Source organism: Enterococcus sp. C50 (genome assembly GCF_040887505.1).
Lineage (GTDB): Bacteria > Bacillota > Bacilli > Lactobacillales > Enterococcaceae > Enterococcus_B > Enterococcus_B thailandicus.
The window spans coordinates 341,912-399,582 of the sequence record NZ_JBFOFW010000002.1 but is presented as its reverse complement, the minus strand read 5'-3'; the positions used below and the strand labels follow the sequence as shown (position 1 = coordinate 399,582).

General features: G+C 37.6%; 55 protein-coding genes and 1 riboswitch (2 of these 56 running past the window's edge). Of the genes, 9 read left to right on the top strand and 46 right to left on the bottom strand.

Going from position 1 to position 57,671, the window contains the following annotated elements:
* From AB3I20_RS04560 to AB3I20_RS04490, 15 genes are all read right to left on the bottom strand, one after another.
* Positions 1–577: the 5' end (the start) of a hypothetical protein gene (locus AB3I20_RS04560; protein ID WP_368027018.1), read on the bottom strand. The gene continues 845 nt to the left of window position 1, outside the view; only the first 577 of its 1,422 coding nucleotides appear in the window; it begins with the start codon at positions 575–577; its stop codon lies off the left edge, out of view.
* 27 nt (positions 578–604) lie between these two features.
* The gene (locus AB3I20_RS04555; protein WP_083571985.1) at positions 605–1,672 is read right to left on the bottom strand and encodes a DUF916 and DUF3324 domain-containing protein; all 1,068 of its coding nucleotides are present in this window, start codon (positions 1,670–1,672) and stop codon (positions 605–607) included.
* A 70-nt stretch (positions 1,673–1,742) separates the two neighbouring features.
* The gene (locus tag AB3I20_RS04550) at positions 1,743–2,327 is read right to left on the bottom strand and encodes a WxL domain-containing protein (protein ID WP_071869198.1); all 585 of its coding nucleotides are present in this window, start codon (positions 2,325–2,327) and stop codon (positions 1,743–1,745) included.
* Position 2,328: 1 nt separating this feature from the next.
* A complete protein-coding gene (locus AB3I20_RS04545; protein WP_095803706.1) occupies positions 2,329–2,721 on the bottom strand; it encodes an LPXTG cell wall anchor domain-containing protein in 393 nt (130 codons plus the stop codon).
* 14 nt (positions 2,722–2,735) lie between these two features.
* The gene (locus AB3I20_RS04540; protein WP_368027017.1) at positions 2,736–4,904 is read right to left on the bottom strand and encodes a MucBP domain-containing protein; all 2,169 of its coding nucleotides are present in this window, start codon (positions 4,902–4,904) and stop codon (positions 2,736–2,738) included.
* Positions 4,905–5,073: 169 nt separating this feature from the next.
* Complete coding sequence (locus AB3I20_RS04535) at positions 5,074–5,220, bottom strand: hypothetical protein (RefSeq protein ID WP_176694877.1); 147 nt, start codon at positions 5,218–5,220, stop codon at positions 5,074–5,076.
* Entirely contained in the window at positions 5,204–6,532 is a 1,329-nt protein-coding gene (locus AB3I20_RS04530) for a glycosyltransferase family 2 protein (RefSeq protein ID WP_368027016.1), read from the bottom strand. Before AB3I20_RS04530 ends, AB3I20_RS04535 begins: the two co-directional genes overlap by 17 nt.
* A 231-nt stretch (positions 6,533–6,763) precedes the next feature.
* Positions 6,764–8,230 carry a helix-turn-helix domain-containing protein gene (locus AB3I20_RS04525; protein WP_368027015.1) on the bottom strand — a complete coding sequence of 489 codons (1,467 nt, stop codon included), beginning with the start codon at positions 8,228–8,230 and terminating at the stop codon, positions 6,764–6,766.
* A 425-nt stretch (positions 8,231–8,655) separates the two neighbouring features.
* A complete protein-coding gene (locus AB3I20_RS04520) occupies positions 8,656–10,578 on the bottom strand; it encodes a BglG family transcription antiterminator (protein ID WP_270344817.1) in 1,923 nt (640 codons plus the stop codon).
* A gap of 87 nt (positions 10,579–10,665) precedes the next feature.
* Positions 10,666–12,609: a PTS fructose transporter subunit IIABC gene (locus AB3I20_RS04515; RefSeq protein WP_271026782.1), complete on the bottom strand. Its 1,944-nt coding sequence runs from the start codon at positions 12,607–12,609 to the stop codon at positions 10,666–10,668.
* A 206-nt stretch (positions 12,610–12,815) separates the two neighbouring features.
* Positions 12,816–13,790: a tagatose-bisphosphate aldolase gene (gene lacD / locus AB3I20_RS04510; protein ID WP_176694878.1), complete on the bottom strand. Its 975-nt coding sequence runs from the start codon at positions 13,788–13,790 to the stop codon at positions 12,816–12,818.
* Between the two features lie 73 nt (positions 13,791–13,863).
* Complete coding sequence (gene lacC / locus AB3I20_RS04505; protein ID WP_368027014.1) at positions 13,864–14,796, bottom strand: tagatose-6-phosphate kinase; 933 nt, start codon at positions 14,794–14,796, stop codon at positions 13,864–13,866.
* A 15-nt stretch (positions 14,797–14,811) separates the two neighbouring features.
* On the bottom strand, positions 14,812–15,327 hold the full coding sequence (gene lacB / locus AB3I20_RS04500; RefSeq protein WP_067481225.1) for a galactose-6-phosphate isomerase subunit LacB: 516 nt from the start codon (positions 15,325–15,327) through the stop codon (positions 14,812–14,814).
* 23 nt (positions 15,328–15,350) lie between these two features.
* A complete protein-coding gene (gene lacA / locus AB3I20_RS04495) occupies positions 15,351–15,779 on the bottom strand; it encodes a galactose-6-phosphate isomerase subunit LacA (RefSeq protein ID WP_067481223.1) in 429 nt (142 codons plus the stop codon).
* 17 nt (positions 15,780–15,796) lie between these two features.
* Entirely contained in the window at positions 15,797–16,582 is a 786-nt protein-coding gene (locus AB3I20_RS04490; RefSeq protein ID WP_075491362.1) for a DeoR/GlpR family DNA-binding transcription regulator, read from the bottom strand.
* A 171-nt stretch (positions 16,583–16,753) separates the two neighbouring features.
* On the opposite strand from AB3I20_RS04490, the gene AB3I20_RS04485 reads away from it, so the two are divergent.
* From AB3I20_RS04485 to AB3I20_RS04470, 4 genes are read left to right on the top strand one after another with little or no spacing between them, the layout of a single operon-like run.
* Positions 16,754–17,239, top strand: coding sequence for a PTS sugar transporter subunit IIA (locus tag AB3I20_RS04485; RefSeq protein WP_067481219.1), 486 nt, complete (start codon positions 16,754–16,756; stop codon positions 17,237–17,239).
* Positions 17,240–17,253: 14 nt separating this feature from the next.
* Entirely contained in the window at positions 17,254–17,556 is a 303-nt protein-coding gene (locus AB3I20_RS04480) for a PTS sugar transporter subunit IIB (protein WP_067481217.1), read from the top strand.
* Positions 17,557–17,573: 17 nt separating this feature from the next.
* Positions 17,574–17,876: a PTS sugar transporter subunit IIB gene (locus AB3I20_RS04475; RefSeq protein WP_075491361.1), complete on the top strand. Its 303-nt coding sequence runs from the start codon at positions 17,574–17,576 to the stop codon at positions 17,874–17,876.
* Between the two features lie 40 nt (positions 17,877–17,916).
* Positions 17,917–19,326, top strand: coding sequence for a PTS galactitol transporter subunit IIC (locus tag AB3I20_RS04470; RefSeq protein WP_071869277.1), 1,410 nt, complete (start codon positions 17,917–17,919; stop codon positions 19,324–19,326).
* A 686-nt stretch (positions 19,327–20,012) separates the two neighbouring features.
* Here the strand turns inward: AB3I20_RS04470 and AB3I20_RS04465 are convergent.
* The 18 genes from AB3I20_RS04465 to purC all read right to left on the bottom strand — a co-directional run bounded on the left by AB3I20_RS04465 (position 20,013) and on the right by purC (position 41,388).
* Complete coding sequence (locus AB3I20_RS04465) at positions 20,013–20,765, bottom strand: DeoR/GlpR family DNA-binding transcription regulator (protein ID WP_067481213.1); 753 nt, start codon at positions 20,763–20,765, stop codon at positions 20,013–20,015.
* 148 nt (positions 20,766–20,913) lie between these two features.
* The gene (gene lpdA / locus AB3I20_RS04460) at positions 20,914–22,320 is read right to left on the bottom strand and encodes a dihydrolipoyl dehydrogenase (protein WP_067481212.1); all 1,407 of its coding nucleotides are present in this window, start codon (positions 22,318–22,320) and stop codon (positions 20,914–20,916) included.
* A 7-nt stretch (positions 22,321–22,327) separates the two neighbouring features.
* Positions 22,328–23,953 carry a dihydrolipoyllysine-residue acetyltransferase gene (locus AB3I20_RS04455; protein ID WP_071869278.1) on the bottom strand — a complete coding sequence of 542 codons (1,626 nt, stop codon included), beginning with the start codon at positions 23,951–23,953 and terminating at the stop codon, positions 22,328–22,330.
* 19 nt (positions 23,954–23,972) lie between these two features.
* Positions 23,973–24,950, bottom strand: a complete 978-nt coding sequence (locus AB3I20_RS04450) for an alpha-ketoacid dehydrogenase subunit beta (protein WP_071869279.1) — start codon at positions 24,948–24,950, stop codon at positions 23,973–23,975.
* Between the two features lie 2 nt (positions 24,951–24,952).
* Complete coding sequence (pdhA, locus tag AB3I20_RS04445; protein ID WP_067481205.1) at positions 24,953–26,062, bottom strand: pyruvate dehydrogenase (acetyl-transferring) E1 component subunit alpha; 1,110 nt, start codon at positions 26,060–26,062, stop codon at positions 24,953–24,955.
* A gap of 443 nt (positions 26,063–26,505) precedes the next feature.
* Positions 26,506–27,930, bottom strand: a complete 1,425-nt coding sequence (locus tag AB3I20_RS04440) for a PLP-dependent aminotransferase family protein (protein ID WP_067481203.1) — start codon at positions 27,928–27,930, stop codon at positions 26,506–26,508.
* A 61-nt stretch (positions 27,931–27,991) separates the two neighbouring features.
* Positions 27,992–29,128: a non-hydrolyzing UDP-N-acetylglucosamine 2-epimerase gene (gene wecB / locus AB3I20_RS04435; RefSeq protein WP_067481201.1), complete on the bottom strand. Its 1,137-nt coding sequence runs from the start codon at positions 29,126–29,128 to the stop codon at positions 27,992–27,994.
* Between the two features lie 176 nt (positions 29,129–29,304).
* A complete protein-coding gene (guaC, locus tag AB3I20_RS04430) occupies positions 29,305–30,282 on the bottom strand; it encodes a GMP reductase (RefSeq protein ID WP_067481199.1) in 978 nt (325 codons plus the stop codon).
* 285 nt (positions 30,283–30,567) lie between these two features.
* A complete protein-coding gene (locus AB3I20_RS04425) occupies positions 30,568–31,482 on the bottom strand; it encodes an aldo/keto reductase family oxidoreductase (protein WP_270346398.1) in 915 nt (304 codons plus the stop codon).
* Positions 31,483–31,559: 77 nt separating this feature from the next.
* On the bottom strand, positions 31,560–32,849 hold the full coding sequence (purD, locus tag AB3I20_RS04420; RefSeq protein WP_095803715.1) for a phosphoribosylamine--glycine ligase: 1,290 nt from the start codon (positions 32,847–32,849) through the stop codon (positions 31,560–31,562).
* Between the two features lie 24 nt (positions 32,850–32,873).
* Positions 32,874–34,409 carry a bifunctional phosphoribosylaminoimidazolecarboxamide formyltransferase/IMP cyclohydrolase gene (gene purH / locus AB3I20_RS04415; RefSeq protein ID WP_071869281.1) on the bottom strand — a complete coding sequence of 512 codons (1,536 nt, stop codon included), beginning with the start codon at positions 34,407–34,409 and terminating at the stop codon, positions 32,874–32,876.
* The gene (gene purN / locus AB3I20_RS04410) at positions 34,406–34,984 is read right to left on the bottom strand and encodes a phosphoribosylglycinamide formyltransferase (protein ID WP_067481190.1); all 579 of its coding nucleotides are present in this window, start codon (positions 34,982–34,984) and stop codon (positions 34,406–34,408) included. The genes purH and purN overlap by 4 nt, the downstream gene beginning before the upstream one ends.
* Positions 34,981–36,024 (bottom strand): phosphoribosylformylglycinamidine cyclo-ligase, encoded by a 1,044-nt coding sequence (gene purM, locus AB3I20_RS04405; RefSeq protein ID WP_067481188.1) that lies wholly within the window; start codon positions 36,022–36,024, stop codon positions 34,981–34,983. The genes purN and purM overlap by 4 nt, the downstream gene beginning before the upstream one ends.
* A 22-nt stretch (positions 36,025–36,046) precedes the next feature.
* Positions 36,047–37,486 (bottom strand): amidophosphoribosyltransferase, encoded by a 1,440-nt coding sequence (gene purF / locus AB3I20_RS04400; protein WP_071869283.1) that lies wholly within the window; start codon positions 37,484–37,486, stop codon positions 36,047–36,049.
* Complete coding sequence (purL, locus tag AB3I20_RS04395; protein ID WP_270344806.1) at positions 37,471–39,693, bottom strand: phosphoribosylformylglycinamidine synthase subunit PurL; 2,223 nt, start codon at positions 39,691–39,693, stop codon at positions 37,471–37,473. Before purL ends, purF begins: the two co-directional genes overlap by 16 nt.
* A complete protein-coding gene (gene purQ / locus AB3I20_RS04390) occupies positions 39,694–40,371 on the bottom strand; it encodes a phosphoribosylformylglycinamidine synthase subunit PurQ (RefSeq protein ID WP_067481179.1) in 678 nt (225 codons plus the stop codon). It lies immediately after the preceding gene.
* 1 nt (position 40,372) lies between these two features.
* Positions 40,373–40,627, bottom strand: a complete 255-nt coding sequence (purS, locus tag AB3I20_RS04385) for a phosphoribosylformylglycinamidine synthase subunit PurS (protein WP_067481176.1) — start codon at positions 40,625–40,627, stop codon at positions 40,373–40,375.
* 44 nt (positions 40,628–40,671) lie between these two features.
* The gene (gene purC / locus AB3I20_RS04380; RefSeq protein WP_368027013.1) at positions 40,672–41,388 is read right to left on the bottom strand and encodes a phosphoribosylaminoimidazolesuccinocarboxamide synthase; all 717 of its coding nucleotides are present in this window, start codon (positions 41,386–41,388) and stop codon (positions 40,672–40,674) included.
* Between the two features lie 256 nt (positions 41,389–41,644).
* Between purC and AB3I20_RS04375 the strand changes: the two genes are divergently transcribed.
* Positions 41,645–42,016: a hypothetical protein gene (locus tag AB3I20_RS04375; protein ID WP_067481170.1), complete on the top strand. Its 372-nt coding sequence runs from the start codon at positions 41,645–41,647 to the stop codon at positions 42,014–42,016.
* A 123-nt stretch (positions 42,017–42,139) separates the two neighbouring features.
* Here AB3I20_RS04375 and purB read toward each other — a convergent pair whose 3' ends face one another.
* From purB to AB3I20_RS04330, 9 genes are all read right to left on the bottom strand, one after another.
* Complete coding sequence (gene purB, locus AB3I20_RS04370; protein WP_067481167.1) at positions 42,140–43,435, bottom strand: adenylosuccinate lyase; 1,296 nt, start codon at positions 43,433–43,435, stop codon at positions 42,140–42,142.
* 13 nt (positions 43,436–43,448) lie between these two features.
* Positions 43,449–44,570, bottom strand: coding sequence for a 5-(carboxyamino)imidazole ribonucleotide synthase (gene purK, locus AB3I20_RS04365; protein WP_172843728.1), 1,122 nt, complete (start codon positions 44,568–44,570; stop codon positions 43,449–43,451).
* Positions 44,563–45,045, bottom strand: a complete 483-nt coding sequence (gene purE, locus AB3I20_RS04360) for a 5-(carboxyamino)imidazole ribonucleotide mutase (protein WP_256869131.1) — start codon at positions 45,043–45,045, stop codon at positions 44,563–44,565. Before purE ends, purK begins: the two co-directional genes overlap by 8 nt.
* Before the next feature lie 172 nt (positions 45,046–45,217).
* A complete protein-coding gene (locus AB3I20_RS04355) occupies positions 45,218–46,525 on the bottom strand; it encodes a nucleobase:cation symporter-2 family protein (RefSeq protein WP_071869287.1) in 1,308 nt (435 codons plus the stop codon).
* Between the two features lie 2 nt (positions 46,526–46,527).
* Positions 46,528–47,109 (bottom strand): xanthine phosphoribosyltransferase, encoded by a 582-nt coding sequence (locus AB3I20_RS04350; RefSeq protein WP_071869288.1) that lies wholly within the window; start codon positions 47,107–47,109, stop codon positions 46,528–46,530.
* 120 nt (positions 47,110–47,229) lie between these two features.
* Positions 47,230–47,327: riboswitch (purine riboswitch) on the bottom strand.
* A gap of 309 nt (positions 47,328–47,636) precedes the next feature.
* Positions 47,637–48,320, bottom strand: a complete 684-nt coding sequence (locus tag AB3I20_RS04345; protein WP_067481155.1) for a hydrolase — start codon at positions 48,318–48,320, stop codon at positions 47,637–47,639.
* Positions 48,321–48,340: 20 nt separating this feature from the next.
* Positions 48,341–48,958 carry a glycoside hydrolase family 73 protein gene (locus AB3I20_RS04340; RefSeq protein ID WP_067481152.1) on the bottom strand — a complete coding sequence of 206 codons (618 nt, stop codon included), beginning with the start codon at positions 48,956–48,958 and terminating at the stop codon, positions 48,341–48,343.
* Positions 48,959–48,966: 8 nt separating this feature from the next.
* A complete protein-coding gene (locus tag AB3I20_RS04335) occupies positions 48,967–49,815 on the bottom strand; it encodes a D-alanyl-D-alanine carboxypeptidase family protein (protein ID WP_284590405.1) in 849 nt (282 codons plus the stop codon).
* Positions 49,816–49,837: 22 nt separating this feature from the next.
* Positions 49,838–50,368, bottom strand: a complete 531-nt coding sequence (locus AB3I20_RS04330) for a hypothetical protein (RefSeq protein ID WP_067481146.1) — start codon at positions 50,366–50,368, stop codon at positions 49,838–49,840.
* A gap of 173 nt (positions 50,369–50,541) precedes the next feature.
* Here AB3I20_RS04330 and AB3I20_RS04325 point away from each other — a divergent pair, with 173 nt between their 5' ends.
* Positions 50,542–51,498 carry a Gfo/Idh/MocA family protein gene (locus AB3I20_RS04325; protein WP_075491352.1) on the top strand — a complete coding sequence of 319 codons (957 nt, stop codon included), beginning with the start codon at positions 50,542–50,544 and terminating at the stop codon, positions 51,496–51,498.
* A gap of 187 nt (positions 51,499–51,685) precedes the next feature.
* Here AB3I20_RS04325 and AB3I20_RS04320 read toward each other — a convergent pair whose 3' ends face one another.
* Positions 51,686–52,651, bottom strand: coding sequence for an aromatic acid exporter family protein (locus AB3I20_RS04320; RefSeq protein ID WP_075491351.1), 966 nt, complete (start codon positions 52,649–52,651; stop codon positions 51,686–51,688).
* A 108-nt stretch (positions 52,652–52,759) separates the two neighbouring features.
* Here AB3I20_RS04320 and AB3I20_RS04315 point away from each other — a divergent pair, with 108 nt between their 5' ends.
* Positions 52,760–53,350, top strand: coding sequence for an aromatic acid exporter family protein (locus AB3I20_RS04315; RefSeq protein WP_067481137.1), 591 nt, complete (start codon positions 52,760–52,762; stop codon positions 53,348–53,350).
* 67 nt (positions 53,351–53,417) lie between these two features.
* Here the strand turns inward: AB3I20_RS04315 and AB3I20_RS04310 are convergent, their stop codons facing one another.
* Together AB3I20_RS04310 and AB3I20_RS04305 are read right to left on the bottom strand one after the other, a co-directional pair.
* Positions 53,418–54,911, bottom strand: coding sequence for a flotillin family protein (locus AB3I20_RS04310; protein ID WP_067481134.1), 1,494 nt, complete (start codon positions 54,909–54,911; stop codon positions 53,418–53,420).
* A 13-nt stretch (positions 54,912–54,924) separates the two neighbouring features.
* Positions 54,925–55,449 (bottom strand): NfeD family protein, encoded by a 525-nt coding sequence (locus AB3I20_RS04305; RefSeq protein WP_067481131.1) that lies wholly within the window; start codon positions 55,447–55,449, stop codon positions 54,925–54,927.
* 183 nt (positions 55,450–55,632) lie between these two features.
* On the opposite strand from AB3I20_RS04305, the gene AB3I20_RS04300 reads away from it, so the two are divergent.
* Both AB3I20_RS04300 and AB3I20_RS04295 read left to right on the top strand, forming a co-directional pair.
* On the top strand, positions 55,633–56,313 hold the full coding sequence (locus AB3I20_RS04300; RefSeq protein ID WP_071869293.1) for a DNA/RNA non-specific endonuclease: 681 nt from the start codon (positions 55,633–55,635) through the stop codon (positions 56,311–56,313).
* Between the two features lie 8 nt (positions 56,314–56,321).
* On the top strand, positions 56,322–56,684 hold the full coding sequence (locus AB3I20_RS04295; RefSeq protein ID WP_075491350.1) for a hypothetical protein: 363 nt from the start codon (positions 56,322–56,324) through the stop codon (positions 56,682–56,684).
* Positions 56,685–56,774: 90 nt separating this feature from the next.
* Here AB3I20_RS04295 and nagA read toward each other — a convergent pair whose 3' ends face one another.
* A protein-coding gene (gene nagA / locus AB3I20_RS04290) for an N-acetylglucosamine-6-phosphate deacetylase (protein ID WP_067481122.1) crosses the window boundary here: on the bottom strand, positions 56,775–57,671 show its 3' portion. The gene runs 252 nt beyond the window's last position; the window shows 897 of its 1,149 coding nt (coding positions 253–1,149); its start codon lies beyond the right edge, outside the window; the stop codon is at positions 56,775–56,777.

Sequence of the window (57,671 nt, the reverse complement as noted above, 5' to 3'; positions counted from 1 at the left end):
TTAATTCTTGTAATTCCTCAATAAAAGCTTGCGCAGTTGTCCACTCTTCCGCTGAAAAAGGATTTTCATAATTTTTAAAAATATAAAAATAAATCTGTGCTAAAAAAATGCGTAACTTGCTTTCACTTACATTTTCAACCAAAAAATTCATTTGGTGCATCTCCAAAAATGCTTCCAATTTATTTTTGATGACATAGGAATAAGAAACACTTACATAGTGGTAATAGCTATAGTTCTCCATTATTTCTTTGGTGTTCATACCATTTTTTAAGAAGTAATCTAAAAGACTAAATAAATAAGATTCTCTACCATATTTCCAAATCAAACGATTGATAGAATCCAAACAGTTTTTCTTATAAATATATTTACTTTTATTTTTGGAGATAAAGAAGTAATCATCCAGCTCCATCGTTTTAAAGTCTTCGATTAATAAACCTAAAAGTTTATTTGCCCGAAAATAAGTTAAGTCAAATTGTTTTTCAATATCTTTGACTGCAAAAGAGTCAGTGTCTAAATTATCAATATATGAGAATAACATCAGCTTTGCTAACGTCTCTTTTTCAAATAGTTCCTTCATACGATTCCTCTTTAAAATAGCTACTATTTAGCTGGCGCTATCTTCTTTCTGTAGTTCATTCATTAATTTTTTGATTTTCTGATTTTTCTTACGAATGTAGATAAAGATAATAATAAAAAGAAGTAATAAAATACCACACACTAGAAGAATCAGGTAAAGCATCGTGTGATCTTCTTCCTTAGTTATTGCCGTTTTATTTAAATCAGCTGCTGTTTTTTTCGAAATAGTGAAATTTTGTTTGAATTCCCATTTTTCTCCTTTTGATTCAGCAGTCAGAGTTGCCGTGTATTTACCCGGACTCAATTCTTTTCCATCGGTTCGAATATCAAAGTTATACACTGAGTTTGGCGCTTGTTGCCCGTTTTCGATTTTCGTAGTGTATAACACCTTTTCTTCATCGGCTTTGCGAATGTCCCCCTTCACATTTAGCTTATTGATAAACATTGCACTGGTATTTTTTAGAGGGAATTTAATACTATTTCGGCCGTTAATTTGTTCCACCTTGATTTTGCCAGCTTCGACAATCGGCTTTGTGATTTCTTTTTCGCCATGTAAAATAAGTGCAATCGTGTATCCATATTGATTTTGGACTGCCATACTGCTCTTATTTGCAGCACTGTCTTGCGTTTCTTTAGAAATCTCTTCTATCAAATTGATTCCGCCTGCTACAACTCCATCAAACGTTTTTTCTGGCGCAGTAATTGTATAAGTTAATTCTTTTGTTTCATTGGCTTTTAGCGCAATTTTATCGACTTGGACTTTCACCAACTGTTTCATATCATTTGTTAAGTTTGCTACTTCAAACTGTTGACTATTCTTATATTCCACAACACCATTACTATTTGTTGATGCATGATCCACATTTGTATCGACTACAATTGGATGATTGGCATTATTCGTCACTTGAACAACTAACTCTGTTGCTTCTTTCGGTTTCAGCTGTAAATCGTAATACGATAACGACTTATCTACCTGTTTCTCAGAAGGTAATGGATTTACTTGAAAATCAACCGCAGAAGCAGACACGTTTTGAAATGAGTAAAACGTACCTACTGAAATAGCACATAATAAAAAAGCCTTGACTTTGTTTTTCATCTTTTTTCTCCTTCAAAAAAATAGGAATAGATAGCCGGATGACTGTCTATTCCTACACGTTTACGAATGGTTAGTTGTTTGCAACTCCATCTGTCAATACCCAGTTAAGCGTAGTAGTATATTGACCAGCCACTTTAACTGTTGCACCAGGAACGCTTAAAGATGCAGCACCTTTAGCAAAATCTTCAATTGCTAAACCATTACCTTCACCTGTTTGAGCATCCATGATGACTGCTGCTTCATTGGTAGTTTTCAAAACAACACCTGCTTTTTCGTGAGCAACTGCTGTTGAACTTGTATCAATCGTTGGTGAAACTAATGTAATTTGTGCATTTGTTAATTCATGTGTGTTATTTTTAAATTGACCAGCTTCAGAAACTTGTAATGCCCAACCAGCTTCAGTACCACGTAAATCTTGAACTTTGCTGAAAGTATCTGATTCAGTTGTATAGTTTTGGTCAGTAGCTGAGATTTCATGCATACCAAAGTCTAGGTCAGCAGCCTCTACAAGTGTCAAAGCGCCAGTATCTGGTGCTTTAAACCCAACTTCACCAGTTGTATCTTTTTGATCAATATCAGCAGCATAAACAGTTGCCCCAGCTGTTGCAGATAATAAAGTTGCAGATAATACGATTCCCATAATTGCTTTTTTCATTTTAAAATTCCTCTTTTCGTTTTTTTAATAAATACATGACCCCGATAATCATCATGGCAACTCCAAGAAGTGTAATCGGGTCTGAGTTAACAGTACCTGTTTTGGGCAGGATGCCAGAGCTTATTTTGTAAGAACCTGATTGTGTCGTATCAGGAACAAGTTGTCTTGTATCGTTGTTCACTGTATTATTTGTTGTTTGATCGTTATTATTGATGATCTGATTGTTTGAATCTTCTTGTGAATCACTTGTACTACTATCCTCTGTTTTGTAAAAACCAACGCTTGCTTTACTTCCACCAGAATCAGCGACTTGCTCTGCTTGAACCTGTGAAGCAAAACCAAAGAATAAGATCAAGGATAGTAATGCAGCGAATCGCTTGTTTCTTTTTTTCATAGCTTTCTATCCCCTTATTCATTTGCTACAACATCGTTTAGATCCCATTCGATCGTTGCATCGTACGTATCCGCAACAGCTTTTCCACCAGGAACGAATAATTGAAGAGTGTCGGGTTTTGACTGCCAGTCTTGAGACACATTCTGTTCATCATGGTTGCTTGTTGTTTGATTATGGATAACGACACTTTCGTCTGTTGTGATTGCTTGTTTACTTTGTGTCGGATTATTGTAATACAGTGTAGCACCTAATTTTTTGCTCGTTGTTGTGCCAATGAATTCTTGATTCAATTTTGCAGTTAAGCTCCAAGTAGATCCATTTTTACGTAAATCTTGGACGAGTAAGTTTTTATCCAAAGATTCTAAAGAGTAAGTTTCATCTCCTGCTGAAATGGTGTGCTCGCCAAATTGCAGTTGAGTTGGCGCATCAACAAAGAGAAGTTTGCCTTGATAAATATATGTGACTGTTTGAGGTTTATCTGTAAATTGCCCCTCTTTATTATCAGGTTCATCTAATAAAGTATAGTTATCGATTGTTGCTGCTTGAGAAGTGTAAGGATCGCCAACTTTTCCATTTAGAACCTTTGCTTCAGCAATTTCATTTTGATCTTCATCAACATACTTCACAGTAACTGGCGCACCATCTTGTTTTTCCAAAATCGTAACGGTTGCCGTCTTAGTTGAGAGATGTCCAGAAGAATTTGTCACAGAATAAGTGACTTGGTACTTGTCTGGCGTATTCGGTTGAACACTACTATAATCAACTGTCACATCTTTACTGATGTCACCATCTTCAGTGTCTCTAGCCGTAATATTTTCTAATAATTTTTCTTTAATATTTTCGTCTGTTAGATCACCCACATAAAATGTTTTATCTTCAACAGTCAAGTTAGCAAAAACGGTACTGTCACCAGTCGTCAAGAACCGGTTATTCAAATCAAAATGTGCTCCACCACCGATATTCCCACCATTAGCTGTAGCCATATAGATATAAGCTTGACTTGGGTAAGTGATACTATCATTATTAGCATGTGCGCTGACACTTGCTTCGTAGCGACCATCTCGTTTGATATAGCCTCCCGAAACGTCTTCAGACTGTAAATCGATCCAAATTTCATTGTTGTCTGGCTTTCCAGAATCCCGATACACTTTGTAATATTGTTTAGGAATCACTGCTTGTGTTAACGTATCTCGAACAACAATATTCGCTATGTCTTCGTCTGTAATAGTCACTTTTCCGTTTCCTACTGGTTCGATGTACCAAGCAAAACGATAAAAGCAATCAGAAGGCAAAATGTTTTCTCCAGTATAGTTTACCTCAATAAAGTTTTGAATCACGTCTGACGTACGATTAAAATTACCAGTTGGTAGTCCACCTATATCAGAGCCATCTCTTGCAACAAAATTTCCAGGATTACTATTTGAAATCCCCCAATAAGAGTTAACATAATTATAAATCGGCGGTGTATTGGTATTTACTTTTAACTTAGGCGTGCCAACAATTGTTGGTATGTCCTGTCCGTTTGATGTCGTCGTTGCAGACACATTATACGTTGTTCCAGGGGTTCCAATTACTTTTGTATGAAAATCAGCCGAGATTGTAGTATTACCAACAATATCTTTTTTGACCACGAACGTGAGCGTTCCCGCACTTTCATCAATTGTTACATCAAAATAATTTGAAATGTTTTCATCTGTTAAATCAATCGTGCTATAATCAATTGCTTCTGACGGAATAGAAATAACGATTGTTGTACCTGCAGGAATCGAATCACCATCTTTGTTGCTCAACGTAATCGTCCCTGTATAAGTTGTATTTAACGTATATTCACTAGAGTTAGCTTTATAAGAAACAGAGCCGGTAGCAATTTTTGGAGTTATTCCGGGGAGAACGTCTTTTTTGATTGCATCATCTGCTGTTGTTTCTTTTTCTGTTGCACTCGTTTCAGTTTCCGTTATAATGGAACTTGAAATATTTTTTTCACTGGACTCTTTTTCGGAAGTATTTGTTGTCTCACTTAAATTTTCAGAGGTTTGAGTGGTTGTTGTTTCTGTTGCTTCCGATGAGAGAGTTGTTTGGTCAGCTGTTTCTGCATAAACAATTGTTACAAGATCATTTGTTACTGATAAAGTTAGAAACACGCTACTTAATAAAACAAACTTCTTATATGCTGAACTTTTCACTTCTTTCACCTCCCTTCAAATGTATTGCACCTAAATAACATTTCGCTGTTATTTACTTACAAACCCATTGTACTAATCATAAAAAACCTTTTCCTCTTTAATATTTAAAAAAATTTTTCAATTTCAAAGAATGAATAAACTTTCACAAGCTAATTACGCTAGTTAAGACTTATGCACTGATAAAGAAAAATGCTAAAATTCCTGCAATTACCACTAAATAAACCAAATTTTTTCCGAAATAACCTGCGCGATGTTCTTTCTCCGTCTGATGACGACTTGTTTTTTGATCTAACTTCAAATTATTTTGTACTTGCATATTGTTCACCTTCCAAATCTTTGTATTGTACGGAATGTACTGTTTTGTTCCATTTGTTTTGTGGCTTGAACCACGTAAAGAAGCCTACGATTTGCGCAATCATATACGTTAACGAATTATAAATAAAGCAGTAAACCAAGCGAATGAAAAACAGGATTTTTTTCCACCAAGTGTTTTTCAATTGGAAATAGTCCTTACCTTCTTCAATAAAGTAAACGGTCGGTATAATCAAAAAGTTGAATGCTTCCATTGTTAACCAGAATGTGATAACAGAAAACAAATTAGGTAAGTATTTCAACAAACGAATATCAATAATTCCTAATGCTAAAATAATTAAGTAAGCTACCGGACGAACCATTGAATAAGAATAAAATAAGGTTTCAATCTTACTCATTAGTTCATTGAAGTGTTTTGATTTAAATAACGACTTAATTTGTTTAAAAGTTGTTGAAAATGCTACATACCAGTGTCCTTGCGCCCAACGTGTTCGTTGATGATGGCTTGCTAAAAAGCTATTTGGTTTTTCATCATGGACAACTGCAAACTGATTCCAACCACTTCTTAACCCATTCATTGACAACTCCACTTGCAACTCGAAATCTTCGGTATAACTTCTTGGATTCCAGCCATGTTCCATTAAATATTTTGTGTCTAAAATAAATCCTGTGCCACCAATCGCTGCATTCCAGCCTAAAACATAATTGGCAAATTGAACCGCACGATTAGTAATAAAGTACACAGCAGAATAACCAGATGCTGTAATCGATGTAAACACATTTTTCATACCCAAATATCCTTGGATGACTACAAATTCCGGATGAGCAATACTTTGTGAATTCATTTCTGTTAAGTAGTTAGGTTCCACAATATTATCCGCATCAATAAATGCAATATAATCATACTCTTGCCAACTTTCATTATTGATGAAGCTTGCAATTGCATGTGGTTTCCCTCTTGGTTCATCAGGCTTCGATGTGTTTTCAAACACTTTTGCTTTGCCAATACTCCGTACAATCTCTGCTGTATTATCAGTGCAGTTATCAGCAATCACCACAATGTCAAATAAGTTAGGATCGTAATCCTGATGAACTAACGCTTCGACAGTTTCTTTGATTACTGCCGCTTCGTTATGCGCAGGAATCAAAAATAAAAATTTCTTTTTCGGAGCAACTATTTCATAATCTCTTTTTGGCGTGATGAGACCAAAAACAGATAATGCTGTAAAAAATAATAGATTTGCAAAAACAAGTACAATCAACGCTGTACAAATCCAAGATAGCGGTTCAAATAAATAATTTGGTAACGTAAACAATTAAAATTCCTCCTGTCCTTCTATTAAATAGTAGCACCCTCTTGGATAGTCAACTTCCCATTATTTAAAAAAAATTTTTTCAGATATTGAGAAGTCAGCCAACGAAAATTAGTATAACAAGCATAATTTATGCTTTCCTCTTCAAAATTCAAAAAATAAATGACGCTTTTTCAAATTTCATGGAATCAGTCTCTACTTATCTTTTAAAAAAATAAAAAAACTACTGAAAACTCAATGATTTTCAGTAGTTCTTCTATTTTTTTCTTCAAAAATTTTTCTTTCAAGTGCGGTGTAATTTTCTGGAAAATTACTTTGATCCCAATAATAATATCGTTGTTTTTTTGGCACCTTTTGTTTCATGAGCGAATAATTGATTAAAAGTAAATCACAGGAGTTAGTTGAAATATCCTCAAGAATAATGACTTTGACAAAGCCAAAGCTTCCCAAAAATGATTGCAAATCCTTGATACATATGATTCCCAATTCTTTAGGTAAACCAACGGTCACTGATGGCATGCGATACTTACGGTAGTGAAGTGTCAACAATACACAGAGCACCAATAAAGGTCTGCTTTTTGTTGCGACTTGTAGTTCCTCCTGTTCAATCACTTTTCCTTTCAATGCGACTAACGTTTTTTGATAGCTAGCTGGTAACAATTGTTGAATAAGCTGGATAATTTCTTTGGCTTCTTCCCCAATCAAGTTGCTGACCATTCCTGAAAAAAGCAAGACATCATACACAAACTCACTGTCACTGATGATTTCAAATTGATTTTTTTCAAGTAATCTCAGATACGTTTTGACGAACTCGGCTAATTGTTTGTTTTGTTTTAATTGTTGTCTGGCAAATACTCTCTTTTGTTCCGTGGTGATCCGCTCATTCAAGATAAACAAATTGATAAACGTGCTCAAGAATTTTTTCTCTGTACTTCTGACCTTTTTCGGTGTGTGATGCCATAATTCAGCATAAGGAGCTCCATAATCGTAAAAGAGGGTATGTAATCCGTCCTGTAACTCAAAATTCGTTAAATATTTTTTTAATAAATAGCGACTTTCCAACACATTTAATAGCAAAACCAGCTGCTGTTTTGTGATAAATGAGATATCTTGATTCGCAATCACCTGATATTTCTTTTCATTACCTAGATAAGTAAATAAATTTTCTTGCCCGCGATATCCCCACCACAATGAAAAGTAAAGAAAGGTCCGATAAGCCGTTTCTTGAAGATCGTTTGTCGTTTTAAGTGTTAGATTCATTTGATAAACTGCTAGAAGATTTTTTAGCAATTGAATTTTTCGATGAAAAGTTGAGATACTAATCAAGTGTTTTTGCGCATAACTGAGTTCATTTTTATTAGGATGACGCACTTTATAAACTAAATAGGTAAACGTAACACTTTCTTTTTTTAGCAAAAATAAACGATAACTGTCAATCGTAAATAATTGTACTTCTTGCTCCCGAAGAACCTTTCCCGTTTTTAAGATAAATTGCGATTGACCATGTTCTTGTAACTCATCTTGAATAATTTCTTTCGTCAATGTTTGTATTCCTTGATAGGAAAGATTAAACTGTTTTGCTACACTTTTTAACGAAACTTTTTGTTCTTGCACAATCAAATATTTAAATAAATGAAGTTTGTTTCGACTGTTTGACTCAAAAAATAAGGTTTCAAACATCCCGTCAACTAAATGATTCATTTTGCTCACCTATATTCCCTAACTTTTCCAATTTTATCTCCTATTATTATGTACGCAATAACGTTCAGTCCTACCCAAACTTAATTAACATATTACTTTCATCAAAATGATTGCCATAATTAACAAAAGAACTCTTTACTAAAAAAACACAATGTTTTTCTTATAATAACATTTTAACTAATTTTATTTCATAAATAAACAAAAAAAGTAACACTGCCTGAAACTTCACTAACGGGCAGTGTTACCTTAAGAAAATCTAATAATTTGAACTAACTTAATGATACCATACTTTTTTTATAATACAAATATTTCACTAATAAACTAGCAAAATGGATTTGAAAATCATATACGGAATAATGTCAGATATAAAAAAACATTTATTATTCAAAAAAATATGTTCAACTATTCTTAACTTTGGATATCTTTTACTCATAGCTAGACAACAAAGTTAAAATTTCTAACGGATGATCTGTTTGCAACAATTCGTTCATACGTTCAGGCTGCTTCTCTAAATAATGAATGACGGAGAATAATTTTTTGAATTCTGGATGTTTCAAATCATTTTTCTTGACCGCCAGCAACAAAACAACACAGATTTGCTCACCGTGCCAAGTAATTGGTTGCTTCATCGTCGCAATCGAAATCGTTGAATGCTTCACATAAAATGGATTGCCATGGGGAAGCGTGATTAGTGATGCGACCCGCGTACTTGAATGGCGATCTCGCTCTAAAACAGATTCAATAAATTCCGGATGAACATATTGATTTTCAACTAAGACATTTCCCATGAAAGACAAGATTTCTGTAGGGTCTGTTAAGTCTAAATGTGAGAAAATCAAGAATGGATTCGTGAAATTTGCCAAATCAAACGTTTTTGTTCGTTTATTTGGCACATGCTCTAGCATGTATTTCGCCAACCTCGATAAATCTGTTTCCGTAATCATCGGTGAAATTTCGATTACAGGAATGCTTTCATGTTGAAAAGGGAGCGTCGTTAAAATAAAATCAACCGGTGGAAATTCTTCAGCATTCAGCTCAGAACTATGCTCAACTAAATCCAAAATTGTCAATTCAGGAAGTTCTCGATTAAGTCTCGCTTCAAGAAAAGTTGCCATTGCCTTTGAGTATTCGCTAACTAAAATCGTTTGGTATCTCCGACTTTTTTGATGCTGGTGGCGCTCGATTGCCGCTTGGAAATGGATCGTCAAATAAGCAATCTCATCTTGCGGCACATAAAAGGGTTCTTTATCAAAATAATCCTCCAAAATCAATTGCAGAACTAAAAATAATTGCGTATACGTGCTAAAAACATTTTTCGTTAACGGATTTGAAATCGTTAATCCATAATTCAAACGAAAATAAGTGGAAGATAAATGAGAACTTAAATTTTGTGCCAAAAGCTGGTCTTCTTTCAATGAATAACCTAAGAATTGCTCAACTTGATCAATCAAATGAAGGGCTAATTCATCTGCTTCACCTTGAAAGCGTGCAGCAGACTGAGATTTAGAAAATAAGTTAGCAATTCTTAACGCTAAATAGTTGATTTCATCCGGTGAAAATTCAATTGGATACACGTTTGCTAACTTGGCTAAGACTTGGCTACTGATTTTTTGCGCTTGCGTATGATTGACTGCTTCATTTTCATCTTCACTCAATTTGACTTTTTGCAGTTGCTTCATGCGTTCTAACATAAAATAAATATGAATCTCAACAGTAGACAAGCCTGCTGGTTCCTCTAGCTGATTCTCATAGAAGACATCGCGCAACGTATGTTGGATTACTTTTAGTGTATCTTTCGCAAAAAATTCCTTCAAGGATGGACTTTGTGGATCTGCTTTTTGCATATTACGTAATGTTTTCACCAGCAGTCGCCTTTTTTCTTGCTCGTCACCGGTGATAAATGTGCCCAGTTTTGTTTTTGACACTAACGCTAAATGATGTTGTTGGAAAAAACTTTGCAAATCTGTTAATTCTTTTCTGACTGTTCGGCGACCAACAAATAATTTCTCTGCTAATTCTTCAAGACTGAGACCGTCTTTTGCAACTAACAAATGAAAAATCAACAATTGCCTTAACTGGCTTTTCTCCAGCTCTGTTTCAGTCTTTTCATTCAGCAGACGTTTGACCTGATCTTTTTCATGAGGTAAGCCAACTAGTAAAATACCTGTTCCTTTTTTTCTTTCAATAATTAAAGGTAATTGGTGCGCATTCAACCAGTCTTCGATTTTGTTTAAGTCACTATGGATAGTGCGCTCAGAAACTTGGAAGCACGTTGCTAATTCTTTGGTAGTTAAATAACTATTATTTTTTATTAATTGATAAATTAAAGATTGCTGACGTTGATTCATTAAGAAAAGAAGCTCCCTTCTGAATAAAAAAATCGACTATGATAACACATCTATTATGTCTCATCACAGTCGATTTTTCATCTTATGTTACATTTCGCTTAATAATTGATTAACAGCCGCTTTATTTTGGGCTTCCATCAATGCTTGGCGGAAGTCATCATCCATTAATTTGCGTGAAAGACGTTGGAGAATTTTTAAGTGCATATCTCCTTGGCTATTTTCTGGAACAGCAATCATAAAAATCAAATGCGCCGGTTCACCATCGAGTGATTGCCAATCAATTCCTTGTTGACTTCTCGCAAAAGCAAGTGTTGGCTTGGTAACATGGGCTGATTTACCATGAGGGATTGCGATACCCATCCCAATTCCAGTTGTACTTTCATTTTCACGAGTATAGATTGCTTTTTTAAACCCTGCTGTATCTGTAATGTGACCTGTTTTCCCTAAACGTTGTACTAAATCTTCAACAACGGTATCTTTTGTTGTTTCAGTTGTGTCTAAAACAATCGTATCATCTGTCATGATTTCTGTGATTGAATCAAAATTTTCTGGAGCAATCGTTGGTTCAGTTTCTGCGTCTTCTACTTCGTCTAGGTGCATTGCTCCGTTTGGTGTCGCAACAACTGGTGTAACTTGTAAAGTTGGTTTCAAGATTCTTAACATTAAAACAGTTACTGCGATTCCAGCAATCACTGCTGCAAAGAACATTGCCACATGATCAACTGCACCTAACACCGCTACAATTGGTCCACCATGTGCAACGTGGTCAGTTACACCTGAAAGCATCGCAATTACACTACCAGTCATCGCACCAACTACAATACTTGGAATAACACGTAATGGGTCAGTTGAGGCAAATGGAATCGCACCTTCTGTAATCCCAAACAAGCCCATCGCTAACGAAGCTTTTCCTGCTTCTCGCTCAGTTTTTGTAAATTTCGTTTTCAAGATCAATGAAGCTAAACCTAACGCTAAAGGAGGAATACAAATTGCAACTGCAATTGGCCCCATAATTGAGTAATTTCCTTCAGCAATCAATCCTGATCCAAATAAAAAGGCAACTTTATTAAATGGTCCACCCATATCAAAAGCAATCATCGCACCAAGAATCATCGCTAAAACAACTTCACTTCCACCTTGCATACCTGCTAAGAATTGTGTCAATGAATTAAACAAAAGCGCAACAGGTTCACCAATAACATAGATAAAGACAAAGCCAACTGCCAGTGAACCTAAAATCGGAATGACGATAATCGGCATAATGGATTGCAAAGCTTTCGGTACAGGAATTTTTTTGATTCCCAAAGCAATAAATCCAGCTAGGAACCCTGTGATGATCCCACCTAGGAAACCAGCGTTTGCATCACTTCCATATAAAGCACCGTTAGCTGCCAACATGCCACCGACAAACCCTGGAACTAAGCCCGGACGATCCGCAATACTTTGCGCAATAAACGCTGACAAAATAGGAACCATCAAGCCCATAGCAATTCCGCCAATACTGTTCATCGTTGCCCAGATCGTGCCTTCAGGAATTTTAATTCCTTCTGGCGTCGCTGTCCCACCTAAAGTCAATGAAATTGCAATCAACAATCCACCGGTAACAACAAACGGCACCATATAAGAAACACCATTCATCAAACTTTTATAAACTTTTTTCCCTAGTCCTTCTGTTTCGCCATTGTTCTCAGCAGAAACATCTGTCAGAGCGCTTTCAAAAACAGGCGCTTTTCCTGTTAAGATATCTTCAACTAATGTATTCGCATGATGAATGCCATCTTGAACGCCCACATTGATTAGTGGTTTACCACCAAAGCGTGATTTATCAACTTTCGTATCAGCCGCGATAATGACACCTGCTGCTTCTTTGATGTCGCTGGCTGTTAACTCGTTCTCTACACCAATCGAACCATGTGTTTCGACCTTCACTTCGACACCAAGTTCTTTCCCAGCTTTTTCTAAATTTTCAGCAGCCATGTATGTATGGGCAATTCCAACTGGACAAGAGGTGATTGCAACAATTTTTTTCATCTTTCTTCCACCTTTCTTTCTACTCACTTAGTATATAAAAACGGTTTCTTTTTATTAAGGACAATTTGATTCCGAAATAACGGAAATTTTTGGCATAAAGCTTTTACTTCAAAAAATCAAAACAAAAAACTGTAGCCGATCACTTATTCGTCATCGCTACAGTTTTTTGCTGAAAATGCTCAGTTACGTTATTAGCTAAATGTTACCTATAAGGAAACTGGCGTTGCTGTTTCCTTTAATACCGTGTTCAATGCCTCGATATTTTCTCGGCCAGTTTGGTTTAACCATTTGCGTGCAGCTACTTCCCCTTCAACAATGAATGGTTCCACACCATTTGCCCATGTTGCTCGTCCACACAAGACACCATTAAATGTTGACCCTGCCGCTTTAGCAAAGCGCAATGTTTCTTGAAACAACTCGGCAGACACTCCTGCACTCAAAAAGATAAAAGGCAATGAAGTTGCTTCTGTCTGCTCTTTGAAATAAGCCGCAGCTTCAGCTTGTGTATAAACAACTTCATCAGTTGCATACCCTTCAACATAATTCATATTGACTGGGACTTCTACTTTCAATACATCAACATGATAGCGTTCGCGAGAAAATTCTTTCATCATCTCAATCACCTTATGTGGTTTAACTTTGGCATATGCTGAAGATGCGCTATCCGCATTCTCAGCGTCATAAGAAACTAGCTCTAAGAAGAATGGCAATTCTTCTGCTTCACATTCTGATCCAATTCGTTCAATAAACGCTTGTTTTCGTTGATTGATTTCGGTAGCTTCATCCACATCGTAGTACAATAAAAATTTACAGGCATCCGCACCTTGTTCTTTTAACCGTTTCACTGACCAATCTGCTAAAAGGTCGGGTAATCGTCCCGGTGTCGAAGCGTCATAACCTGTTTTTTCATAAGCTAAAAGTAACCCAGCACTCTCCGCACGCGCTTGAGCTGCCGGCAAGCCATATTCAGGATCCAACAAAATAGCTGAAGCATACGGGGTTAATTCTTCTGAAACGATTTTTTTGAAGTTTTCAATTTGTTCATCTGTTGCGGGGGTTGCTTGATGTTTCGCAATCATTTTTTTCAATGCGCCCCGTTGGTCAATGGCTAATGCACTGATAATTTTATTTTCATCCGTTAATTGCTCAATATATGCTTGTTTTCCTTTAGTTCCAATCATTGATTTTGCACCGTCCTTATTGAGTTTCATCATCAATCACTTCAATGTTTGATGTATTTTGTCAAATAATTAGTTAAACTTTCGCAACCTTGATTTGGTTATATAAATGAGGGAAATTCATTAAGTTTACTTGACCAGTTACTGCTTCTTGCGCATTTAACATTCCTAAAACATTGGCTATTTTCAATAATTCTTCTGCACTTTTCCCTTGTTCCAACGCATAGGTGATACCGGCAACTGTCGCATCCCCTGAACCAACTGGATTCACCACGTCGATTTTAGGAATGTTTACTTGATAAAAAGTATTTCCATGCTTTGCAAAAGCGCCTTGCGCTCCCAGTGAAACAACGATCCATTCAATCCCAGCGAAACGTTCATTTCTTAATGCTTCTTTTAAAACTGGCAACTCATTGGTCACTTCAAACGCTAATAGTTCTGATAACTCTTCCAGATTCGGTTTGATTACTGTTGGTTTTTCCTGACTTTCCAAAACGGCTTGCAAAGCTTTCCCTGAGCAATCTAGTACGACTGGTTTCTTCTTTTGCTGACAAATCGCCAACATTTCACTATAAAAATCAACAGGTAATCCTGCCGGCAAACTCCCAGAGAAACTTAGAATCGTTGCATCTTCTGCCAAATGTTCAAAATGAACTAAAAAGTCTTCCGCTTCTGAAGCTGAAATGACCGGCCCTTGTTCTAAAATTTCTGTTTGTTTCCCTTCATGCAAAATGGCAATGCAATTTCGCGTCTTACCACTAATAGGTGAAAACGCATGTTTAATCCCTGCACTTGTCAATTCATGTTGGATGGCATCGCCCAGTTCACCACCCAATAAGCCACTTGCTAAGACATCGGCACCCAACTGTTCTAAGACTCTTGTGACATTTAATCCTTTACCGCCAGCAGTTTTCCTCACTTTCGAAACACGATTGACCGTATCCAGTTGAAAATGTTCCAGCGGATAAGAGATGTCAACTGAAGGATTCATTGTGATCGTGACAATCATTTTTTCACCTCCATTTTAATCGTGGTACTCGCCACGGTCCCATTTTTCTAAAAATTCATCAAAGAAATGTTCATCTGCTTGCTCTGGATGATTTTTTTCAACGTGATCGATTTTCGCAATCAAACGTTTGTTTTCAGGTGTTTCTTGGTATTTCGCTTGAATAAAGGCCTCGATAATATCACAAATCAAAAATTCTCCGGTTATTTTCCCACCAAAACCAATCACGTTCGCATTCAATTCTTCTTTCGCATAAATCGCACTTGTCATATCGCGAACTAAAGCAGAACGGACACCAGGAACTTTATTGACTGCATTATTAATTCCTACACCAGTTCCACATATACATACGCCTAAATCTGCTTCATGGCTGACAACTGCTTCACCTACTTTTTTGCCATAAATAGGATAATGTGTTCGTGTAAAGTCATATGTCCCCATATCAATAACTTCATATCCTTTGCCTTTCAAAAAATCTGAAACAGCAATTTTTACATCTGTCACAATATGGTCACAACCAATAGCTATTTTCATGAATATTTACCATCCTTTTCTTTTTACGCCATTTTATTTAACATATCTACGCGAATTTGGTGACGCCCGCCATCATAATCAGCTGCTAAAAATTCTTTGACGATATTTTTGGCTAGTCCTTCACCAACGATTTCTGAGCCAATCGTAATCATTCGCGCATTATTATGTTCTCGAGTCATATAAGCTGAACGCTCATCAGATACTTCCGCCGCTACCATACCTTTCACTTTTGTTGCTGTCATGAAACTTCCTGCACCATATCCGTCAAATGCAATTCCAAGACTTCCTTCTTCAGCTAAAACGTCTGTTGCTACAGCTAATGTTGATTCGATAAAATCAGTCGAAGCGGTTTCACTTTTGTCAACCACTTCAAAACCCTTTTTAAGTAAATATTCTTTGATCGGTTCTTTCAATTTCATTCCTTGTTCATCTGATCCAATGACGATTTTCATCTGTACTCCTCCTCTAATCAATTAAAAATTTGAGTATATTGTTCGTATTGAGTTTTCATTTCCTCTGAGATTGTGTAATCCGTAAAAAAACCATCGATTTCAGTAAGTGAATAAAAATTGTAAAAATCGCTATGGCCAAATTTATGCGCATCACCTACTAAATATTTTTTGTGTGCTTTTTCCAAGACTAATTGCTGGAACTTTCCTTCCTCAATGCTGAAGGTGAAGACGTGCTCGTCCAAAATACCATTCACGCCGACAAATGCTTTTTCGATACTTAGTTTTTGAATCGTCTCATTTGCCATAGAACCAACAAATGCACCGGTCTTCTTACGAAAAGAACCACCTACTAAATACAGCTCGAGATCTTCCTTTTTTTCTAGCAAATTAAAAACTGGCAAACTGTTCGTCACGATCCGTAACGGCCCCTCTTGAATAAATTGAGTCATTAATTCGATGGTTGTTCCAGATCCTAAAAAAATCGTATCTCCTGCTGAAATTTTTTTAGCAGCATTTTTTGCAATATACTTTTTTTCTTCTATACTGATGGCTTTTTTCTCAGTATGAGATAACTCAACCCCTGTCAGTGGCTGTTCTCTTATCGTTATCGCAGATTCGGCATATCCCTTACTCTGTGCACCACCATGCACACGCTCGATTTTACCTTGCTGAGCCAGTTCATCTAAATCTCGACGAATCGTCATATCTGACACTGGTAAATTTTTTTGAATCATTTTCACCGTAATAACGCCAAACTGCTCACACAATTCTAAAATGGAACGTTGCCGTTCACTTTTCAACATAGGCACCACCTTTCCAACGACATAATAAAACATTTGCAAACAAATATCAACACCAAAAAGCAAAAATATGTTTATTTTCTTTTGAAAAGATGCTTGACTTTCTTATGTAAGCGGTTATACTGTAGGTGTAATTGAGATATACAAACATTTTCAAACAAAGGAGGAGGAAATATGTCAACAACTACTACGTTCTTTTTCCCCGAAACAGTCTATGTTTCAAATAAACAAACCCAAACAGAGGTGTTTGAGGAAGTTTATTTAGATTTAGTAGAAAAAGAATTAGTCACTGAAGACTTTTTCGATCATTTATTAGAAAGAGAGGCCAATTATCCAACTGGGTTAGACTTATCGCCCATCGATTCATCTTTGCCAGATATTGCGATTCCCCATACTGAAAGCGAGTTCGTCAAAACGACTCGAATCGTTCCAATCAAATTAACGCACCCAATTTTATTTCATCACATGATTCGGCCATCAGACACTTTGGATGCTTCCTTTTTATTTATGATTTTAAATGAAAATGGTGCAGAACAAGCGGGTATGTTGGCAGACATCATGGACTTTATCAATTCTGTTGACAAAAAGGAGTTACAAAGATTTTTCTCATATGAAGACCCAAAGGAAATTTATACATTTTTAGAAAAGAATTTTAATTAGAGGAGTGTTCTGAAATGATCAAAATTTTAGCTGCTTGTGGTGCGGGTGTTAACTCAAGCCACCAAATCAAATCTGCATTAGAAAATGAACTAGGTAAACGCGGGTATCAAGTTTCTTGTGACGCGGTCATGATTAAAGACATCAATCAAGAAATGCTTTCTCACTACGATATTTTTGCACAAATCGCAAATACCGATCTTGGTTTCCCAGTCAACATTCCAATCGTTGATGCTGGTGCGATCTTATACCGCATCCCTGCAATGGCTGAACCTGTGTATTCTCAAATGGAACAAGCAATTCAATCAATTCAAAAATAAGAAAAGAGGAATTTCGAATGATTAACATTTTAGCCGCTTGTGGTGCAGGCGTTAACTCAAGCCACCAAATCAAATCTGCATTAGAAAATGAACTAGGTAAACGCGGGTATCAAGTTTCTTGTGACGCGGTCATGATTAAAGACATCAACCAAGAAATGCTTTCTCACTACGATATTTTTGCACAAATCGCAAATACCGATCTTGGTTTCCCAGTCAACATTCCAATCGTTGATGCTGGTGCGATCTTATACCGCATCCCTGCAATGGCTGAACCTGTGTATTCTCAAATGGAACAAGCAATCCAATCGATTCAAAAATAAGAAAAAATGATTTTCAACTTGACATAAAGGAGAAAAGAGCATGAATGCAATTATTGATATCGCAAATACGATTTTCCAGCCTCTAATCAACTTAGGGGCTGCACCTTTGATGACTATTGTTTTAACACTGATCGCGCTTTGTTTTAAAGTCAAGCCCACTCGCGCACTGGAAGGCGGGCTGAAATTAGGGATTGCCTTAACAGGGATTGGTGCAATTATTGGTATTCTAACGACTGCATTTTCGGGCGCAATGACCGATTTTGTTGAACGTACCGGTATTTCATTAAATATCACCGATGTTGGCTGGGCTCCTCTAGCAACAATCACTTGGGGCTCCCCTTACACGTTGTATTTCTTATTGATTATGGTTATCGTCAACGTTGTTATGTTGTTCTTAAATAAAACAAACACATTAGATGTTGATATTTTTGACATTTGGCATTTATCAATTGTCGGTCTATTCGCCATTTTCTGCGGAGCAAATCTATTGATTGCTACACTGTTGGTTATTTTTATCGGTGTCTTAAAAATCATCAATTCTGACTTGATGAAGCCAACTTTCAACGATTTGTTAAATGCACCTGATTCAAACCCAATGACTACCACACATATGAACTATATGATGAATCCAATCATCATGGTTTTCGATAAAATTTTTGATAAAATTTTCCCATGGTTAGATAAATATGACTTCGACGCTGCCAAATTAAATAGCAAAATCGGTTTTTGGGGATCAAAATTTGCTATCGGGATTTACTTAGGTATCTTTGTTGGCCTACTAGCTGGTCAAACACCAACCGAAATCTTCTCACTCGCATTCACTGCCGCTGTCTGTTTAGAGCTATTTTCTTTGATTGGCGCATGGTTCATTGCTGCTGTTGAGCCTTTATCACAAGGAATTACAGATTTTGCCTCAAACAAATTAAAAGGTCGGACCATCAATATCGGTTTAGACTGGCCCTTCATTGCTGGTCGTGCAGAAATTTGGGCTGCTGCCAATGTGTTAGCACCGATCATGCTTCTTGAAGCGATTGTTTTACCAGGAAATAAATTATTACCTTTAGGTGGTATCATCGCTATGGGTGTTACACCCGCCCTATTAGTTGTGACTCGCGGTAAATTGATTCGTATGATTGTCATTGGTGCAATCGAATTACCGTTATTCTTATGGTCAGGTACCTTGATTGCTCCATTCGTTACAGAAACTGCAAAAAAAGTTGGTGCATTCCCAGCAGGACTAAATGCTGACTCCTTGATTTCTCACACTACAATGGAAGGTCCAGTCGAAAAATTCTTGGGCTATTTAGTTGGTCATGCTTCTCAAGGGCAAATTGAATTTATTCTGTATGCGATTTTAGCACTTGTCGCTTACCTATTGATTTTTGTTTGGTATGCTCGTCAAATGAAAAAAAGAAATGCTGCTTACGCTGCGGAAAAAGCTACTATGTAAAAAAGGTTGTGGTGCAAAGCGGTCAGCTCTGACAAAATAATGAGCAACTGACAAAAATATCTTTTCATATTTTGAGACAGTTACGAATTATTTCGAGGAGTTGCTTTGGGAACACCGTGTATAAGGTTGTGGCGCAAAGTGTTTAGCTTCAAGCAATAAGAAATTTTTTCTAAAAACAGTTTCTCATGTTTTTATGAAAGAAAGACTTATTGTTGAAGAAGCTGCTTTGAGAACACCGTGTATGAGGTTGTAAAAGAAGTGCTCAGCTCTAATAAATAAGAATGAATTTTCAGAAATTGCTTCTCAAATTTTTGTGAAATTTAGACTTATTTAGAAAGAGTTACTTCTTGGACACCGTGTATAAGGTTGTGGCGCAAAGTATTTAGCTCAAACTATTCATCTCTGACTAGATAGTTAGCAAATACTTCAAAAATAGCTCCACGTCTTTTGAAGCAAGCGTAAGTTATAACAAAATTTTGGTTTGAGAACACCATTTATTCGAAAAACGAGACCGGAACAGAAGTAACCTAACTAGAAAAAAACGCCTAAAATCCGTTTTTGAAAACGTTGATTTTAGGCGTTTTTTAATTTGTAAAATGTGTTAAGAACGACTGGGGTTTTGTCCCAGTCTCTTTTTTTACCAGCGTCTTGGTCTTTTCTTTTATAAAAAAACTTTATAAAGAAAGCTAAACGATCACCTGAACTTCTTTTTCCAGTTTTTGGTAAGTATCATAATCGTCCTTATTCATCACAACTGCTGTAATATCTTTTAATCGATAATAAGAATAAAAATCTTGCTTCCCGACCTTGGATGAATCAATCAATAAATAGCGCTCGATTGAATTATCTAGAGCAATTGCTTGTGTTTGTCCTTCTTCAATCGTCGCAGTCATCACTTCATCATCCTTCACTGCATTGCTGCTGAAGAATGCCTTATGAAAATGCATATCTTGTAATGCTTTGTTGGAAATTTCGCCAAAAAATGATTTTGTCAGCTCACGCATTTCACCACCAACTAAGTACACTTTTAAATTTCCTTGTTTTTTACTCAATGTTTTGAATACTGGCAAACAATTAGTTACTACGCGCAAACGTTCAAATTCCATAATTTCTGCCAATAACTCAATGGTCGTCCCAGGTCCCAGAAAAATTGTTTCATCTTCTTTGATTAGTTGCACAGCCTTTTGCGCAATTTCCTTTTTCTCTTCGCTATTAATAATTTGTTTGTCACGATGAGAAAGCTCGGCATGTTGATAAATATTTAGACTTCGCGCGCCGCCATGAACCCGTTTCAGGCGTCCTGCTTCTTCCAACTCTGTTAAATCTCGGCGAACAGTCATGTCAGAAACCGATAGACGTTCAACAATTTCACTCACTTTAATCGTTCCTTTTTGATCTACTAAAGCTACAATCGCATTCCAACGTTCTTCTTTCAACATTTCAATCGCTCCGTTTACTATAATCTTTCTCCATTCTACGATAAAAAAAGTGTTATGTATAACAAAACTCCCTGATTTCCTTCTCTAGCTAACAAAAAAGATGTACGACATCAACTGTCGCACATCTTAAAATTCATAAACTGATTTTTTAGATATGAATTGGTAGCCCTAAAGCTAATTCAGCTGTATCCATTGTAATTTCACCAAGAGACGGATGTGGATGAATTGTTAAAGCAATATCCTCAGCATTCATGCCTGATTCAATTGCCAAAGCAAGTTCAGAAACCATGTCACTTGCTCCAACACCACCAATTTGCGCACCAATAATCACGTGATCTTCAATTGTTGTTACTAGACGCAAGAATCCTTCTGTTTTTCCTAATGAAATAGCACGTCCATTACCTGCAAATGGGAATTTGAACGATTTTGCTTCAATCCCAGCCTCTTTCGCTTCTGCAATCGTCATCCCAACACTTGCTAGTTCAGGATCAGTAAATGCAACAGCTGGCATTGCTTTGTAATCAACAGCAACTTTTTTACCAGAAATAGCTTCAGCAGCAATTTTTGCTTCATAACTTGCTTTGTGAGCAAGCGCCGCACCAGGAACAATATCACCGATTGCAAAAATATTAGCCACATTTGTTCGGCCTTGTTTGTCAACGGGGATCAATCCACGCTCGCCGATTTCAACACCAGCTTGTTCCAAACCAAGATCATCCGTATTTGGACGACGACCAACTGTAACCATAACAAAGTCAGCTTCAACTGATTGTTCTTTGCCGTCTACTTCATATTTCACTGTTACGCTATCACCATTGTCAATTGCTTCTTTCGCCATTGCTGAAGTGACCACTGTAACATTTTTCTTTTTGAAATCATCAGTAACTAGTTTAACCATGTCTTTTTCATACGTTGGTAAAATTGAAGGTGAGCCTTCTAAAATTGTAACTTCTGATCCAAGGTTTGCATAAGCACCACCTAATTCAGCACCGATAACACCGCCACCGATAATCACAAATTTCTTAGGAACTTCTTTCAAGTTTAAACCACCAGTTGAATCTAACACGCGTCCACCAAATTTAAATCCTGGAATTTCGATTGGACGAGAACCAGTTGCAACAATTGCGTTGTTAAATGAGTACGTTTGAGCAGAATCAGGATGAATAACACGTAATGTGTGGTCATCTACAAAGAAAGCTTCTCCTTCGATGATTTCTACTTTATGTTTTTTAAGCAACATTCCAACACCACTTGTCAAACTTTTAACAACTTGATTGTCTTTCCAATCTTGTGTTTTAGTAAAGTCTAACTCAACACCTTTACTTGTTACACCAAATAAAGTTGAATCTAATGATTCTTGGTAATGATGACCGGCAGAAATCAAAGCTTTAGAAGGAATACATCCTACATTCAAACAAACTCCACCGATATACTCACGTTCAATAATGGCAACTTTTTGTCCCATTTCTGCGGCACGGATGGCAGCTACATAGCCGCCAGGTCCAGCACCGATTACAACTGTATCTAACTCAATGGCAAAATCTCCTACTACCATTTTCCACTCATCCTTCCATCAATAATAATTCTGGATCTGCTAATAAACGTTTGATGTTATTCATTGCTTTCTGTGCAGTTGCACCGTCAACGATTCGATGATCAAAGCTTAATGATAATTTCATCACGCGACCAACAACGATTTCACCCTCGCTATTCACGACTGGTTGTTGTGCAATTGTACCCACACCTAAAATAGCAACTTCAGGGTAGTTGATAACTGGTGTAAACCAACCACCACCAACAGAACCAATATTACTGATTGTAATTGAGCCATCACGCATATCTTGGGCAGAAAGTTTACCATCGTGCGCTAATGCTGCTTTTTCATTGATTTCATCAGCAATCGCAAACATACTCTTCATGTTTGCATCTTTGATATTTGGTACATACAACCCGTGGTCCGTATCAGTTGCAATACCAATATTGTAGTAATGTTTGTACACAATTTCTTGTGTTTTGTCATCAATTGACGCATTCAACACTGGGAATTTCTTCGCAGTTGCTGTCAATGCTTTAACAACATATGGTAAGAAAGTTAATTTTGTGCCATTTTCAGCAGCAACATCTTTAAATTTCTTACGGTGATCCCAAAGTTTTGAAACCTCAACATCATCATGTAAAGTTACATGTGGTGCTGTGTGTTTGCTATTAACCATCGCTTTAGCAATTGCTTTACGTGTTGGTGTTAAAGCTTCACGAGTTTCACGCTCTGCTTGACCAGACTTGAATGCAGCTGGTTCTGCTTTTGGTGCAGCAGCCGGTGCTTCTGGCGTTGCTTTTGCAGCTGTTGGTGCTGCTTCTGGTGCAGTCGCTTGAACAGGTGCGCCACCTGAAGCAAATTGATCGATATCTTCTTTTGTGATACGGCCACCTTTTCCAGTAGCAGTTACTTGTGAGATATCTACATCTTTTTCGCGAGCATATTGACGAACAGAAGGCATTGCAAGAATGCGTTTTGATTCGTCAGCTGTAGCAACAACTGTTGATGGCGCAGCTTTTGTTTCTTGAGGAGCTGCCGCAGCTGGTGCTTGGGTACTTGGTGCTGAAGATTGACTTGTGTTATGTCCTGGTGCATCGATTTCTACCAAAACATCACCCACATTTGCCACAGTACCTTCTGGAACTAATACGTTTTTGACTGTTCCAGTAACAGGTGATGGAATTTCTTCAACTGATTTGTCATTTTGGACTTCTAATAATGTATCATCTTCGTTGATTGTGTCGCCTGCTTTAACAAACCATTTTACGATTTCGCCTTCTGCAATTCCTTCACCGATATCCGGTAATTTAAATTCAAAGACGCCTTCACTAGAACCTTCAGCTGTTGGTGTTGCAGCAGGAGATTCAGGTGTTTGTTCTTGAGCGGGAGCAGCTGGTTCGCTATCTTCATAACCAGGTGCATCGATTTCTACTAAAACATCACCCACATTTGCCACAGTGCCTTCTGGAACTAATACGTTTTTAACCGTTCCTGTAATAGGAGATGGAATTTCTTCAACTGATTTGTCGTTTTGAACTTCTAACAATGTATCGTCTTCATTGATCGTGTCGCCTGCTTTAACGAACCATTTTACGATTTCGCCTTCTGCAATCCCTTCACCGATATCCGGTAATTTAAATTGATAAGCCATGAATTTTCCCCTTCTTTTCTTAGAATTCTGCGATTTCTTTGACTTTTGCTTCAATATCAGAAGCGTTTGGTAACCAAGCATTTTCCGCTTGTCCAAATGGGAAGACAGTATCAGGTGCAGAAACACGTCCGATTGGTGCTTCTAAAGAAAGAATCGCGCGTTCTGAAATTTCAGAAACCACTTGTGCGGCAACGCCTGCTTGTCTTTGTGCTTCTTGAACAACAACTACACGGCCTGTTTTTTCAACAGATTGAATGATTGTTTCAATATCAAGAGGAGCAACTGTTCGTAAATCAATAATTTCAACCGAAATATTTTCTTGCGCTAATTTATCCGCAGCCTTGATTGCTTCACGAACCATTGCACCGTAAGTAATGATTGAAACATCTGATCCTTCACGAGTTACTGCTGCTTTATCCAAAGGTACTTCATACGCTTCATCTGGCACTTCCTCACGGAAAGAACGATACAGTTTCATGTGTTCTAGGAAAACAACTGGATCATTACTTCTGATTGAAGAAATTAATAAACCTTTTGCATCATAAGGATTTGATGGAATCACCACACGAATACCAGGTGACTGTGCAATCAATCCTTCTAAATTATCTGAGTGCAATTCTGGTGTATGCACACCACCACCAAATGGTGAACGAATCGTGATTGGTAAGTTTCTTGTTCCACCCATGCGATAACGCGTACGCGCCATTTGCGCAACAACTTCATCCATTGCTTCAAAAATAAAGCCAAAGAATTGAATTTCAGGAACTGGACGGAATCCTTCTAAAGCTAAACCAAACCCAAGACCTGCAATCCCTGATTCTGCTAAAGGTGTATCGAACACACGATCTTCACCAAATTTTTCTTGCAATCCTTCTGTTGCACGGAAAACCCCTCCGTTTTTACCAACATCTTCACCAAAAATGACGACATTTTCATCATGTTCTAGTTCAAGTGCTAAAGCATCAGTGATTGCTTGAATCATTGTTTTTTGTGCCATGATTATTTCGACTCCTTCGCTTCATAGATTGCAATTTGTTCTTTAATTGTTTGTGGTGATTCTTCAAACATATTCTTCAAGAAATCCGAAACTTTTTGTTTTGGTACTTTATCAGCTTCTGCAATTGCTTCTTTAATTTCTTCTTTTGTTTGTTCAATTACTTGTTCTTCTTTTTCTTCAGACCATAATCCTTTTTCAACTAGATAGTTACGGAAACGAATCAATGGATCTTTCTTTTGCCACTCGCCATCCATCTCTTTTGAACGGTAACGTGTTGGATCATCACCTGATAAAGTATGTGGACCATAACGATAAGTCAATGTTTCAATCAACACAGGACCTTTTCCGCTAATTGCCCAATCACGAGCCATTTTTGAAACAGTATAAACAGCTAGTGGATCCATTCCATCAACTTGGATACCAGGAATTCCAGCTGCAACAGCTTTTTGTGCTAATGTTTTAGCAGCTGTTTGTTTTTCACGAGGTGTTGAAATTGCAAAACCGTTATTTTGAATATAGAAAACAGCATTTGCATGGTAAGCACCCGCAAAGTTAATTGCTTCGTAGAAATCTCCTTGTGAAGAACCGCCATCACCAGTATAAGTGAAGACAACGTTTTTCTTGTTACGTTTTTTCAAGCCTAGTGCTACACCAGCAGCTTGAACGTACTGTGCACCAATAATAATTTGCGGTGGTAGAGCTTTCAATTCTTCCGGATATAAATTACCAGCAACATGTCCACGAGACCATAAAAACGCTTGCGTTAATGGTAAGCCGTGTTGAACAAGTTGGGGAACATCACGATAACCAGGTAATAAAACGTCTTCTTTGTCAAAAGCAAATGCACTCGCAAGTTGGCTTGCTTCTTGGCCTGCTGTAGGCGCAAAAAATCCAAGACGTCCTTGACGGTTCAATGCTGTTGAACGTTGATCCAAGACACGTGACCAAACCATTTTTGTCATTAACTCAACTAATTCATCATCTGATAAATCAGGGATCAAATCTTCATTTACAACTTTTCCATCTTGATCAAGTGCTTGATAAACTGGAAAATCTGAATTGACTTCATCAAGTAAAGCCTGGAAGTCGATTGGTGCTTTTTTGTTTGCCATTTGTCACACATTCCTCTCTCGTCTATAAGAAATTCTCTTCTAGCTACGATTGAAACAGTAATAGAATCTGTATCACTATTTAACCGGCTTCATACATAAATTATCATGTATCATGGAGAAATACAAGTTATAAGCCCATAAATTCACGATAATTTTTTATAAAAATAATCCTTGCTACATCAGCGATAGTGAATTGAATCACAAACAAGAAAGCGGTTTACATTTTACTTAAAAAAATCCTCCGTATTTTAATAGCAAAACATCGAACTGTTTCTATTTACAAACCTTGTTGTTACAACTTTTATAAAAGTTTATTCTCGACGCATTCTAGGATCGTGCATAACTTTACAAACAACTAATGAAGCTGTTATACCGAACTTCTGTAAAAAAATTCATCAACAAAAAAACAGCATAGAAAAATCACTATGCTGTTACAGTTTTCTTTATTTTTTTAGCATTTCTGCTGCTTGGTTCATTAATTCACTAAATTTTGGTAACTCTTCTTCTGATAGCCGACTGAAGTTCAATCGCAACCCGTTCACTTCTTCTCCAAATAATTGCGCTGGAGCAATCCCTAACCCTTGCGCAATTAATTCATCCGCAATCTCCGTTGATAATTGCTTACCTTCCCACGTCAGCCAAGCATAGTAACCACCTTTTATTGGATGTAACTCAAAAAAAGTTTGCTCCTTCGACCAATCAATCAATCGTTGACTTCGCTTAACTAATTGTTGCCGCACTAATGACATTTTCGAGAGAAAAGCTTCATCAAAAACACTCGTTGCTAACATTTGTGAAACGATACTTAGTGAAAACTCCATCATTTCTTGTGCATTTGCTAAGCGAGCGATTAATGTTTCAGGACCTAATACCCAACCGATTTTTGTCGTTCGACCTAAAACGCGTGACAAAGAACCAATATATAAGACATTATCTGGATCAAGTAACCGTAGCGGTTGGACCTCATTCATCTCCGAAAAAGAAAAATCAGTAAAAACATCATCTTCAATAATAGGCAATTGGTATCGACGACATAATTGCACAAGCGCTTCGCGTCTTTTCTGACTCATGACTTTTCCCGTAGGATTTTGAAAATTAGGATTGACTAAGACAGCTTTTACCTGATTTTTTAAAATTGATGTTTCTAACTGCTTCAAATCAATTCCTTCTTCATCCATCGCTACACCAAAAAGGCGAATCCCCGCTGCTTTAAACAAAGGAAGACGATAGAAAAAGGACGGTGATTCTACCGCGATTGCATCTCCTGACGACAAAATGGTTTGCAAAATCAAAAAAATAGCTTGCTGACCGCCACCCGTGACCAAAAGTTGGTCCGCAGCAAATGTCAATTGAAGTTCTTCTTTTAAATATCCCGTGATTTTTTCTTTCAAAGGCAAGTAGCCATAGCGATTCATTCTCTTTTCTTCCATTAATATATCTGCTAATGAATAAGAGGGAAATTGAAAATCAGGCAATAACTCATTCGGCATTTCACTAGAATACAAATCAAGAAACGCACTGGTTTGCTTTTTTCCACGATTGATTTTTTCTTCATAATGATTAATTGACTGCTCATATCGATGAGCAATCAGTTGACGCCAGTCAATTCTCGGAATGGAAAACTTGCCCCATTCCGTTTGATTGACGTAACGTCCACTACCTTGTTTACTTGTCAAAATTCCAAGCGCACGTAACTCTTCCAATGCATGAACCACGGTGGAACGATTCACCCCGAAAGCCTCTGCTAACTTCCGTTCCGAAGCAAGTCGCTCTCCTGGATTTAATTCGCCTTGTTCGATTTTCCGCATGATTTGATCCATCATTTGTCGATATGCAGGTCCTTGTGCCTTATCAATTTTTTGCCACATGAGATCTCCTCACTTACTTTTTATCTCTAAAAAAAGAATAAAACTTACGAAAAAATAACCATTATTCAAAATCAGTTGGTCGGTTTTCTTCTATATTAAAGTAATACGCCATTGCATCTAAAATACGTTGACTTGCTTGGCCATCCCCATATGGATTGGAGGCATGCGCCATTTCTTGATGTGCTTCTTTGTTTTCAAGCAAACGAGTTGTTTCGTCATAGACAGTTTCTTCATCTGTTCCAACCATTTTCAAAGTACCTGCCTCAACACCTTCTGGGCGCTCTGTGGTATCACGCAAGACAAGTACCGGTACGCCAAGTGATGGTGCTTCTTCTTGAACACCACCAGAATCCGTCAAAATCAAATAACTTCGTGCTGCAAAATTATGGAAATCGACAACGTCTAAAGGCTCAATCAATGATACATTAGCTAAATCCCCCAGAATGCCAATTGCTTCTTCACGTACTTTTGGATTGCGATGCATCGGAAAAATAAATTTCACTTCTGGATGTTCATTGGCAACACGCGCAATTGCTTGGAATACTTGACGCATTGGTTGACCGATATTTTCGCGACGATGCATTGTCACCAAGACCATTTTATCCTCTTTTGATGCTGGTAGATGTTCACTTTGATATTCATCATCAACAGTGTAGCCCATTGCATCAATTGCAGTATTCCCAGTTACAAAAATAGCGTCTGTTGGATGATTTTCTTTTTCTAAGTTTTCTTTGCTTTGACTTGTTGGTGCAAAATAAATATCACTTAAGACATCTGTCAATTGACGATTCATTTCTTCAGGGAATGGCGACCACTTATTCCAAGTTCGCAAACCCGCTTCCACGTGACCAACTTTGATTTGTTGATAGAACGCTGCTGTCGCACTCGCATAAGTCGTTGTTGTATCTCCATGAACTAAAACGATGTCTGGTTGTTCTTCTAATAACACAGGTGTCAAATCATCAAGAATTCTTGAAGTAATTCCTGCTAAAGTTTGTCCACCTTTCATCAAATTCAAATCATAATCAGGAGTAATTTCAAATACTTCTAACACTTGATCAAGCATTTCCCGATGCTGCGCCGTAACGGCAACTTTTCCAATAAAGCGTTCATCTTTTGCAAGAGCTTTAACTAAAGGCGCCATCTTAATCGCTTCTGGTCTTGTACCAAAAACAGATAATACTTTTACTTTTTTCATAACTTCCATTCTCCTTTTCTTTCCATCTTCTATTGTAGCTGAATTTTCGAAAAAAAAGAAATAAAAATAACAAATTTTTGCGTAACCTATTTTCTCAATCCAAAAAAAAGAGCATCAGACAAAAATTCATCTGACACTCTACTTACTACTATTTAAGATTGAAAAATTTTTCTATTTTAAATTGTATCTCCATTAAAAATAGAATTCTTCACGATTACATAATCCACTTTGCGAATCGCTTCTAAGTCACGTCCACCTGCATAAGAAATTGAAGATTGTAAATCTTGTTGCATTTCAACTAACGTATCTTTTAGTGAACCTTTGTGTTGAATCCAAATTTTCTTACCTTCAACGTTTTTCTTTTCGCCTTTTTGAAATTCAGAAGCGGAGCCAAAATACTCTTTATAAACAACTCCATTTTCAACTTTTGTTTCGCCCGGAGATTCTTCGTGTCCAGCAAATAGTGAACCGATCATAACCATCGTTGCACCAAAACGAACTGATTTCGCCACATCTCCATGTGTCCGAATCCCGCCATCTGCAATAATTGGTTTACGAGCAGCTTTTGCACACCATCTTAACGCAGCTAACTGCCAGCCACCTGTTCCAAAACCTGTTTTGATTTTCGTGATGCAAACTTTTCCTGGTCCAATGCCAACCTTTGTTGCATCAGCGCCAGCATTTTCTAATTCACGAACTGCTTCAGGTGTCCCAACATTTCCCGCAATCACAAATGTTTCAGGAAGATGTTTTTTTATATGTTGAATCATGTTAATTACTGAATTGGAATGCCCGTGAGCAATGTCAATTGTGATGTAATCTGGTACTAGATTTTTTTGTGCTAATTCTTCAACGAAAGCATATTCGTTTTCTTTTACACCGACACTAATTGATGAGATATATCCTTCTTGTTTCATTTTTTTTATAAATGGGATACGCGCTTCTTCATCAAAACGGTGCATAATATAAAAATAGCCGTTTTTTGCTAAAAATTCTGCAATTGACTCATCAATAATTGTTTGCATGTTTGCAGGTACTACTGGCATTTTAAATGAGTGCTTACCTAAAGTCACTGTTGTGTCACACTCTGATCGGCTATTTACGATACATTTATTCGGAATTAGTTGGATATCTTCGTAATCAAATACTTTCATCAAATTGTCCTCCTAATGTTCAGTTCAGTAAAACACGAACATTCTTCGTTTTATTCAGGCGTTTTTTAGCGCCCTATGTAATTTAACTCAACTAAATAAAAAAATCAAGCGAAAACCATGAACATTTTACGAATAATGCGTTTTCTTAGACTTTTTTCAATAATCTATTCCTTTAAACAGGGTAATGTTCGGAAAAAAGGTAAAAAAACAAAAACAGGACTTGCTACAAAAAATAGCAAGTCCTGTTTTTTTAGTTATCGGATAACCAATACTACACACCAAGTTCTATGGCAAAATATTTCCTGCAGCCATGTATAGATCATACCAATCTTCTCTTGTTAACATAATTTCAGAAGCTTTTGCAATTTCTTCAATTCGGCTAAGATTCATCGTCCCAGCAATCACTTGCATGTTTGCTGGATGACGCAAGATCCAGGCTGAAGCTAAACCAGTTGGTGTTGTGTTGTATTTTTCAGCCATTTCGTTTAATTTTTGATTTAATTCTGGGAATTTTTCATTACCGATAAAGACACCTTCAAAAAAACCATATTGATAAGGAGACCATGCTTGAATTGTCATATCATGCAACCTTGAATAATCTAGTACACTGCCATCATGATCGATACTTGCAGCGTCCGTCATGTTCACATGAATTCCTTGATCAACCATTTCTGAATGCTTTAAACCAAACTGTAATTGGTTAGCTACTAAAGGTTGACGTACTGATTTTTTCAATAGCTCGATTTGCATTGGTTTTTGATTACTTACACCAAAATAGCGAACTTTACCCGCTTTTTCTAATTCATCAAAAGCTGCAGCGACTTCATCAGGTTCGACTAATGTATCTGGTCGATGTAACAACAAAGCATCTACATAATCCATTTTTAAGCGTTGTAAACTGCCTTCGACAGAGGCAATAATATGTTCTTTTGAAAAATCAAACATAACTCCTGGAACGATTCCACATTTTGTTTGGATAAATAAATCTTCACGCTTCAACGAAGTTTTTGCCAATGCGTCTGCAAAAATCGATTCACATTCACCATTTCCATAGATATCTGCATGATCAAAGAAATTGATTCCATTATCATAAGCAGTCTCGATTGCCTTAACTGGATCTTTCGCACTATTGATACGCATACAACCAAGAATTACTGCTGAAACTGCGTGATTTACTGTTCCAAATTGAACCTGTTTCATAAAAAATTCCTCCTTTTTTACACAATAAAAGTGTAGCACAACTTTTATGAAAAGGCTTTATCAAATCAAAAATATTTTTATCTTTTAGCCGATGATTTCTCTTTGACTAATTTTAATGCCTTGTTTCCAATGTCATGCCGATAAAATGTTTTGGTCGTTTCTTTTCTTCGAAGTGCTTCATAAATAAATTTTTGTGCTTGCTCTAACGTTTCAGCTTTGGCTTCGACTAAATAGATTCTTCCACCTTTTCCAACTAAACGTCCTTCTTTTTCTGCCACACCTGCATAATATACCTGAACATGCGGTTCATCAGAAAAATCTGGCAACACCATCTCTGTTTCATACGTTGCCGGGTAACCTTCAGCAGCGACAACAACACCCACATGAAAATCACCTTGCGACCATTCTAATTCGATTGAACGATTTTCCAGTAGATCATCAATCACTTGAGCAAAATCATTCACTAGTCTTGGTAAAACAACTTGTGTTTCTGGATCACCAAATCGAGCATTGAATTCAATCACTTTCGGTCCATCAACGGTTGCAATCAAACCAGCGTACAAGATACCCGTGAAAGAACGACCTTGTTCAACCATGCCCTGCGCCGCTGGTTTCAAAATCGTTTCAATAGCTTCATTAATCATCTCTTCCGAAATTTGTGGGACTGGCGAATAAGCACCCATTCCCCCAGTATTTGGTCCTTTGTCTAAGTCATACGCTCGTTTATGGTCTTGTGAAATTACCATTGGATAAACTTCTGTGCCACGAACAAACGCTAAAAGCGAGAACTCTTCCCCTTCCAGAAACTCTTCAACCACAATTTGACTCCCGCTTTCACCAAATCGATGACTCTTCAACATGTCCTTTGCGGCTTGTACAGCTTCTTCCATCGTCATCGCGACAACGACACCTTTACCAGCAGCTAAACCATCTGCTTTTACAACAATCGGTGCGCCTTTTTCTTTGATATAAGCTATAGCCAGCTCATAATCATTAAACGTTCGGGATTCAGCTGTCGGAATCTGGCACTCTTTCATTAGTTGTTTAGCAAAACTTTTAGATCCCTCAATCAACGCTGCACGTTTTGTTGGTCCAAAAATTTTCAAATCTGCCGTCATAAAGTCATCGACAATTCCATTTAACAAAGGAACTTCTGGCCCAACAAATGTCCAAGAAATGTGCTTTTCTTTTGCAAATGAGATGAGCGCATCATGATCTGTTTCTGCAATTGTGACTGGTTGTATCCCATCCTTTTTCATTCCAGGATTTCCCGGGGCGCAGTAGACTGTTTCAACTAACGGACTATCCGCCATTTTTTTCCCAATCGCATGCTCGCGACCGCCTGCACCTATAATCAAAATTTTCATGAGTTACTCCTTTTCCACTAAATTTTAATGTCTAAAATGACGTACATTAGTAAAGACCATCGCAATGTCATAATGATTAGCCATATCAATTGAAGCCTGATCTTTGATACTTCCACCCGGCTGAATGATGGCCTTAATCCCATGTGTTGCAGCATATTCAACAGAATCATCCATTGGGAAAAACGCATCACTAGCCAATACTGCACCTTCTAGTTTTTCACCTGCTTGTTCAATCGCTATCTTGACAGAACCCACACGATTCATTTGTCCTGCACCTATCCCCACAGTTTGGTGTTCATTTGCAACAACGATAGCATTGGATTTAACATGCTTCACCGCTTTCCAAGCAAATGCTAATGCCTCCATTTGTTCCATTGTGGGTTTCTTTGCTGTCACTACAGTCCAGTCTTCTTCATGTTCCATTGCTAAATCTTGATTTTGAACTAATAAACCACCTAAAACAGAAACTGTTTCATCAACTATGCTGGCTGTTCTTTGTTCAAAACTGATTGTTAAAATACGCAGATTTTTCTTTTTCTTCAAAACTTCTAGTGCAGCATCAGTGAATCCCGGGGCAATAATGATTTCTAAAAATAGTTCATGCATTTTTTCCGCAGTAGCTACATCCACCTCACGATTCAAAACAATAATTCCGCCAAAAATCGAGACTGGGTCTGCTTCAAACGCGTAATTCCAAGCTTCAAAAATCGTTGGTGCCGTTCCAATGCCACACGGATTCATATGTTTCAACGCAACAACTGTTGGTTCATCATACTCTCGGGCAATTCTTAGCGCTGCATCTGCATCACGAATATTGTTGAATGAGAGTTCCTTGCCATGTACTTGTTTTGCTGCAGCAATCGAATATTCTTCCGGTAAAGCAGATTGATAAAAAGCTGCTTCTTGATGACTATTTTCGCCGTAACGCAAATCTTGTTTTCGCTCATACGTCAACGTTAATTTTTCTGGTTCTTTTTCATCCACCATCTCTGTCAAATATTGAGCAATTAACGCATCGTAAGCAGCCGTATGGCGAAAGACTTTCGCTGCTAGACGTTTTCGAGTGGCTAACTGAGTTTCCCCGTGGGCTTCTAATTCTTGGAGTACCAATGAATAATCTGCCGGATCAACGATTACTGTGACAAATTCGTGATTTTTAGCACCACTTCGCAACATACTTGGGCCACCAATATCAATATTTTCAATTGCCTCTTGTTCAGTTACTTCTGGTTTTAAAATGGTTTCCTTAAATGGGTAAAGATTCACACAAACAAAATCAATTGGCAAGATTTCACCGCGCGCCATGTCTTCCATATGTTCAACGACATCTCGGCGCCCTAAAAGTCCACCGTGAATCTTCGGATGCAAGGTTTTCACTCTGCCATCCATCATTTCTGGAAAACCAGTGACCTCATCAATAGAAATTGTTTTGACACCTGCTTGATCTAATGCTTTTTTCGTTCCACCTGTTGAGATAATTTCGATATTATTAGCAATCAAGCCTTTTGCAAAGTCAACAATCCCTGTTTTGTCTGATACACTAATCAACGCTCTTGTCATTTTAAATAGCCTCCATTTTTGATCATTTCTTCGACGATTTCTGGATAAATTCGATGCTCGACTGCATGGATTTTTTGTTCAAGAATTTCCAAGGTATCTGTTGGCTCAATCTCGACTTTTTCTTGGCGAATGATTGGGCCTGTATCGACACCTGCATCAATTAAATGAACAGTCACACCCGTGGTTGCCACTCCTGCTTCATATGCATCACGAATCCCGTGCAATCCGGGAAAATTCGGTAATAACGAGGGGTGAATATTCACAATTTTATTTTCAAATGCTGTCAGTAAAGTAGGCCCCACAATTCGCATGTAGCCAGCCAAAATAACCAAATCAATTTTTCGTTCACGCAACTGCCGTAGGATCTCCTGTTCATACGCTACTTTATTTGCAAAATCTTTTGGCGAAAACTGACTAGCAGGAACGCCCAATTCTTCTGCCCTTTGTAGCACATACGCCTCTGGCTGGTCACAAAATAACCAGTCAAACGTGACAGCTAGCTTTTTTTCTCTTAGATTCGTTACCAAAGCTTGAAAGTTACTTCCATTACCCGAAGCAAAAATGGCTAACTTCATGCCGTTTCTCCAGTGAAAATAATTTTCTGTGTGTCTTCTGGGACAATTTCACCGATTTGGTAAAAAGTCTCTCCTTGCTCTGCAAAAGCAGCCGTGACCTCAGCTACTTTTTCTGGTGAAACAGCAACGACCATTCCAATCCCCATATTAAAAATTTCATACATTTCCGAAGAGGACAGCTTTCCATAGCTTTGTAAACAATCAAAAATTGGTAAAATCGGCCAGCTTCCTAGTTGAATATTTGCGCTGACTCCAGCTGGCAACATTCGGGGAATGTTCTCTACAAAACCACCACCGGTAATGTGCGCACAGCCTTTCAATAGATTTTTTTTGATCAATGGTAAAAGACTTGCAACATAAATTCTTGTTGGAACTAATAAACTATCAGCTAATGTTTCATTTAATTCCGGCAAAATACTAGCAGTTGTGAGTTGATGTTCTTCAAAGAAAATTTTCCGTACTAACGAATACCCATTTGAATGAATCCCACTTGAAGGTAATCCTAATAAAATATCTCCAGGTTCAATCAACGCTCCAGTAATCAGTTGTGATTTTTCAGCAATCCCAACGGCAAAACCGGCTAAATCATAGTCGTCTCCTTGATACATTCCTGGCATCTCAGCCGTTTCTCCGCCAATCAGCGCCATATTTGCTTGAACGCAACCATTTGCTACACCTGCAACCACTTGCTCTAATTTTTCTGGTTGGTTCTTTCCAGTAGCTAAGTAATCTAAGAAATAAAGAGGCTCTGCCCCTTGGGCTAAAATATCATTCACACACATTGCGACACAATCAATGCCAATCGTATCATGTTGACCAGCTTCAATTGCTACTGCTAATTTTGTTCCAACGCCATCCGTTCCCGAAACTAAAACAGGTTCTTTGACATCAAACAACGAAAGATCAAAACAACCACCAAAACCGCCTAGCGCGCCCATTACACCAAGACGTTCCGTTTTTTTGACATGTTTTTTGATTCGTTCAACAACTTCATAACCAGCTTCGACATCCACGCCAGCTTTTGCATATGCATTTTTCATGCGATGATTCACTCCTTTATTATTAGAAAAACGAAACTTTTTCTTTTAGAGATGCTTGATATTTCTCCTCATAATCATATAAAGGAGTTGGATAGTCACCATTAAAATAAGCCATACATAATCCTGAATAAGGCGCTTCTTCTTTTAACCCAATGGCAGTAATCAAACCTTCCTCACTAAGGAATTCTAAAGAATCTGCACCAATACATTGCCGAATTTCTTCGATACTATGATTAGCAGCAATCAATTCTTTCCTCGTTTGAATGTCGATTCCGTAAAAACAAGGATATTTTAGGGGTGGAGAAGCAATTCGAACATGGACCTCTTTCGCCCCAGCTTCTTTTAATAGCCGGACGATTCGTCGACTTGTCGTACCACGTACAATTGAGTCGTCTACCATCACGATTTTTTTACCTTCTACTACTCCTCGAACAGCTGATAGTTTCATACGCACACCTTGTTCGCGTAACTCTGGTGTAGGTTGAATGAAGGTTCGCGCAATATATTGGTTTTTTACTAAACCAATTTCATAAGGAATTCCACTAGCTTCAGCATACCCACTGGCAGCTGACAAAGAAGAATTGGGGACACCTACCACCATATCTGCCTCGATTGGTGCTTCTTCCGCTAGATTTTTACCCATATTTTTTCGAGCAGTATGGACATTGACCCCATTGATATTCGAATCTGGTCGTGCAAAATAGATATACTCCATTGAACAGATTGCTAGCTGTGTATCTTGTGTGTACGTTTCAATTCTTAGTCCTTCATCGTTGATTATCACTACTTCTCCGGGATGCACATCACGGAGAAATTCTGCACCAACTACTTCTAAAGCACAGGTTTCAGAGGCAACGACATAAGCACCATTTTTCATCTGTCCAATTGCTAATGGACGGAACCCATTAGGATCAAGCGCCGCAATCATTGCGTCTTCTGTCATTAGTAAATACGCAAAACCGCCTTTTACTTTGTTCAAAGATGCTTTTAATTTTGCTAAAAATGTTTCTTCGTCACTTCGACGTATCAAATGCATTAAAATTTCTGTATCCGAATTTGAATGAAAAATGGCTCCATCTTGCTCTAATTCTTTTCGCAAAGAGCGAGCATTAGTCAAATTACCATTGTGGGCTAAGCCAACTGAAACATCATAAAACTTGAATAAAAATGGTTGGATATTATCGACACTTCCATTTCCCGCAGTCGCGTAGCGCACATGACCAATTGCTGCATTTCCTGTTAATTGAGTTAATTTTCGTTGATCTTTGAATACTTCTGATAATAAACCAAGATCGCGATGCCCATGGAGTTTGCCTTCATCATTCGAAACAATCCCCGCACCTTCTTGGCCACGATGTTGTAGGCTATGCAAGCCAAAATAAGTAACACTTGCTGCATCCTGATGTCCCCAGACACCAAAAATCCCACATTCCTCATTCAAACTTTTTACTTCATAAGACATGGAATAGCTTCCTCCCAGCTTGCTTTAGCCATTTGAGTTGTTAGATTGATTTCGCCATCAACTGCTTGCATTCGCAATTGAGAATCAGCTGTTACTTCACCAAGATGGTAAGCCTGTTCTCCTGCTAATTGTTCAAAAGCTGTCTGATTTTCCGAATTGATTGACACCACAAATCGTGATTGTGTTTCCGAGAAAAGTTCCGCAACAGTCAACTCGACTTGAACTTTAACACCTAATCCATTCGCAAAAGCAGCTTCTGCAATGGCAACCGCCAGGCCACCTTCAGAACAATCATGAGAACTAGCTACCAAGCCTTGTTGAATAGCAGCTAACATTAAGTCTTGATTTTTCTTTTCAACTGCTAAATCAAAATTAGTTAACTGACCTTGAATCGTTCCTGTCAAAAGCTTTTGAATCTCGCTCCCATTAAAATCATTGCCTGTTTGACCAATAACATAAATTTGATCTCCTGCTTGCTTAAATTCCTGCGTAGTAATCTGCTCATGCGATTCAATCAAACCTACCATACCAATCATCGGAGTTGGATAGATTGCCTTGCCATCTGTTTCATTGTAAAGTGACACGTTTCCAGAAATAACTGGTGTTTCAAAGGTACGACAAGCTTCTGCTATTCCATCTGCCGAGTGCCAAAGTTCCCAAAAAACTTCAGGCTTATCCGGTGAACCATAGTTCAAGCAATCTGTAATTGCTAAAGGTTTTCCACCGCTAGCAACAATATTTCGTGCTGCTTCAGCAACTGCAATCTGACCACCGATTTCTGGATTTAAATAAAGGTATCTTGCATTACAATCAGTTGTCATTGCTAAAGCTTTTTTCGTTCCGCGGATTCGTAAAACAGCTGCATCACTTCCCGGACGAACAACGGTATTTGTTTGAACTTGAGAGTCGTACGTTTCGTAAATTGACTTCTTTGAAGCAATTGTTGGTTGCGCTAATAACGATAAGAGTGTTTCGTTTGGGTCGCCAATGACAGGCACATATGCTGGCATTGTTCGAAACTCCGCCATTCTCGCTGGTTCTTTTCTTGGCTTGTCGTAAACTGGCGCATCTTCTGCCAAAGCATCAACTGGTAAGTTAGCCACTTCATTTCCATGATGATATAAACGATATTGGCCATCATCTGTTACCTTTCCAATTGTTACAGCATCTAAATCATATTTTTTGAATAACGCTTTTACTTCTTCCTCTGCACCAGCTTTGACGCAAATTAACATACGTTCTTGAGATTCAGATAACATCATTTCATAAGGAGACATACCTGTTTCTCGTTGGGGCACATCATCTAGCGTTAAAATCAAACCTGATCCTGCTTTGGAAGCCATTTCTGAACTGGATGATACCAATCCCGCAGCACCCATATCTTGGATACCTACTAAAATTTCTGCATGTTTCAGAATCAACTCAAGGCAGGCTTCCAACAACAATTTTTCCATGAAAGGATCACCAACTTGAACAGCAGAGCGTTGCTGTTCTTCTTCTTGACTAAACTCCTCTGAAGCAAATGTTGCACCATGGATACCGTCACGACCTGTTTTAGCTCCGACATACATAATAGAATTTCCGACACCTGATGCCTGACCTTTTTGAATATCTTTATGGTCAATCAACCCAACACACATCGCATTGACTAATGGATTCCCTTCATAACAAGCATCAAAAGCAATCTCGCCACCAACTGTTGGGATACCAATACAATTACCATAGCCACCAATTCCCGCAACTACTTCATCAAGTAAATATTTTGTGCGTGAATTATTCAGCTCACCAAAACGTAAAGAGTCAAGCAACGCAATTGGTCGTGCACCCATGCTGAAAATATCACGAATAATCCCGCCAACTCCAGTTGCTGCACCTTCATAAGGTTCTACAGCAGAAGGATGATTATGACTTTCTGCCTTAAAAACGACTGCTTGCCCATCACCGATATCCACAATCCCAGCTCCTTCACCAGGTCCTTGCAAAACGTTCGGTCCAGTAACCGGGAATTTTCGTAGAACAGGTTTGGAATTCTTATAAGAACAATGTTCACTCCACATAACAGAAAACAGACCTGTTTCAGTATAATTAGGCATTCTACCCAATATATCTTCTTCAATCATGCGGTATTCTTCATCAGACAAACCCCATTCAGTGTAGATTTTCTGCTCTTTGATTTCTTGTGCTGTTGGCTCCATCATTGTTTTCATCTAAACAGTCACCTTCCCGAAGTTTTTGATCATTGATTGAAAGAAACGTTTTCCGTCTTCTGAACCTAATAACTGCTCCATCGCACGTTCAGGATGAGGCATCATTCCCAGAACATTTCCAGCTTGGTTCGTAATTCCTGCGATACGTTCCACACTGCCATTGATATTTTCTTCTTCATACGTAAAAACGATTTGATTATTTTCCTTTAGTTCACGTAACGTTTCTTCGTCACAAAAATAATTTCCTTCACCATGAGCGACTGGCAATTGAATCACTTCACCCTCACGATATTCTGAGGTAAACGCCGTTTGATTATTTGCAACTCTTAACGGAACTGTCTTGCAAATAAATTGTAACGACTCATTTCTGCGTAAAACACCAGGGAGTAATCCTGCTTCAGTTAAAATTTGGAACCCATTACATGTTCCAAATACTGGTTTGCCTTCTTCAGCAAAACGAATCACTTCTTGCATAATTGTCGAAAAGCGAGCAATTGCTCCACAACGAAGATAATCACCGTAAGAAAAACCACCAGGAAGTAATACACCGTCAAATCCAGAAAGTGAATCTTCATCGTAACGAACATAGGCTGCTTCCACACCCATAATTTCTTGCACAGCCCACAGCATATCTGCATCACAGTTTGAGCCAGGAAAAACAATCACTGCAAACTTCATGCTAAACTTCCTCCATTTCCTCAATTTCGTAACGATATGTTTCCATGTTGACATTCGCTAATAATTTGTCACAAATTTGTTCAATCGTTTCTTCAACCGATGCCTGTGATGGTGCAACTTGAATTTCAAAGTATTTTCCCATACGAATTTCTGTAATCTCTTCATAACCCATTCGATGCACTGCATGTTTTACTGCTTCTCCTTGTGGATCTAATACAGAATCTTTATACGTCACATAAACTTTTACAAAATACATTTGTTTTTCTCCTTTAAAAGTAAGTTTTTAAGTAGCAATGATTATTAGAATGAATAATTGTTCAACCGAGCCAACACTTCTTGATAAACTGGAACCAAATTACCGATTTTTCGACGATACACATCTTTATCCATATGCTCATGAGAGTCACTATCCCATAAACGGCAAGTATCAGGAGAAATCTCATCAGCAAGTAAGATTTTTCCATCTGCTAAACGACCAAACTCTAATTTAAAATCAATCAACTGTAAGCCGATACCCGCAAATAATTCCTGTAAAGCTTCGTTGACTTGTAAGGCGATCAACTTGATTTCTTGAATTTCAGCTGGTGTTGCAAGTTCTAAGAATGCAATGTGTGCTTCATTGATAAACGGATCATCTAACGAATCATCTTTATAATAAAATTCGATGATTGGTTCAGGTAACAAGGTTCCTTCTGGTACCGCTAATCGTTTGGAGAAGCTTCCCGCTGCAAAATTTCTGACAACTACCTCCAAAGGAATCACTTCGACTTTTTTTACTAATTGTTCGTTTTTTGACAAAATATCAATGAAATGATTGTCAATTCCTTTTTTTGTTAAGTATTGGAAAATTCGGCTAGTGATCTGATTATTTAATTCACCTTTTCCTTGAATTTGGTCTTTCATGACCCCATTCAATGCAGTTGCTTGATCAAGATATTCAACCCAAATCACTTGTTTGTCCTCTGTTGCAAACATTTTTTTTGCTTTTCCTTCGTATAACAATTCCGCTTTCTCCACAAGTCTCTCTCCTTATAAACTTACATTTAATTGATAAACAGTTGTTTTTGTTCGTCTTTTCACTTTTGATTTTAACAACACTTTTTAGGTAAATCAACCAACTACTGTACATTATTAGCATTAGAATCATCTAATGTTCGCTTTTAGACAATCAATATGTAAAAACACCCTTAACCGAAGCGTTTACATCAGAAAAACTTAATGGTATAGTAAATGTGTGATTACCATGTATGTTTATTCAAGGAGGCACTAGCATATGGAAGATTCAACTTATACTGCACAACAATTCCTTTCTGAACTAACACCAGAAGAACGTGCTCGCTTATACAACGATTTATTGGGTATCAAAGATGTTTATCTGTGCAATAAAGATACAAGCTTTTATACTTTCCGAAAAATTCGTCGTGCAACGAAACGTCATGCTGAATGCCGGAAAAAAACTGCACACTATCAAACGAATTCCAATCATGAGTTGTTAATCAATCAAATTCATGAACAAAAAGTATTCAAAAATCAATATCGTATTCAAATTGTGTTTAACACTCAAGAATACAATTATGATTTCATTGATTATTTACTCAATCTGCTTCACTCGCTTCATTTTACAAATACGCAAGCACTTGCGTAAGTAATCAGCGAATGTTCTACTAACTGAAAAAAACAAAAGAGGTCTGCCAGATCAGTGGCAAACCTCTTTATTTATTTACACAAAAAAACGCTACAGCATTTTTTGCTGTAGCGTTTCATCGACTTATGCCAAGCCAACACGTTCAAAAATTGCGTCGACATTTTTTAAATGGTAGTGATAGTCAAATGCATCTTCAATATCTTCTGCTGATAACACAGAAGTGATTTTAGTATCGTTTTCCAATAAAGGACGGAAAGCTGTTTGCTCATCCCACGCTTGCGCAGTTTTTGGTTGAACTAAATCATACGCTTCTTCACGTGTCATGCCTTTATCAATTAATTTTAACAATACTCTTTGACTATAAATCAAGCCAAATGTGGCATCCATATTACGTTTCATATTTTCTGGGAAGACCGTCAGATTCTTCACGATATTTCCAAAACGATTCAACATATAATCCAAAAGGATCGTTGTATCAGGTAAAATAATTCGTTCAGCAGATGAATGAGAAATATCTCTTTCATGCCATAAAGAAACATTTTCGTACGCAGTAACCATATGTCCACGAATCACTCTCGCCAAACCAGACATGTTCTCCGACCCAATTGGATTGCGTTTATGTGGCATTGCAGAAGATCCCTTTTGCCCTTTAGCAAAAAACTCTTCGACTTCACGCGTTTCTGATTTTTGCAACCCACGAATTTCCGTTGCAAATCGTTCAATACTCGTTGCAATCAATGCCATTGTTGCAAAGTATTCAGCGTGTAAATCGCGCGGTAAAACTTGGGTTGAGATTTCTTGTGGTCGAATGCCTAAATTTTCACAAACATATTCTTCAATGAATGGTGGAATATTCGCAAATGTTCCTACTGCACCAGAAATTTTTCCAGCTTCTACACCTTTAGCTGCATGTTCAAACCGTTCAATATTCCGTTTCATTTCAGAGTACCAAGTAGCTAATTTCAAACCAAATGTCGTTGGTTCAGCATGAACACCGTGTGTCCGCCCCATCATGACTGTATATTTATGTTCTTTTGCTTTTTCACCAATAATTTCTGTGAATCGTTTTAAGTCTTCACGCAAAATATCATTCGCTTGTTTGATTAAATAACCATAGGCAGTATCAACAACATCTGTACTTGTTAACCCATAATGTACCCACTTACGTTCTTCGCCAAGTGTTTCAGATACTGCACGCGTGAAAGCTACAACATCGTGGCGTGTTGATTTTTCAATCTCTAAAATTCGATTGATATCAAATGAAGCATTTTCCCGGATTTTTTTCACATCTTCTTTAGGAATATCGCCAAGTTCAGCCCAAGCTTCATCTGCTAAAATCTCAACCTCCAACCAAGCTTGATATTTATTTGTTTCTGTCCAGATATTTCCCATCTCAGGTCGTGTATAACGTTCTAACATTTAACTTTCTCCTTTAGTCCCAAATGTTGGTTTGATAGATTTCTTCTAGCGTTTCATGCGTATCTTCAGTCAAAATAGTGATATGTCCCATTTTACGCCCTTTTTGCGCTTGACTCTTACCGTAGAAATGGAATTGCCAATCTGGTTTTTTCTCAATTAAACGATAGCTTTCTAACAGCTGTTCACCTAACACATTGACCATGACAGCATCACTTAGCAACCGAATCTTACTTAAAGGCCAACCACAAATACCACGAATGTGTGCATCGAATTGACTCATTGAACAAGCTTCAATTGAATAGTGTCCAGAATTATGTGGTCTTGGTGCTAACTCATTGACATATAAACCACCTGTCTTAGTCAAAAACATTTCGACACCTAAAACACCAGAGAGGTTCACTGCTTTTGCTACTACTTTTGCGATTCGCTCAGCTTCCTCGACTACTTCAGCAGGTACACGAGCTGGTGCAATTGTTTCATGCAAAATATTATTTCGGTGAACATTTTCTACCACAGGAAATGTTGTGTACTCTCCTTGACCGTTGCCAGCCACCATGACAGAAATTTCTTTTTCAAAAGGAATCCAAGCTTCCAACACACAAGTTCCTTTACGTAATAAGTCCATTGCTGGTGCTAAGTCAGCTCGGCCATACAATACGCATTGGCCTTTGCCATCATACCCACCGCGTGTCGTTTTTAAAACACAAGGGTAACCAATTCCGTCGATTGCATCTTGAATATCTGTTGGACTAACAATTGTTGCATAAGGTGCGATCACAATATTATTTGTTTCTAAAAATGATTTTTCTAGTAGGCGGTCTTGCGTAATTGCCAACAAGTCCGTACCTTGTGGAATAAATGATTTTGGTAAAATAGCATTAAGTGCTTCCACACTTACATTTTCAAATTCATAGGTAATGACATCTGTTCGTCTAGCAAGTTCTTCTAACGCAAAAGTATCATCATAGGAACTTTCAATATGCCAATCAGCCACTTGAGCTGCTGGGCAACCACTAACAGGATCTAATACACCTACTTTAAAGCCCATTTCTTTTGCACTAATTGTCATCATCCGACCTAATTGACCGCCGCCGACAATACCAATCGTTGATCCAGGCAGTAATGGTTTAACCAAGTTGATCACTACTTTCTATAACAGTTTCAGCCATCATTGAACGTCTTTCAGCCAATTTAGCTTCCAATTCTAAATCATACATTGAAAGCATCTGTACCGCAAGTAGTCCGGCGTTAATTGCGCCAGCTTTTCCAATTGCTGTTGTTGCTACTGGCACACCACCTGGCATTTGAACAATCGATAATAACGAGTCTAAACCATTTAATGTTCGTGATTGAACAGGAACACCAATCACTGGTAGTGTTGTCTGCGCAGCAACCATTCCGGGTAAATGGGCTGCACCACCTGCGCCTGCAATAATTACTTTAATTCCTCTTTCTCTTGCTTCTTTCGCAAATTGAAACATTAAATCTGGTGTGCGATGCGCTGACACAACTTTTTTTTCATAGGCAACACCAAATTCATCTAACATGTCACAAGCAAATTTCATAGTTTCCCAATCCGAAATACTTCCCATAATGACTGCAACTTCCACGATCTTTTTCCCCTCTCTGCTACAATACACTCATATTTTAACAAGTGAATTTTCCAACGTCAAACAAAAATCGAATATTAATTATCGATACAGCAATAACGTTCGTGTTTATTTTTTTGAACAAAAAAATAAAAGTAACAAAAAATATTTTCTGCTACTTTTATTTTCACTTTTATTTTTCGAATGCCTCTTCAATAATTGCTTCATCCTCTTTGATTCCATTAAAAACCAAATTCAAGACAATAGCTGTAATACTGCTCATAACAATTCCGTTACCAGTGAACATTTGAATTGTTTCAGGAAGCTGTCCAAATAAAGACGGCATGATGTTGAAACCTAATCCAAAACCAATTGAAACAGCAACAATCAATAAATTTTTATCATTGTCAAAATCAACATCTAACAACATACGAATTCCTTGAACAGCCACCATTCCAAACATCACTAACATTCCGCCACCAAGTACGGGTTCAGGAATGATTTGGGCAATAGCACCAATTTTTGGAAACAGACCTAAGATAATCAAGAATGCGGCCGAAAAGTAAATTGGTTTTCTTGTTTTGATTCCGGATAACTGAACTAGCCCAACATTTTGAGAAAAACCAGTATAAGGGAATGTGTTGAAAATACCTCCAAGAATAACTGCCAGCCCTTCCGCACGATAACCTTTTTTCAGCTCTTCTTCGCCAACTTTTTTACCAGTAATATCGCCAAGTGCAAAGTAAACACCTGTTGATTCAACCATACTAACAATCGAAATAATAATCATTAGCAAAATAGACCAGATATCAAATGTTGGTTTTCCAAAATAAAATGGTTGTGGTACATGGAACAATGGTGCTTGACCAATTGCCTCTAGGTTAATCATTCCCATCAAGCCAGCTAATACGCTCCCGCCAACTAAACCAATCAATACAGCAATTGAACGAATAAATCCTTTGCCAAGCATTTGGACACCAACAATCAATCCAATCGTTACAAAAGCCAACAATAGATTAGTTTTGTCACCAAAATTTGTTGCAGCAGCACTACCGCCACCCATTTTTTCAATTGCCACAGGGATTAAGGTCAAGCCAATGACTGTAATAACAGTTCCTGTTACAAGCGGTGGAAATAACTTTTTGATTTTAGAAAAGAAGCCTGCGGCTAATACCACAAAAATCCCAGATGCGATGATTGAACCATAGATTGCACCAACACCCTTATCTGTACCAATCAAAATCAACGGAGCTACTGCTTGGATTGCACAACCCAAAACAACAGGCAAACCAATTCCAAAGAAACGATTGACAGTCAGTTGTAGTAAAGTAGCTAACCCGCACATAAAAATATCAATTGAAATCAAGTAAGTCATTTGTTCTTGATTAAAACCAAGACCTGTTCCTATTAGTAATGGCACTGCAACTGCACCTGCATACATTGCTAATAGATGTTGTAACCCTAAGACTGCTGCTTTTCCATTTTGCGTTTCTTTTTCCAATGTTATGCGTCCTCCTCAAGAAACTCAACTTGACCATTTGATAAGGAAGCGATACGCGCTAAAGAAACAACACGTAGTCCCATTTGTTCAAGTAATTCTCGTCCATCTTGGAAAGATTTTTCAATGACAATTCCGATTCCTTCAACTTCTGCCCCAGCTTGTTGACACAACTCAATCAATCCTTTAGCAGCTTGACCATTTGCCAAGAAATCATCAATAATCAAAACTTTATCATTTTCTGATAAAAATTTTCGTGAAATTGAAATCGTGCTTGTTACTTGTTTGGTGAAAGAATAGACAGAAGCTGTTAAAAGTTCTTCGTCCATCGTTAAACTTTTTGCTTTTCTAGCAAAAATCATTGGCACACCCAATTCTTTTGCAGCATATAAAGCGGGCGCAATCCCAGAAGCTTCAATCGTTACCACCTTGGTAATTCCTTGGTTTTTAAATACTTCTGCAAAACGTTGACCCATTTGTTCCATCAAAACTGGATCTACTTGGTGAGTCACAAAGCTATCAACTTTTAGCACACCTTCACCCAATACACGCCCATCTTTTTTGATGCGTTCAACTAATTCTTTCACTTTCTTTGCCCCTTTTCCTTGATTTTTTGTTCAATTAATAGCTTTTTCATCCACACTCTATCGTAAAATTTCTGATAAAGAAAAACACCCTTCTACTTTAAAATAAGCAAAAAAGGGTGTGTTGTCCACTCTTTTACTTATAGTCCAATCTTTACGGCATTGGCTAGAAACTGTCATCCATATTATGACGATATATAAGTAGGTATGTAGAACTGACAAGTCAGTAATATACAATAACTCGATAAGATGTTTAAAGCCAGAGGAGTTGTTTTTTTAACAGAATCCTCAGGTAAATCGATCGTTTTTCATTAAAAATTTTTCCTTCTAAACAAAATTCGATTGATTAAAGATTGAAAATAGTCTAACACTACTTACTGAAACTGACAATGTACTTTCAATAAAAATTTTCTAAAATCTAATCTTTTTTCATTATTTTCATGTTTTGTTCGTTTTTTCAGCTATTTTTACTTGAAAAACAAGAAAAACGCGAAGCAAATTAACTTGCTTCGCGTTTGAAAAGGTCTCTTTTAATTTTGATGATTCTCTTTTTCAAGTTGACGATACTTGTCCATCTTCGCACTGAACAATTCACCATTTGTTGGCGGTGTATAGGTGATAGCATTGGCTCCAGCTTCAATTGTTTCCAAGATGCTTTCCTCTGTTGGACCACCAGTTGCAATAATTGGTAGTTCTGGATACTTTTCTCGGAAATAACGAACAGTTTCTGCAGTTTCTTTACCAGCACTAATGTTGATGATTGAAATACCTGCTTCTAGCTTTTCATCAAGCTCTGTATATTTAGAGGTCACCGTGCTGACTACAGGGATGTCAACGATCCGACAAACTTCTCGAACCGTTTCTAACGGCGTTGGTCCATTTAAGACAACGCCTAAGGAACCTTGTGCTTCAGCAAACATACTCATATAAGCAGAACGAGCGCCTTGAGTTAAACCGCCTCCCACACCAGAAAATACCGGAATGTCCGCAGCTTCAATTATACTTTTGGTAATTGCTGGGTGCGGTGTAAAAGGATAAACTGCGATTACTGCATTCGCATTCGTGTTTCTAATAATCGCAATATCCGTTGTAAAAATAATTGATCGAATTTTTTTACCAAAAACTTTAATTCCACTTGCTTGCGAAATAACTTCTGGTACACGAACAATATCTTTTCTTAATTCTGTCATGATTTCAGGAACAAACTCTGCCATCCTGCCACTTCCTCTCCGCGTTATCTACGATCGTATTGATCAAGGTGATAGGTTTCAATTACTTGAATAATTTTTTGTGCATATGTGGGATCTGTTGCATACCCTGCATCTTGTAGTGCCTGCGAAGCTTCTTGGTAGTTACTTGCTGTGATTACTCTTTCGTACAAAGCCGGATTCCAGTCAACGCCTTGAATAAATAGTTGAGTATGGTCATCCATGGATTCTTCCCATGAATGGTATACGCGAAACTCACCTTGAATCGTAATCCATGCTTCGTTGACATATTCTTTGGTTTCGAGACTTACTTTTTCTTGATCACCATAAGCTTTGATTCCAAATAAATTTTTATATTCACTCGCTAACGTGCTTTTCCCCCAGTTTGATTCAAGAATTGCTTGTCCCAGAATAATGCTCGGCAAGATACCATAAGCATTTTGTAATTCTTGTGCATGCGGAACAAGTTGTTGGATAAATTCTTGATGAGATTGTGCTTCTTGCTCTGCCGAATGATCGGTAAGTGGTGTCATCAATCCTCTTAAAGAAGCAAAAAAAGCAAATAGGATGAGTAAGCTTCCTGCGCATAAAACGATGAAACGCATTTTTTTCCGTCGACGACTTTTGAATTTTTTAATTGCCATCTATGTTCCTACTTTTCCTTTAATTCATTCAAATACTCTTCTAACGTCAACTGATTTTTTGTGATATATTCAGCACTTTCTTTTCCCACGTAGCGAAGGTGCCAAGGTTCATAAGTGATTTTGGTAATATCTTCACGATTTTTTGGATAGCGAACAATAAAACCATATTTAGCACAATTTTCTGCAATCCATTTTGCACCTGGTTGATCACCATAGCTAGCTTCCAAAACAGTTGAAGGATAGTTGTTGTACCAATCTTCATCAACTACATCGACGGCTAAACCCGTATGATGCTCACTATAGCCTGGCTCGGTAATCGTTTGTTTCGTGATTTTCGTTGCTGCTTCTTCAGTAATTCCCTGTTGTGCCATTACTTCTTGGACATGTTGTGCGAATACTTGCTCTTGTGACGTGACTGAACGAAACGCTGAAACCATGACAAGTGGATAACCAGCCTCTTGTGCTGCTTGGGCAAATTCTTGATAATCAGGTTCAATTCTCTTATCAATCAAATAACCATTTGATAAAGCCGTCAATTGACTTGACTCATCTACTTCAGTTTCCAACTTATTTTCTGGTCCAACTAATACTAGCTTCCAGTCATCTGTACTAACATCAGGTAATTCTGACGTCGTTTTTGTCTTTGTTTTTGTTTTTTGTTTACTTTTCTTATTTGTTGATGAACTTTCAGTCGTATCGGTAATACTGGCAAGCCCCTTTTTAGGACTTTTTGCAGCTTTCTTTACTTCTGTTTGTCTTGTCGCCTCGACTTCGCCAGCATTATGGTCTGACATAAAAATGTAGCCCATCGCGCCAATCATAATAATGACTGAAGCAAAACCTAAAATTTTCTTCACTTAAAAAATCCTTTCATTCCCTTTAATGCTCGGCGTTTACTTCATGGACATAGGTTTCCTCAAGGTTTTCATTCACCCAGTCTAAAAGTTCCACTTTTTCGCCTTCGATTTGTTGCTGAATATCCGCTGGCAATCGGAAATTCAAAATATCGTCATAGCCCCATTCATCATAGTGAATACTCACTTTCAAGTCAAGGTATCTGCTAGGATGTTGTTCATTTTTTAACGGAATCAATTCAACCTCTGCGACGCCACTGTGCAACCATTTTTGGGCAATTCGTGTCTTGATTTGTTTGTATTCAGCAACAGCAATCGTTCTCTTTTCTGGAAAAATAATTGTCTGTCTTAGAATTTTTTGGGTCAACATCCATTCATAATCAGTAAAAAGATTTTTTACTTTCTGCATAGCTTCAGATGGTAAATTTTTTTCACCCTTTTTCCATGCGTCCCATTCTTCTTTATTGATTAGTAGGTACTCGTCTAAGAAAAATTGCTCTGATTCAAATTGTTCTAATAATACACTTATAATAAGATCAATATATACTTGATGCATCCGAATCCCCTCCTCTTTTCATTTTACTTAAATTCAGAAAAAAAATCATCTTTTTCATTGCGCCTTCAAGTTTTTTTATCGTTTAGGCACTTTTTCTTAAAATCAAGTCAAACTTTGCTATACTTAATAGGTAAACTGCATCTATTTTAAAGATTAAAAAGGAGCTATCTCTCATGAAAAAATATCAATGGGGAATTATCGGTTTAGGAACAATTGCGAAAGAATTTGCTGAAAATTTCAATCAAAATTCAAGTACACTATCCGCAGTTGCTTCTCGTTCGCTAGCCAAAGCACAGGCATTTGCAACAGATTATGGTATTGAAAAAGCTTATGGAAGTTATCAAGACCTTTTGGCAGATGACGAGATTGATATCATTTATATAGCTGTACCAAATCGCCAACATCTTTCACACATTTTGGCAGCATTAGAAGCAGGAAAACACGTCTTATGCGAAAAAGCAATCACAATGAATACTGCTGAGTTAGCTGAGGCAATGAAACTAGCGGAGGAAAAAGGGTTGATTCTTGCTGAAGCAATGACCATCTTTAACATGCCACTTTATCAACGACTTCATTCACTAGTTGACAGCAAGAAATTAGGTAAACTAAAAATGATTCAGGCTCCTTTTGGTAGTGCAAAGGAACCAGATCCTACTAATCGTTTTTTCAATCCAGATTTAGCTGGCGGCGCTCTACTTGATATTGGTACCTACGCAGTTTCGTTTGCGCGTTTCTTTCTAACTGCTCAACCAGAAGTAGTTGCTTCGACGATGATTCCGTTTGAAACAGGCGTTGATGAACAATCGGTTACGATTTTACGAAATGATCAGGACGAATTAGCAACTGTTAGCCTAACCTTCCGAGCAAAAATGCCTAAAGTTGGTATCGTTGCTTATGAAAATGGCTACATTACAATTACTGATTATCCACGTGCAGATCGTGCTGAGATTACTTATGTCGATGGTACAAAAGAATTCATCGAAAGCGGCAGCACTTCACAAGCTTTAAATTATGAAATTGCAAACATGGTACAGATGATTGAAGGTGAATTACCTAATCGCTCACTTTATTTAACCAAAGATGTCATTGACATTCTGGACCAAATGCACACATATTGGCAAAAAGCGTAACAATTAGACAAACAGAAATCAAAAAATAATTAGCTTCAAAAGTAAGAAGGACAATTTAAAAATCGCTTCATCTATTTTTTAAAAATTATTCAGCTTCTTTTTCCGAGAGAGCTACTTTTGAGAAAACATTTAATCGTGAAAAAGTGTCTGGGACATAATCATTTTGATTCCTGTCCCAGACACTTTTTTATGAATTACTCTGTTGGTTTTGCTGTGCAAATTCTGCTTTGATTTCAATAAAACTTTTAAATGATTGTAAAAACTGAAACAGTTCTGCACGATTCTCAAACTCAGACCGCTTTTGTGGTAAGGGCATTTGCCGATATTCAGCATAAACTTCATAAATTCGCTCCATAATACGTGTACCGTCATTTTCTTCAGCAAACGTTTCTGCTGTATAGATTAGCAAACCGTAAATTTGCTCACTGTATGGATTGGGTGACTCAATCCGCTCTAAGTTTTGAATCATATTATTTAACACATTTAATTGTGCCCGTCTCATTGAAAAATAAGTTTCATAATACCCTTCTTGTCTGACCCAATCATTTTCATGATGATTTCGAGCTTCTAACTGACTTGTACGAATAAACGCTAATAGTTGTTGGCAATCTTCTTCGATAAGTCGCTCGTTTTCCTCTTTTAACAATGAATCAGCCATTTCTTGTAACAACTGGCGAAATTCAACCTCAATCACTAATTGATTTTCTTGTAGCCGCTTTTCGGTATTAGGCATGTAAATATTTGCTACTAAAGCTAATCCTACGCCAATAACCATCAATCCTAATGCATTTAAAATTAGTGACACAGCCATGCTTTGCTCAACTAAATACTGTGTAACCAAAACAGAGTTCACAACGATTCCTTCTGTTAACTTAAATTGAACTGCTAACGGAATAAAAAGAAGTAAAAAGAATCCAAACCCAATCGGAGAAAAACCAAGGAGCTTAAAGCTAAGGAAAGCAACGACTGTCGCCAAAATGAAAGCAATAAAACGATCGACACCCGTCCTTATTGTCGACCTCCTCGTATTACCAACACTCAAAACGGCAATAATCCCAGCTGAAGGCCAATAAAGTAAAGGCAAGCTGTTCGCGATCAGCATCGCAAATGTTGCACTAATTACTGTTTTTATCGTTCGCATACCAATCCGCATACATTTCCCCCTTTTTTCATCCAATTATACTAAACCTCTACGCTAAAAACTAGCAAACATGCCGAAGATTCGTTATGATTAAAAAAAGGGATTAAAGGAGAAAAAGTTATGCAAATCGGTCGTTTCCGCCTCGGTATGCGGACTATAAAAAGTGCACTAGCTGTTTTTATCTGTATGTTAGTCTTTCACTTCTTTCAGCGAGGCAATCCATTGATTGCTGCGCTGTCAGCCGTTTTTTCTTTACGCCAAGATTTAACATCGACTGTTTCCTTTGGTCGCTCTCGAATCATCGGAAATTCAATTGGCGGTGTTCTAGCCATTATCTTTTTCTTCATCAAGCACTACTTCCACAATGATTTTTTAGTTGAACTATTTTTATTGCCTGTTTTGGTTATCATAACCATCGTAGTTTCAGATGGCATCGACAACAATTCTGGAATCATTTCAGCCATTTCTACTTTGCTAATGATTTCTTTGAGTATTCCTCAAGGTGAGTCTACTCTTTACGCATTACAGCGGGTTTTCGATACCTTCATTGGAACATTCATTGCTCTAGGAATTAATTTTGTGTTACGACCACCAGAAGATGAGAAGAAAAAAGAATTGGCTGAAGATTTAGTCGAGTTACAAAAGAAAGAACGTACTTTGCGTAAAAATTTAGTAGAAATTGAAAAACAAATCGAAAAACAAAAAAAATAAACATTGTCCCACAAAAAGACCACTGTAAAATGATTGAACATTTTACAGTGGTCTTTTTGATTTTTAACTATACCTCGTCATTATTTGCTGGTTTTGAGTCGCCTTCGTACAAATTCACTTGACTTGAAGTCCCTTTGGTTGAAAGATTCTCAATAATTTCTTTTAAATCCAGACCCGTTGTTGCTTTTAAAGTTTCTTGTGTGGATGCTAATAAGTTGGTTGCATATCCGGTTACTCGATTCGCTCCACCATTTTCACCAGATCCATTTCCAGTATCAACAACAGAAATTTTTTCAATGTTTCCTAATGGTTGTGCTGCTTCACGCATCAATTGTGGTAACATTTCAATCACCATGCTTAACACAGCCGCCTCACCATATTCTTTAAAGGCATCAGCAATTTTTTGTTTTGCTTCGGCTTCGGCTTTCCCTTTTGCTAAAATGGCTTCGGCTTCCGCTTGACCAGCCAAACGAGTTTGGCTTGCCTGTGCCTCAGCTAAAGCTTCTACTCTAAAACGTTCTGCCTCGGCTTCAGTTACTTCTTTTACTTTTTGTGCTTGTGCTTCTTGTTCTTTTGCGTAACGGTCAGCATCTGCTTTTTTCTTCACTTCAGAATCATATTGCTTTTCTCGACGGATGATTTCTTTTTCTTCTAATTCAATTTGCTTTTGTCTTTCAACGACCTTCATTTGCATTTCTTGCTCAATAACTTGTTGTTGTGCACGGGCACTTTCTAAGTTATACGCTTGGTCTGCCTTCGCTTTAGCAACATCTTGTTCTTGTTTATAAATTGCTAACTTCAATTCTTTTTCTTTTACTGATTCAGCGATTTCTGTTTGTCGTTGTAATTCTGCAGCTTGTGATTCTTTTTCAGCTTGTGCTTTTTTGATTCGCGTTTCTTTCAATGCTTCGGCTTCCGCAATTTCTGCATCTCGCTTCACTTGAGCAATTCTTGGTTTCCCTAATGAATCAAGATAGCCGTTTTTATCACGAACTTCTTTGATCGTAAATGAAACAATAATCAGCCCCATCTTCGCTAAATCAACAGAAGCAACTTCTTGAACACTTTGGCTGAATTTATCACGATTTTGATAAATTTCTTCCACTGTCATCGAGCCCAAGATTGAACGTAAATGTCCTTCAAGAACTTCTCTCGCTTCGTTTTCTAATTCATCGGTTGTTTTTCCTAAAAATTGTTCTGCCGCTGTTGCAATTTCTTCCACAGATGAACCGATTTTAATGATCGATGTTCCATCACACATAACTGGTACACCTTGCTCTGTGTAAACTTCTGGCGTAGAAACATCTAACTTACTAGAAAGTAAACTGATTCGGTTAGAACGTTGGAAAACGGGTAAAACAAATGCACCGCCACCGCGGACGATTTTGATTTTATTATTACTTTCGTCTGTGTGGACATTTTTCTTTCCTAAATAACTACCACTGATAATTAACGCTTCATCGGGTTTTGCTGTTTGATACTTTGATACGAAAACAATTAAAAGCATCAATAAAATAAAGATAACAATTGCAACTGATAAAAAAGCTCCTGATATAACCATTCAACACACTCCCTTAAGATTTTAGCATTCCGTCATATGGGATGACGTAACATACTCTGTCTTTTACTTCGATAATCAACACTTTTGTCCCTCTTTGAGCCATTGTTTCCTGTTCCGCATAAAAACAAGCAGGTCGATTGATCGATCCCGTTACACTTTGAAGTTGTATTTCTCCCATTCCTTTGATTGGAATTGGTGTAACGACTTGCGCTACTTGTCCCTCTAATGTTTTTTCAGACGAAGATAGTGTTGCTTCTGCATTCTTCATTGGCATCAAAATATAAAAATTGAGCAAGAATACCAATACACTTGAAATTGCAGCACTAATCACAAAAATCAAAACTGACGACCATTCAGTCAAACTTTCTCCTAAGTAGCCAAACAGACTTGTAAATGCTAACCAAGGTACTAACAACATTGGATCTAGCGGCCCGTCAAAATCAAATACATCGCCAAAAATAACCAAAAGAACTGCGATTCCAGCACAAATAAGTAACGTATACCAATAAATCGTTTCTAATGCGATCCCCCCAAACATAAAGCGCCTCCTTTTATCTTCTATCATACCAATTATCAATAAGCGTGTACACCACATTTTATGAGTGAAAATCAGTATTTTATGACTTCAAGACAACACTTTATGAGTTTTTGTTGTCGTTATTAATAAATTTTACTATTATAAATAATCTATTTCACCTATACTGGATAACGAGGTGAAAAAATGAAAAACATGAACAAACTTTTAGGCACGCTACTTACCTTATTGATTGTGGGAGCTGCTAGCTGGCTGGGGTTGGATTTAAATTCTTCAAATGACAAATCAACACCTTCTTCTACTACTCATGAACAGGTGACCCAACAGCATACACAAAACGGATTACCAACTAAAGAAGATCTAGCCCCTACTGGAAATAATTCTGGGCCAAAGGAAGTAGGTCTCGCGACTTTTTCAGCAGATGAGTTAAAAGACAATCAGAATGGTTGGATTACCTACCACTCTCTTGATCAATTGAAACGTCCGACAGGTGCAGAAGCACTAATCAAGAAAAAAATGATCAACACTGGTACTAGTGCCAATCGAGAAATTCGTCCACCAGGTTTTGTTTCTGGACCAAAATATGATCATTCCAGAGGTCACTTGATTGCCAAACAATTTGGTGGCAGTGGTGATGAAAGAAAAAACTTGGTCACGCTTTATCAATTCCCAGTTAATGATCCGTACATGAATTATTACGAACTAGCAATTCGACAAGCACTCAACAAAGGCGAAACTGTTCGCTATCGTGTTACACCAAACTACACAAAAAATGAATTGATCCCAGAAAGTGTAACCCTCGAAGCACAAGGACTGAATGCAAACACAACGATCAACTTCAAAGTTGAAATTCCAAATAAGAAATAGGTGGTTCTATGTTTGAAATCCTGTATAACCAAACATTAACTGAAACGATCACATGGCTTCAAGAAGAAAAAGTCGAAATAATTGGTGAATTAGTGCTTTTCCCATCGACAGACTATCTGCAAAAAAGTCTAGCCGCAACGCCGTCTGAGCTAACAATAACAGTCACTGAGTATCTGCAGATGTTCGATCATTACGAATTAGTTGCTCGCACAATTGATGGGGATTATCTCTTAGCAAATGAACATGAAGTGGTTATGCTTCCTCATTCTCATATCAAGGAAGATTTCTTGTATTATTACAACACGTTTTCTTCCCTCATAATAAAGTATGCGAATTCTAAAAATTCAATCGAAACTTTTTTCAAAAAATGATTTTTTTAAATAAAAAACTAAAAATAAAAAAGGTGAAACAAAACATAAATACGTTTTGTTTCACCTTTTGATTTTTTCTTAAAAAGATTTCTATGCGTGGTAACGTTCCACACCATCTAAATAAGTTGCTTCAAGTGACATATCAGGATTCAATACGATAAAGTCTGCATCGCGTCCTTGAGCGATCTTACCACAAGAATCATCAATCTTACAGCTGATTGCTGGTACTAAACTTGCCATCATAACTGCTTGTTCTGGTGTTGCGATACCCCAGTCAACAACGTTTTTGATTGCTTCTTTTAGTCGTAAGATACTACCTGCTAAGTTACCTGATTCTAAACGAGCTGTTCCTTCTGCTACAACTACTGGGAATTCACCTAAATTATAATTTCCGTCTGGCATCCCACCTGCCATCATACAGTCGGTAATCAAAGCAACATGGTCATGGCCTGCTTTTTCCATCAAAATTTCAGCAGCATTTGGATGAACATGGTGTCCGTCACAAATCAATTCTGAGAAAACATGTTCTAATGATAATAATGCACCAACCATACCTGGTTCACGGTGATTCAATCCACGCATTCCGTTGTAGGCATGAACAAAGACACTAGCTCCTGCTTCAACAGCTTTTTGAGCTTCATCAATTGTTGCGTTACTGTGACCAAGAGCCACGACAACGCCTTCATCTGTTACTTGTTTAACGAAATCTTCTACACCATGACGTTCAGGTGCTAAAGCAATTTTTTTAATTAATCCACCTGAAGCTTCTTGCCATTCATGGAAAGTATCCAAGTCTGGATCACCAAAATAGCTAGGGTTTTGAGCGCCTTTATGTTCTTCTGTGAAGAAAGGTCCTTCAAAGTAAATTCCTTTGATTTTTGCCCCTGGAGCTTCTTGATACATTTTTCCGATTGTTTCTGCTACATCTTTCAAGCGTTCTTTACTTGAAGTCAATGTTGTTGGTAAGAAAGAAGTTACCCCGCAAGA

Coding starts and splice junctions, on each gene's coding strand:
- guaC (WP_067481199.1), bottom strand. CDS start 30,282: ATGAAAGTATTTGATTACGAAGATATCCAACTAATTCCGAATAAATGT.
- AB3I20_RS04330 (WP_067481146.1), bottom strand. CDS start 50,368: ATGCATCAAGTATATATTGATCTTATTATAAGTGTATTATTAGAACAA.
- AB3I20_RS04555 (WP_083571985.1), bottom strand. CDS start 1,672: ATGAAAAACAAAGTCAAGGCTTTTTTATTATGTGCTATTTCAGTAGGT.
- AB3I20_RS04310 (WP_067481134.1), bottom strand. CDS start 54,911: ATGGTTATATCAGGAGCTTTTTTATCAGTTGCAATTGTTATCTTTATT.
- purM (WP_067481188.1), bottom strand. CDS start 36,024: ATGAAAAATGCATATGCAAAAGCTGGCGTGGATGTCGAAGCTGGTTAT.
- wecB (WP_067481201.1), bottom strand. CDS start 29,128: ATGAAAAAAGTAAAAGTATTATCTGTTTTTGGTACAAGACCAGAAGCG.
- AB3I20_RS04320 (WP_075491351.1), bottom strand. CDS start 52,651: ATGCGGATTGGTATGCGAACGATAAAAACAGTAATTAGTGCAACATTT.
- pdhA (WP_067481205.1), bottom strand. CDS start 26,062: ATGGCAAACAAAAAAGCACCAATCGACTTCCAGGCTTTACTTGATGAA.
- AB3I20_RS04535 (WP_176694877.1), bottom strand. CDS start 5,220: ATGCAAGTACAAAATAATTTGAAGTTAGATCAAAAAACAAGTCGTCAT.
- AB3I20_RS04490 (WP_075491362.1), bottom strand. CDS start 16,582: ATGTTGAAAAGTGAACGGCAACGTTCCATTTTAGAATTGTGTGAGCAG.
- lacB (WP_067481225.1), bottom strand. CDS start 15,327: ATGAAAATAGCTATTGGTTGTGACCATATTGTGACAGATGTAAAAATT.
- purB (WP_067481167.1), bottom strand. CDS start 43,435: ATGTTAGAACGTTATACACGACCTGAGATGGGAAATATCTGGACAGAA.
- AB3I20_RS04470 (WP_071869277.1), top strand. CDS start 17,917: ATGAATGCAATTATTGATATCGCAAATACGATTTTCCAGCCTCTAATC.
- AB3I20_RS04295 (WP_075491350.1), top strand. CDS start 56,322: ATGTTTGAAATCCTGTATAACCAAACATTAACTGAAACGATCACATGG.
- purH (WP_071869281.1), bottom strand. CDS start 34,409: ATGACAAGAGCGTTGATTAGTGTATCAGACAAAACAGGGATTGTTGAC.
- lpdA (WP_067481212.1), bottom strand. CDS start 22,320: ATGGTAGTAGGAGATTTTGCCATTGAGTTAGATACAGTTGTAATCGGT.
- AB3I20_RS04325 (WP_075491352.1), top strand. CDS start 50,542: ATGAAAAAATATCAATGGGGAATTATCGGTTTAGGAACAATTGCGAAA.
- AB3I20_RS04340 (WP_067481152.1), bottom strand. CDS start 48,958: ATGGCAATTAAAAAATTCAAAAGTCGTCGACGGAAAAAAATGCGTTTC.
- purN (WP_067481190.1), bottom strand. CDS start 34,984: ATGAAGTTAGCCATTTTTGCTTCGGGTAATGGAAGTAACTTTCAAGCT.
- AB3I20_RS04485 (WP_067481219.1), top strand. CDS start 16,754: ATGTCAACAACTACTACGTTCTTTTTCCCCGAAACAGTCTATGTTTCA.
- AB3I20_RS04345 (WP_067481155.1), bottom strand. CDS start 48,320: ATGGCAGAGTTTGTTCCTGAAATCATGACAGAATTAAGAAAAGATATT.
- AB3I20_RS04315 (WP_067481137.1), top strand. CDS start 52,760: ATGCAAATCGGTCGTTTCCGCCTCGGTATGCGGACTATAAAAAGTGCA.
- AB3I20_RS04515 (WP_271026782.1), bottom strand. CDS start 12,609: ATGAAAAAAATTGTTGCAATCACCTCTTGTCCAGTTGGAATTGCCCAT.
- AB3I20_RS04550 (WP_071869198.1), bottom strand. CDS start 2,327: ATGAAAAAAGCAATTATGGGAATCGTATTATCTGCAACTTTATTATCT.
- purD (WP_095803715.1), bottom strand. CDS start 32,849: ATGAAAATTTTGATTATAGGTGCAGGCGGTCGCGAGCATGCGATTGGG.
- AB3I20_RS04455 (WP_071869278.1), bottom strand. CDS start 23,953: ATGGCTTATCAATTTAAATTACCGGATATCGGTGAAGGGATTGCAGAA.
- AB3I20_RS04520 (WP_270344817.1), bottom strand. CDS start 10,578: ATGAATCAACGTCAGCAATCTTTAATTTATCAATTAATAAAAAATAAT.
- AB3I20_RS04375 (WP_067481170.1), top strand. CDS start 41,645: ATGGAAGATTCAACTTATACTGCACAACAATTCCTTTCTGAACTAACA.
- AB3I20_RS04465 (WP_067481213.1), bottom strand. CDS start 20,765: ATGTTGAAAGAAGAACGTTGGAATGCGATTGTAGCTTTAGTAGATCAA.
- AB3I20_RS04440 (WP_067481203.1), bottom strand. CDS start 27,930: ATGTGGCAAAAAATTGATAAGGCACAAGGACCTGCATATCGACAAATG.
- purS (WP_067481176.1), bottom strand. CDS start 40,627: ATGTATTTTGTAAAAGTTTATGTGACGTATAAAGATTCTGTATTAGAT.
- AB3I20_RS04300 (WP_071869293.1), top strand. CDS start 55,633: ATGAAAAACATGAACAAACTTTTAGGCACGCTACTTACCTTATTGATT.
- lacA (WP_067481223.1), bottom strand. CDS start 15,779: ATGAAAATCGTCATTGGATCAGATGAACAAGGAATGAAATTGAAAGAA.
- AB3I20_RS04480 (WP_067481217.1), top strand. CDS start 17,254: ATGATCAAAATTTTAGCTGCTTGTGGTGCGGGTGTTAACTCAAGCCAC.
- AB3I20_RS04525 (WP_368027015.1), bottom strand. CDS start 8,230: ATGAATCATTTAGTTGACGGGATGTTTGAAACCTTATTTTTTGAGTCA.
- AB3I20_RS04425 (WP_270346398.1), bottom strand. CDS start 31,482: ATGAAACAGGTTCAATTTGGAACAGTAAATCACGCAGTTTCAGCAGTA.
- purQ (WP_067481179.1), bottom strand. CDS start 40,371: ATGAAGTTTGCAGTGATTGTTTTTCCTGGCTCAAACTGTGATGCAGAT.
- AB3I20_RS04475 (WP_075491361.1), top strand. CDS start 17,574: ATGATTAACATTTTAGCCGCTTGTGGTGCAGGCGTTAACTCAAGCCAC.
- AB3I20_RS04450 (WP_071869279.1), bottom strand. CDS start 24,950: ATGGCACAAAAAACAATGATTCAAGCAATCACTGATGCTTTAGCACTT.
- purF (WP_071869283.1), bottom strand. CDS start 37,486: ATGTCTTATGAAGTAAAAAGTTTGAATGAGGAATGTGGGATTTTTGGT.
- lacD (WP_176694878.1), bottom strand. CDS start 13,790: ATGATTGGAACTAAAGGAAAACAAGCATATATTGAGCAATTAACGGAT.
- AB3I20_RS04545 (WP_095803706.1), bottom strand. CDS start 2,721: ATGAAAAAAAGAAACAAGCGATTCGCTGCATTACTATCCTTGATCTTA.
- purL (WP_270344806.1), bottom strand. CDS start 39,693: ATGAAAACAATGATGGAGCCAACAGCACAAGAAATCAAAGAGCAGAAA.
- AB3I20_RS04305 (WP_067481131.1), bottom strand. CDS start 55,449: ATGTTTGGGGGGATCGCATTAGAAACGATTTATTGGTATACGTTACTT.
- lacC (WP_368027014.1), bottom strand. CDS start 14,796: ATGATTGTCACGATCACAATGAATCCTTCAGTTGACATCTCTTATCCG.